At 61.1% G+C, this 57671-nt stretch carries 36 protein-coding genes and 1 pseudogene (1 of these 37 only partly in view); 26 read left to right on the top strand and 11 right to left on the bottom strand.

What is annotated here, in order from left to right:
• Window positions 1–160, top strand: partial view of a homoserine dehydrogenase gene (locus J7E24_RS00195; RefSeq protein ID WP_215133910.1) — the end only. The gene continues 1127 nt to the left of window position 1, outside the view; the window shows 160 of its 1287 coding nt (coding positions 1128–1287); its start codon lies beyond the left edge, outside the window; the stop codon is at window positions 158–160.
• A 345-nt stretch (window positions 161–505) separates the two neighbouring features.
• Here J7E24_RS00195 and J7E24_RS00190 read toward each other — a convergent pair whose 3' ends face one another.
• Entirely contained in the window at window positions 506–1642 is a 1137-nt protein-coding gene (locus J7E24_RS00190; RefSeq protein WP_215133908.1) for an alpha/beta hydrolase, read from the bottom strand.
• A gap of 168 nt (window positions 1643–1810) precedes the next feature.
• On the opposite strand from J7E24_RS00190, the gene J7E24_RS00185 reads away from it, so the two are divergent.
• Window positions 1811–2722, top strand: a complete 912-nt coding sequence (locus J7E24_RS00185; RefSeq protein WP_215133906.1) for an LD-carboxypeptidase — start codon at window positions 1811–1813, stop codon at window positions 2720–2722.
• A 122-nt stretch (window positions 2723–2844) separates the two neighbouring features.
• Here J7E24_RS00185 and J7E24_RS00180 read toward each other — a convergent pair whose 3' ends face one another.
• The 4 genes from J7E24_RS00180 to J7E24_RS00165 form a co-directional block, all read right to left on the bottom strand.
• Entirely contained in the window at window positions 2845–4131 is a 1287-nt protein-coding gene (locus tag J7E24_RS00180) for a MutS-related protein (RefSeq protein WP_215133904.1), read from the bottom strand.
• Window positions 4132–4362: 231 nt separating this feature from the next.
• Window positions 4363–5370, bottom strand: coding sequence for a M28 family peptidase (locus tag J7E24_RS00175; RefSeq protein WP_215133902.1), 1008 nt, complete (start codon window positions 5368–5370; stop codon window positions 4363–4365).
• Between the two features lie 106 nt (window positions 5371–5476).
• Window positions 5477–6994 carry a cysteine--tRNA ligase gene (gene cysS, locus J7E24_RS00170; RefSeq protein WP_215133900.1) on the bottom strand — a complete coding sequence of 506 codons (1518 nt, stop codon included), beginning with the start codon at window positions 6992–6994 and terminating at the stop codon, window positions 5477–5479.
• 317 nt (window positions 6995–7311) lie between these two features.
• Window positions 7312–8436 carry an endonuclease/exonuclease/phosphatase family protein gene (locus J7E24_RS00165; protein ID WP_215133898.1) on the bottom strand — a complete coding sequence of 375 codons (1125 nt, stop codon included), beginning with the start codon at window positions 8434–8436 and terminating at the stop codon, window positions 7312–7314.
• Between the two features lie 353 nt (window positions 8437–8789).
• On the opposite strand from J7E24_RS00165, the gene J7E24_RS00160 reads away from it, so the two are divergent.
• The 4 genes and pseudogenes from J7E24_RS00160 to infB all read left to right on the top strand — a co-directional run bounded on the left by J7E24_RS00160 (window position 8790) and on the right by infB (window position 17874).
• Window positions 8790–12275: a gliding motility-associated C-terminal domain-containing protein gene (locus J7E24_RS00160; RefSeq protein ID WP_215133896.1), complete on the top strand. Its 3486-nt coding sequence runs from the start codon at window positions 8790–8792 to the stop codon at window positions 12273–12275.
• A 306-nt stretch (window positions 12276–12581) separates the two neighbouring features.
• Complete coding sequence (gene rimP, locus J7E24_RS00155) at window positions 12582–13061, top strand: ribosome maturation factor RimP (RefSeq protein WP_215133894.1); 480 nt, start codon at window positions 12582–12584, stop codon at window positions 13059–13061.
• A gap of 102 nt (window positions 13062–13163) precedes the next feature.
• Window positions 13164–14399: pseudogene (nusA, locus tag J7E24_RS00150) on the top strand (transcription termination factor NusA); the annotation flags it as partial.
• A 391-nt stretch (window positions 14400–14790) separates the two neighbouring features.
• A complete protein-coding gene (infB, locus tag J7E24_RS00145) occupies window positions 14791–17874 on the top strand; it encodes a translation initiation factor IF-2 (RefSeq protein WP_215133890.1) in 3084 nt (1027 codons plus the stop codon).
• A gap of 224 nt (window positions 17875–18098) precedes the next feature.
• Here infB and J7E24_RS00140 read toward each other — a convergent pair whose 3' ends face one another.
• Entirely contained in the window at window positions 18099–18578 is a 480-nt protein-coding gene (locus J7E24_RS00140; protein WP_215133888.1) for a hypothetical protein, read from the bottom strand.
• A gap of 173 nt (window positions 18579–18751) precedes the next feature.
• Window positions 18752–19177: a large conductance mechanosensitive channel protein MscL gene (mscL, locus tag J7E24_RS00135; protein WP_215133886.1), complete on the bottom strand. Its 426-nt coding sequence runs from the start codon at window positions 19175–19177 to the stop codon at window positions 18752–18754.
• A 260-nt stretch (window positions 19178–19437) separates the two neighbouring features.
• Between mscL and J7E24_RS00130 the strand changes: the two genes are divergently transcribed.
• From J7E24_RS00130 to J7E24_RS00100, 7 genes are all read left to right on the top strand, one after another.
• A complete protein-coding gene (locus J7E24_RS00130) occupies window positions 19438–20229 on the top strand; it encodes an enoyl-CoA hydratase-related protein (protein WP_215133884.1) in 792 nt (263 codons plus the stop codon).
• Window positions 20230–20360: 131 nt separating this feature from the next.
• A complete protein-coding gene (locus J7E24_RS00125) occupies window positions 20361–21860 on the top strand; it encodes a polysaccharide biosynthesis C-terminal domain-containing protein (RefSeq protein ID WP_215133882.1) in 1500 nt (499 codons plus the stop codon).
• Window positions 21861–21958: 98 nt separating this feature from the next.
• The gene (gene dut, locus J7E24_RS00120) at window positions 21959–22393 is read left to right on the top strand and encodes a dUTP diphosphatase (protein ID WP_215133880.1); all 435 of its coding nucleotides are present in this window, start codon (window positions 21959–21961) and stop codon (window positions 22391–22393) included.
• 130 nt (window positions 22394–22523) lie between these two features.
• Window positions 22524–23537: a sugar phosphate nucleotidyltransferase gene (locus tag J7E24_RS00115; protein WP_215133878.1), complete on the top strand. Its 1014-nt coding sequence runs from the start codon at window positions 22524–22526 to the stop codon at window positions 23535–23537.
• Between the two features lie 225 nt (window positions 23538–23762).
• Entirely contained in the window at window positions 23763–25592 is a 1830-nt protein-coding gene (locus J7E24_RS00110; protein WP_215133876.1) for a tetratricopeptide repeat protein, read from the top strand.
• The gene (locus J7E24_RS00105) at window positions 25585–26355 is read left to right on the top strand and encodes a DUF4292 domain-containing protein (RefSeq protein WP_215133874.1); all 771 of its coding nucleotides are present in this window, start codon (window positions 25585–25587) and stop codon (window positions 26353–26355) included. Before J7E24_RS00110 ends, J7E24_RS00105 begins: the two co-directional genes overlap by 8 nt.
• A complete protein-coding gene (locus tag J7E24_RS00100) occupies window positions 26339–27709 on the top strand; it encodes a murein hydrolase activator EnvC family protein (RefSeq protein WP_251046936.1) in 1371 nt (456 codons plus the stop codon). Before J7E24_RS00105 ends, J7E24_RS00100 begins: the two co-directional genes overlap by 17 nt.
• Window positions 27710–28089: 380 nt before the next feature.
• On the opposite strand, the gene J7E24_RS00095 is transcribed toward J7E24_RS00100, so the two are convergent.
• On the bottom strand, window positions 28090–29046 hold the full coding sequence (locus tag J7E24_RS00095; protein ID WP_215133872.1) for a GAF domain-containing DNA-binding protein: 957 nt from the start codon (window positions 29044–29046) through the stop codon (window positions 28090–28092).
• A gap of 310 nt (window positions 29047–29356) precedes the next feature.
• On the opposite strand from J7E24_RS00095, the gene J7E24_RS00090 reads away from it, so the two are divergent.
• From J7E24_RS00090 to J7E24_RS00040, 11 genes are all read left to right on the top strand, one after another.
• Window positions 29357–29590 carry a twin-arginine translocase TatA/TatE family subunit gene (locus J7E24_RS00090; RefSeq protein WP_215133870.1) on the top strand — a complete coding sequence of 78 codons (234 nt, stop codon included), beginning with the start codon at window positions 29357–29359 and terminating at the stop codon, window positions 29588–29590.
• A gap of 11 nt (window positions 29591–29601) precedes the next feature.
• Window positions 29602–29979 carry a twin-arginine translocase TatA/TatE family subunit gene (locus J7E24_RS17725; RefSeq protein ID WP_215133868.1) on the top strand — a complete coding sequence of 126 codons (378 nt, stop codon included), beginning with the start codon at window positions 29602–29604 and terminating at the stop codon, window positions 29977–29979.
• Window positions 29980–30114: 135 nt separating this feature from the next.
• A complete protein-coding gene (gene gatA / locus J7E24_RS00080) occupies window positions 30115–31533 on the top strand; it encodes an Asp-tRNA(Asn)/Glu-tRNA(Gln) amidotransferase subunit GatA (RefSeq protein ID WP_215133866.1) in 1419 nt (472 codons plus the stop codon).
• 199 nt (window positions 31534–31732) lie between these two features.
• A complete protein-coding gene (locus tag J7E24_RS00075; protein WP_215133864.1) occupies window positions 31733–33706 on the top strand; it encodes a LysM peptidoglycan-binding domain-containing protein in 1974 nt (657 codons plus the stop codon).
• A 288-nt stretch (window positions 33707–33994) separates the two neighbouring features.
• On the top strand, window positions 33995–34591 hold the full coding sequence (locus tag J7E24_RS00070; protein WP_215133862.1) for a hypothetical protein: 597 nt from the start codon (window positions 33995–33997) through the stop codon (window positions 34589–34591).
• A 169-nt stretch (window positions 34592–34760) separates the two neighbouring features.
• Complete coding sequence (locus tag J7E24_RS00065; protein WP_215133860.1) at window positions 34761–37037, top strand: NADP-dependent malic enzyme; 2277 nt, start codon at window positions 34761–34763, stop codon at window positions 37035–37037.
• Window positions 37038–37307: 270 nt separating this feature from the next.
• The gene (gene ruvA / locus J7E24_RS00060) at window positions 37308–37913 is read left to right on the top strand and encodes a Holliday junction branch migration protein RuvA (protein ID WP_215133858.1); all 606 of its coding nucleotides are present in this window, start codon (window positions 37308–37310) and stop codon (window positions 37911–37913) included.
• Window positions 37914–38123: 210 nt separating this feature from the next.
• On the top strand, window positions 38124–45572 hold the full coding sequence (gene sprA / locus J7E24_RS00055; RefSeq protein ID WP_317195602.1) for a cell surface protein SprA: 7449 nt from the start codon (window positions 38124–38126) through the stop codon (window positions 45570–45572).
• A 139-nt stretch (window positions 45573–45711) separates the two neighbouring features.
• A complete protein-coding gene (gene gcvH / locus J7E24_RS00050; protein ID WP_215133856.1) occupies window positions 45712–46092 on the top strand; it encodes a glycine cleavage system protein GcvH in 381 nt (126 codons plus the stop codon).
• A gap of 21 nt (window positions 46093–46113) precedes the next feature.
• Entirely contained in the window at window positions 46114–46521 is a 408-nt protein-coding gene (locus tag J7E24_RS00045) for a VanZ family protein (protein ID WP_215133854.1), read from the top strand.
• Between the two features lie 101 nt (window positions 46522–46622).
• A complete protein-coding gene (locus J7E24_RS00040; protein WP_215133853.1) occupies window positions 46623–47939 on the top strand; it encodes a M28 family metallopeptidase in 1317 nt (438 codons plus the stop codon).
• A gap of 258 nt (window positions 47940–48197) precedes the next feature.
• Here the strand turns inward: J7E24_RS00040 and J7E24_RS00035 are convergent, their stop codons facing one another.
• Together J7E24_RS00035 and J7E24_RS00030 are read right to left on the bottom strand one after the other, a co-directional pair.
• Window positions 48198–48743: a hypothetical protein gene (locus J7E24_RS00035; protein WP_176906924.1), complete on the bottom strand. Its 546-nt coding sequence runs from the start codon at window positions 48741–48743 to the stop codon at window positions 48198–48200.
• Window positions 48744–49077: 334 nt separating this feature from the next.
• Entirely contained in the window at window positions 49078–49980 is a 903-nt protein-coding gene (locus J7E24_RS00030) for a YicC/YloC family endoribonuclease (RefSeq protein WP_215133852.1), read from the bottom strand.
• 150 nt (window positions 49981–50130) lie between these two features.
• Between J7E24_RS00030 and J7E24_RS00025 the strand changes: the two genes are divergently transcribed.
• Together J7E24_RS00025 and J7E24_RS00020 are read left to right on the top strand one after the other, a co-directional pair.
• Window positions 50131–52974, top strand: a complete 2844-nt coding sequence (locus tag J7E24_RS00025; RefSeq protein WP_215133851.1) for a TonB-dependent receptor — start codon at window positions 50131–50133, stop codon at window positions 52972–52974.
• Between the two features lie 227 nt (window positions 52975–53201).
• Window positions 53202–54875, top strand: a complete 1674-nt coding sequence (locus J7E24_RS00020; RefSeq protein WP_215133850.1) for a T9SS type A sorting domain-containing protein — start codon at window positions 53202–53204, stop codon at window positions 54873–54875.
• A 330-nt stretch (window positions 54876–55205) separates the two neighbouring features.
• On the opposite strand, the gene J7E24_RS00015 is transcribed toward J7E24_RS00020, so the two are convergent.
• Window positions 55206–57635 carry a GH36-type glycosyl hydrolase domain-containing protein gene (locus tag J7E24_RS00015; RefSeq protein ID WP_215133849.1) on the bottom strand — a complete coding sequence of 810 codons (2430 nt, stop codon included), beginning with the start codon at window positions 57633–57635 and terminating at the stop codon, window positions 55206–55208.
• Between the last annotated feature and the right edge of the window lie 36 nt (window positions 57636–57671).

Below are 57671 nucleotides of genomic sequence, written 5' to 3'. Positions count from 1 at the left end.
CGGCTACGTGGCCCTGGCTCACCTTATTACTCACCGCGACTTGCTGCGTGAGCACGGTGCTTTCATTGTGCGCACCGACCAGTTGCGGCCCGTGGGCGAGGCCGCCGAAGCAACTGAGGCGGCCGCAGCGGCGCTGGAAACGGCCGGCCGCAGCTGGTAGGCCGGCCGGGTTTTGCAGCCTATTTTTTCATTTCTGAAAAATATGCTGCAAAGATGAAGTAGCGGGTTTCGGTATTTATCCCCTCAGAGGGCAATGCTGCTGGCCGTCAAATAAGGTAACGATTTCTGCCTTTCAACCCCGGAGGGGCGACATATCGGTAGCCGCAACGTAGCCGAGCGCAACCAAGCCCCAGCGGGGCGACACTAACCGTTGCATTGGTCGTGTCGCCCCGCTGGGGCTTGATTGCGCATCAAACTATTGGTCTTCTACCGATATGCCGCCCCGCTGGGGCTCGCCCTATTCTGCTACTACTGCCTTTTCTAAGGTGCCTGATGGTTTGCCAAGCTATTCCGGCGCATCGACTGCCGCCTCTTCCGTCGAAGCTGCGGCCGGCGGCAGGCTTTCCGGCGGCGCGGCACCTACCGAATCGGCCGCGGCTACGGTTAGCGGCACCCGGCGCGGCAGCAGCGCGGCCGTGGCTACGGCCGTGCGGCGCGGATTGAGGGCGGCGGCGAGCAGCGGGCCGGGCGCGCCGGTTCCGAGCAGCGGCCGTAGGAAGTCGCGCATGGGCACGAAAACCGAATCAATGTACGTGGGCTCGAAGGAATACGGGACGTGGCCGGCGCCGCGCAACGGGCGCAGCACGTTGGGCACGCCCACGGCCTGGGCGCGGCGGCGCAGCACGGCGCTGCCCGCTACTACCTGGGCCGGCAGCGGCCCACCAATCAGGCCCCGGCCGTAGGGCACGATACCGTCGCGGGTGCCGTGGATGCTGAGCAGCGGCACGTCGCCGGTCTGCAGCCACTCGGCCCGGGCCAGCGCGCCGCACAGGTTGATGACGCCCCGCGGGCGGCTGCTGTACCCGGCGTGGCCGCCGCTGCCTTCGAGGCCACCAAGGGCCGCCAGATTCAGGTAGGCGGGCACTTCGGCGGCTTTGTCGAGGTAAGCGGTTTGCAGCGCCATAAAGGCCCCGGCCGACGAGCCGCCCACGAAAATGTAGCGCGCATCCACCTTAAACTTCCGGGCCGTGGCGGCATCGTGCCGGAAAAAGCGCACGGCGGCCCGCATGTCCTGAGTGGCGCGGATGGCGGCCCGACCGATGCCTACGCTGTCGAACGGGAAGAACAGCAGCCGGTAATCGATACTGGCGGCCGTGTAGCCGAGGCGGGCCAGGCGGGTGCATAGCTCGGTCATCACCACATCGTCGCGGGTGCCGGTAACGAAGGCGCCCTCATGGGCCAGCAGCACCAGCGGCCGGCGGCGCACGGTGTCGCCGCTGGGCTCGTAGAAATCGAGGTAGAGCGGCTGGGTCTGCCCCAGCAGGCCGGTTACGCGGGCAAATTCCACATTGCGCCGCACCTTCACCTGGCCAAACAACGGACGGTGGTAGCGGCCTTTGGTGGTATCAGGCGGGGCCGACTGGGCGTGTAGGGTTGGGGCCGTCAGGCCAATCAAGAGGAAGAACAGGAGAAGTAAGCGCACGGGTGGGTAACGTGGAAGGGAGGGAGTTTGGTTGTTGGTGAAAGAACGTCATTCAGAGCGGAGCGAAGAATCTCGCGTGCTGACGTTGCAACGAATAATCCAACGTCAGCACCCGAGATTCTTCGCTCCGCTCTGAATGACGTTCTTTCACCAGCTACTTTTGCCCCCATGCCTACCATCACCCCGCCCCCGCTCCGCCCCCACGACCTGGTGGCCATCGTCTGCCCCGCCCGGGCGGCCTCGCACGCCGAACTGGCCGCCGCCGTGGCCACGCTCGAAAGCTGGGGCCTGCGCGTGCGGCTGGGTGCCAGTACCAACGTAACGGAGCACCAGTTCGGCGGCGCTGATGAAGTGCGGCGCCAGGACCTCCAGCAGCAGCTTGACGACCCCAATATCCGGGCTGTTTTCTGCGCCCGCGGCGGCTATGGCACCACCCGCATCATCGACGGGCTCGACTTCACGCAGTTTGCCCAAGCGCCCAAATGGGTGGCCGGCTTCTCCGACATCACCACGCTCAACTGCCACCTGCTGGCCCGCGGCTTCCAGAGCATCCACGGTGTGATGCCGCTGCTGTTCCATCAGGAAGGCGGGGCCGAATCGTTGGAGAGCCTGCGGCGGGCGCTGTTTGGCGAGGCGCTGGAATATGTGGTGCCGGCCCACCCGCTCAACCGCTTCGGCACGGCTACCGGCGAGCTGGTGGGCGGCAACCTAAGTATCCTGCAAACCCTCACTGGCACTTCCTCCGACGTAGCTACGCGGGGCCGTATTCTGTTTCTGGAAGACATCGACGAGTACCTCTACGCCATCGACCGCATGCTGGTGCACCTCGACCGTACCGGCAAGCTGGCCGGGCTGGCCGGGCTGGTAGTGGGCCATTTCACCAATCCCCAGGACAACACCATCCCATTCGGCCGCACGCCCAACGAAATCATCAACCACTACGCCGCCAAGTACGATTTCCCGGTAGCGCACGGCTTTCCCGTCGGCCACGAGCCACGCAATCTGGCGTTAATAGTAGGCCAGCCGGTGCGGCTGACGGTGAACGAGGCCGGGGCGAGTTTGGTGGGAATCAATGACTGAAAAAGGCTTGTCATTCTGAGCGGAGCGAAGAATCTCGCCTGCAGTGGTAACCCTATCGTTAGGAATTACTGTGGCACGCGAGATTCTTCGCTCCGCTCAGAATGACAGGCCTTTTTCAGTTCCTATCCTTTCAGCAGCTCCGGCAGGCCTTCCTTGTCAAACAGAATCCGGCCGATTTTCAGCTGCGACCAGCCGGGCTGCAGGCGGTAGGAAAACACCGGCAGGCCCTCGTGCAGGCGGCACTCGATGCAGAAGGTGCGGCGGCCGGGCTGGGCGGGCAGCTGGCTTTCGAGTTGCAGCAGGTGAGTAGAAATCAGAAAGCACGACTCGGGGAAAGCCGCCAGTCCGGCCACGGTGGCGCGGGTGATGTCGAGGGCGTCGTCCACGTTGGTGCCCCGGAACAGCTCGTCGAACACGGCAAACACGCGACCCGGCCCTTGGGCAGCTTCCAGCACGGCCTTCAGGTTGCGGATTTCGGCCAGGAAGTGGCTGTAGCCGCCGCTGAGGCTGTCGGCCAGGTTGATGGCCACCACGATGGACGAGTAGAACGGCAGCCGGGCCGCGGCGGCCGGCACGCCCAGGCCCGCGTGGGCCAGGTACACGCACAGTCCCAGCGCCTTAAGCAGCGTCGATTTGCCCGACATATTTGGCCCGGTTAGTAGCAGCACGTTGTCGGCGGGGTCGAGGTCGAGCGAGTTTTTCACCGGGGCAGCCAGCAGCGGGTGGTAGAAATCGGTGAGGTGCAGGCCCGCCGGCTGAAACCCGGGAAACACAAAGCCCTGCTCCTGTAAGCCCTTAGAAACCGACCAGCAGGCTTCCAGCCAGAAAAACGCGGCCCAGAACGCGGCCAGCTCCTCCTCGCTCACCGCATGCAGCTGCCGGGCAAAGTCCACCATGCGGGCGGCCGAAAACTGGTCCTGGGCCACGGCTTCGGCGGCCGAGTTCAGGCTGAAGCGCTCCAGAAACCGGGTGATGGTGGCGAGGCGGGCCCGGGCGAAGGGCGGTAGCCCGGCCGGCTCCAGGCGGCGGAAATAGTGCTGCTCCAGCCGCTGCAGAAACTGAATGGCCTGCACGTAGCGGGCGCGGGTACGGTAGCGCGTTTCTTCCGATACCAGCAGCCGCACCGCCAGCCGCACCCGGTTGGCTTCCAGCGCCAGCTGCCCGCTCACTACCTCGTACAGAAACCGTTGCACCTCGGCCAGCTGAATGCGCGAGTAGCTGAACTCGCCGATGACGTCCCACTGCGCCAGCAGCGCCCGAAACACGGTTTGTTTCTGTAACACCAACTCCGTGCTGGCCGGTAGCTCGCGGAGCAGCCCACGCACGGCCGCTTCCGCTGCGTGACAATGCGTGAAGTTGAACAGCGGCAGAATGTCGGCCTCAAGCCGCAGGTCGTCGACGAGGAGCATTGTTCTCAAGCTGTCAGCTTTGTTCTGGGCCACAAATCGCGCACGTAATGAAAGGACTTTGAACCAGCCATAACGCAGCACGCTCCGGCATCTTACGTTGCCGGAGCGTGCTGATTGAAAAACAGGTTTCGAACCTTCGCCAGTAGCGCAAACGGCCTTATCCTCTGTGTAATATTATCACTTGAACGAAAGCCAACGGCTAACCGCTGGCAGCTATCAGTTCAACAGAACCTACTCGCCATAAATTACCGTCAGCACCGTCTGGCCCACCGCCTTCAGGGTCCGCCGGTCTATCACGCTCATATTGTCCTGGGTGGTGTGGTGGTAGGGCCGAAACTCGCCGCTGGGCAGGAAGTCGATGACATCAATGGTGCGCACGCCGGCCTGGTTGGTATACACGTGGTCGTCGCTGACCTGGGGCACATCGGCGTACAGGAAAAAGTCGGAAAAGCCTAGCTGAGAGCCTGTATTCCAGACTTTCTCTACTACATCGGGCGCCTTCTCGCGCGAGAGACCCTCGCGGCCGAACTTCGCGCCCTGGGCACCTACCATATCCAGTAGGATGCCGAAGTTGGGCTTGTAGTTGGCCGGCACCATGTTTTTAGCCCAATACTGCGAGCCCAGGCACCAGGTATCCTGGCCATTAAGCAGGTTCGTTTTATCAGACTGAGTTACGCCGTCATAGCCGTAATCTTCCGAATCAAACAAGATGAAATCGACGCCCACGCCGGGGGCCAGGCTGTCGGGCTGGGCGGCCAGCACGCGGGCCAGCTCCAGGGCCACGGCTACGCCGCTGGCGCCGTCGGAGGCACCGTCGAGGGGGGCATTCTTGTTCTCCGTATCCTTGTCAGCGAAGGGGCGGGTATCCCAGTGGGCAAATACGGCCACCCGACGCGGGGCGCTGGGGTTGAAACGGGCAATAATATTGCGCGATTTAAGGATGTTACCATCGAAAGCCTTGGCTTCGAAAGGCTGCTCCTGCACTGCCAGGCCATACTGCTTGAACTGCCCAACTATCCAGTCGCCGGTTTTTACGTGGGCGGGCGTGTTGGGCACCCGCGGCCCAAACGCTACCTGCCGGGCGGTGTAGGCATAGGCCGAATCGGCGTTGAAAGCGGGGGTTTTGGGCAGTGCGGCCTCGGCGGCCGTAGTGTCGGCGGTGTCTTTTTTGCCGGGGCAGCCAGTGAGCAGCAGTAGGCCCACCAGCGCGGCCGGGGCAAGTCGGAGGATATATTTCATGAATAAAAACGCTTCGGATGAGCGGCAAGCGACAAGCGGCAAGCCGTAAGCTATTGTTGAACGTCAGCTTGCCGCTTGTAGCTTACAGCTTGCGGCTCGAATTTTTCTATTCTTCGCTATAGGCCCAGTCGATGCCGGTTTTGGAGTCCTTCACTACAATACCCTGCTGCTTGAGCGCGGCCCGGATTTCATCGACTTTACCGTAGTCTTTGGCGGCTTTGGCTTCCTGGTAGAAGTGCAGCGTGAGGCCCAGCAGGTCTTCGGCGCGGGCGCGAGGCTCGTCGCGCAGGCCCAGCACGTCCTGCACCAGCGTGCGGTAGGTGGCGGTAGCTTCGGCCAGGACTTCGGGGCTCACCTGGGCCAGCGTATCGGGTTTGGCGGCGTAGCCGTTGAGCTTGCGCAGCAGGTTGAACAGGCTGGCAATGGTGCGGGCCGTGTTCAGGTCGTCGTTGAGGCCCGCGAAGCAGTCGGCGGCCAGCTTGCGCAGCTCGGCGTCGGTGGCGCTGGTGTCGGCGGCGGCTTCGGTACCCTCGGGCAGTTGCAGCTTATCGAGCAGGCGCAGGCCGTTCATCAGTTTGCGGTAGCCTTTGCCCGCGGCCAGCAGGCCCTCATCGGTAATATCAACGGGGCTGCGGTAGTGGGCCTGGAGCAGGAAAAAGCGCGCCGTCATGGGCGAGTAGCTCTGGGTCAGCACCTCATTTTCACCGCTAAACAGCTGGCTGATGGTGATGAAGTTGCCCAAGGCCTTGCTCATCTTCTGGCCGTTGATGGTAATCATGTTGTTGTGCATCCACACCCGAGCCTCGTTGGTGGGATGCTCGCAGGCCTGGCTCTGGGCAATTTCGCATTCGTGGTGCGGAAACATAAGGTCCAGCCCGCCGCCATGAATGTCGAACTCGGCGCCGAGGTACTTGCGGCTCATGGCCGAGCACTCCAGGTGCCAGCCGGGGAACCCTTCACCGGGTGCTTCCCCAAAAGGCGAGGGCCAGCGCATGAGGTGGCGCTCATCGGCCCGTTTCCAGAGCGCGAAATCGAGGGGGCTGCGCTTCTCGTCCTGGCCCGTGAGGTTGTCGCGCGAGCCGGCCAGCAGTTCCTCCACCACCCGGTTCGAGAGCTTGCCATACGCGCGGCCGGCGGCATTGTAAGCGGGCACATCAAAGTACACCGAGCCATTGGATTCGTAAGCGAAACCGTTGGCCATGATCTGCTGCACCATCTCAATCTGCTCGATGATGTGGCCGCTGGCGCGGGGCGTAATGTCGGGCGGCAGGCAGCCCAGGGCCAGCATGTGGGCCTGGTATAAGTTGGTGTAGCCCTCGGCTACCTCCATGGGTTCTACCTGCCGGGCGCGGGCAATGCGGCCAATTTTGTCCTCGCCCTCGTCGGCGTCATCTACCAGGTGGCCTACATCGGTGATGTTGCGCACGTAGCGCACCTTGTACTCCAGGTGGCGCAGGTAGCGCGTAAGCACATCGAAAACCACCGGGCCGCGGGCGTTGCCCACGTGGGCCTCACTGTACACCGTAGGCCCACACAGGTACACGCCCACAAAAGGGGCGTTTAGGGGCTCAAAAAGAGCTTTCTGGCGGGTGAGCGTGTTGTAGAGCGAGAGGGGCTGGGTCATTTTTTGGGCTATTAGCTACTAGCTTTTAGCTGGTAGCTTTCGGTTTGGTGGCCAGACAACTTCACTTATTACAGGAAGGAATCTTCGGGAGAGCATGTGCAGTGCAAAAGTAACGGCAGTTTCGCAGAGTGTAGAGGAAACGGGATAACGTGGGATTTACGCCCGAATTATGATGAACAAAGTCTAAACACCAACTCAAACGGCACAAAACCCTGCATCACCAGTCTATAAAGTTCAAACGGCAGTTTATAAGGCGTAAGAACGAGTATAAAATCATTCAGACAGGGTGCCTTCGTAGCGCGGCTGATGGACTGTCGCTACTGCTTTGATTTCAACTGGTAGGTGGCCGTTGTGGGGTAATGGTCGGAGTAGGGAATTTCGTAGTTCACCCAGAAGTCGCGCACCAGCCAGCGCGGGCCGGCAAACTGGTTGTCGATGCGCAGAAAGGGAATCCGGCCGTTGTAGGTGCTGCCCACGCCGTTGCCTACGCTGGTCCAGGCGTTCTGAAAGCCGTCGGCCAGCTGGTCGTAGCTGTAGCTGTAGGGCACATCGTTGAGGTCGGCGCAAAGCAGGATGGGGTACGGGCATTTGGCAAATCGCGCCACCAGCGTATCAATCTGGGCATGCCGCAGCACGGCCCCGCGCTTGAAGCGGCGCAGCAGCCCCAGCCCCTTCTTTTTCAGGCCCGATTTACTGGAATAGCTGTCCACGATGTCCCGTTCATCCATACTCATGCTCTGCAGATGGAAGCTGTAGATCCGGATGGTATCGTTGCTGGGTAGGCGCAGATCGGCCCACATGCCGTGGTTCTGGGTGAGCTTGCCGAACTGAATGGTGCCTTTGTTGACGATGGGGTGGCGCGAGAAGATGGCCATGCCGAACTCGGCCCCGGCGCTGTTGGTCAGGGTTTTCGACAGAAACGACTCGCGCCCCGCCTGCCGGCCAATTTTGTCCACGGTCCGGAACACGTTGCCGTCGGCCGATTTAGTGCCGGTCGGCTCGTTGTAGAACTCCTGCAGGCACAGCACGTCGGCCTTGCTTTCGGCCAGCCAGCGCACCATCTCTTTAGATGACTGCAGCCCATCGTTGCGCAGCTGCGGATACACGTTGAAGATGCGCACATTGGCCGACAGCACCTGCACTACCGGGCCGGCCGTGGCCGGCTCGGCGGCCGTGGTCAGGCGTAGCGGGTGCAGGGCCAGCCCACGCTGGAAGTGGGGCCACGTGAGCACCGCCAGCGCCAGCGGCAGCAGCGCCACCGGCCAGCGCCGCAGCAGCCAGTAGCCGGCCGCCAGCAGGTTCAGGCCCAGGGCCACGGGCAGCGTAAGGGCCCCAAAAATAGCCGGCCAGAACGTGTACGCGGGTATCTGCTCGCAGGCAATGCCCACCAGCACCCATCCCATCACCAGCAAAGTGCACTTAAAAGCAAACGAACGACGCACGAATTCCTTTTTCTATCAACCGGAAGCAGATGAGTAAAGGTAGCGCTTCCGGCCCGGGAGTTACGGCTGCCGTTGCAGATATTGCGGGCCATCAGCCACCCTTTTCTGCTTGCTTTGCGCGCAACCCATTACTCTATGGCCTGTTCTGCGGCTTTCCGCGGCCAAGCCGGGCCCAAACGCCGGTGCTTGCTACCAGCGCGGCAGCGGCAGTCAGGGCGGGCCAGTTGGTGCTCTACCCCAACCCGGCCCGCGTACAGGCCACGCTGGAGCTGCCCGCTTCTGCTCACTGCCCGGTAACTCGGGTTTTACGCGGCCGGTTGCGTATCTTTCCCGGGCATTCTATCCCTCTTTATATGAGTAGACTACTACCGCTTTGGCTGTGCTTGCTATTGCCTTTATCGTTGGCTGCCGCCTCGCGCCCCGCAGCCGCCCCAGGGCCCGAAAAAACGCTGGAATTCGTTGAGAACAAGGGCCAGTGGCCCAAGGCGGTGCGCTACCAGGCCGAGCTGCCCGGCGGGCGGCTCTACCTCACGCCCACCGGTTTCACTTATTCGTTTCTGAGCGCGGCCACCTTCGCCCAGCTAAATCATCGGCACGGAGATGATAATACGCCGCCCCGTTCGGCGGCGCCCGCTCCTACCGAGGCGCGCGGCCATGCCTACACAGTGTCGTTTGAGGGCGGCAATGCCCGGGCCGCCTTGCTGCCCGAACAGGCTACCAGTGGTAAGCGCAACTATTTTGTGGGCAGCAACCCGCGCGAGTGGGCCAGCGGCGTAACTGGCTACCGACAGGTGCGCTACCAGGCCGTGTACCCCGGCATCGATGTGCGGGTGTACGAAAACGCCGGCCAAAACCTTGAATACGACTTCGAACTGGCCCCCGGCGCGAAGCCCGACAACATCCGGCTGCGCTACGCCGGGCCCGACGCCGTGCGCCTCTCGGCCGAGGGCCAGCTGCTGATTGAAACCAGCGTGGGCACCGTAGTCGAGCAGGCTCCGCTGGCCTGGCAGACTACGGCCGCGGGCCGGCGGTTGCCAGTGAGCTGCCGCTTCGAGCTGCAGGGCAACACGGTGCGGTTTCGCCTGGGTGCCTACGATGCCAAGCTGCCGCTGATTATCGACCCGACGGTGTTGTTTTCGTCGTTTACCGGCTCGCTGGCTGATAACTGGGGCTTTACGGCCACCCACGATGCGCAGGGCAACATGTACTCGGGCGGCGTAGCATTCGGGCCGGGCTACCCCACTTCGCCGGGCGCGTTCCAGACCAGCTTTGCCGGCATGGCCGATGTGGCCATTATCAAATACAAGGTAACCTCCAGTGGTGCGGCGGCCCGTCTGTATGCCACCTACCTGGGCGGAAGCCGCACCGATGCGCCCCACAGCCTGGTAGTGAATGGCCGCGATGAGCTGGTGATGCTGGGCACCACCAGCTCGGATAACTTCCCCGTGGGTACCGCAGCAGCACAGCGCACCTTCCGGGGCGGGCAGCCGGTAAATCCGTTTGGTGGCTCACCACTCGACCCAATGGGCTACTCCGATGGCTCCGACCTGTTCGTGGCCACACTTAGCCCCGATGGCAGCAAGCTGGTAGCCGCCACCTACCTGGGCGGCTCGGCCAACGACGGCCTCAACCTGGGCCTGGCCAATAACTATGGCGACCAGTTTCGGGGCGACGTGCTGACTGACGGTGCCAACAACGTGTACATCGCCTCTACCACCAACAGCCCCAACTTTCCGATGGCCGGAGCCCTGCAGAGAAATTTGCGCGGCGCCACCGACGCAGTAGTCTGCCAACTGCCCCGCCTGCTCGACCGCCTGAACTGGAGCACCTACCTGGGCGGCACCGGCACCGACGCGGCCTTCTCGCTCCAGCTTTCGGCCGGGCGCACGCTCTATGTGGGCGGCGCCACTACCGGCACGGGTTTCCCCACGGTAGCCGGCAGCCTGCACCCGCAGTCGGCGGGCGGGCGCGAGGGGTTTGTGCTGGGCCTGGATGCCGATGCCGGCACCCTGCGCCACGGCACCTACCTGGGCACCTCGGCCGACGACCTGGCCTTTTTCGTGCAGCTCGATAACAGCGGCGACGTGTACGTGCTGGGCCAGACCAACTCGAATGCCTACCCCAAAACGGCCGGCCTCTACGGTACGCCCGGTGCCCGGCAGTTCATCCATAAGCTCGATGCCACGCTCAGCAACACCATGTTCAGCACCACGTTCGGCTCGGCCCAGTCGCAGCACGAGTTTTCGCCCACGGCCTTTTTGGTGGATGACTGCGAGCGGGTGTACGTGAGCGGCTGGGGCGGCGCCACCAACCAGGGCTACAGCACAGGCAGCACCCGCAACCTGCCCGTTACGCCCGACGCCGTGCAAAAAACCACCGACGGCAACGACTTCTACCTGGCCGAGTTTGCGGCCGGCCTCACTGGCCTCGAGTACGCTACGTTTTATGGTGAGCAAGGGGGCCGAGGCGAACACGTGGACGGCGGCACTTCCCGCTTCAGTAAAAAGGGTGTGGTGTACCAGGCCGTGTGCGGCGGCTGCGGCGGCACCCAGGGCTTCCCACGGCCGCCAGGGGCCAGCTTTTATAACACCCGCAACGGCAGCACCAACTGCAACAACGCCGCTTTTGCCATCAACTTCGACATCATCACGGCCGACCCCGGCGCCACCCGCTACGCCTGCGCCACCGACGGGCCGGTGCTGCTGGGCGGGCAGCCGGCGGGCGGCACCTGGAGCGGCCCCGGCGTGGTGCGCCGCCCCGATGGGCGCTACGAGTTCCGGCCCACGCCCGAGCTGGTGGGCCGCAATGTGCTTCAGTACTCAGTAAAGGCCACCGGCGTATGCGTGAGCACCCGCCCCATGGCCCTCATTGTAGCCAAACCCTCGCCCGTAACCATTTCCCCGGTGGCCAACCTGTGCGCCAACGCCAGCCCGATAACGCTGCAGGCCACGCCCACCGGCGGCACCTGGAGCGGTCCGCGGGGCCTGAGCGGAACCACCTTCGATCCGCGCCTGTCGGGGCCGGGCACGTTCACGCTCACTTACTCGATAAGCGACACGCTGGCCTGCGGCGTAGCCAGTACCACCGTTACCGTAAACGCCCCGCCCACGCCCCAGGCCGGCCCCGACCTGACGCTGTGCGCCTATGAAACCGCACCCGTGCAGCTAACCGGCGCAAGCCCTGCCGGCGGCACTTGGAGCGGCCCCGGTGTTACATCCACTGGCCTGTTCACGCCGCCCAATACCCGCCTGCTGGGTGGCATTTTCACGCTTACGTATACCGTGAACGAGAACGGCTGCGCTGTTACAGCTACCCGGCGGGTGCTGCTGGCGCCTTCGCCCACCACCAACGCGCCACTGCAGGTGCCGGTGTGCGAACAGTTTCCGGAGTTTACCGGCTTGGCCCCGCTCACCCTTTCCATGAAGCCGGTACTCACGGGCGGCACCTACGAATGGGACTTCGGCGACGGCAGCCCCCGCTCGACCGAAGAAAACCCCGAGCATGTATTCACGCAGCCTGGCCGGTACAACGTGCGCTTGGTGGCCCGCTACGCCAATTGCGTGGTCGAAACCAGCTTCGCGCCGGTTATCGTCAACCGCACCTTCGTGCCCAACATCATCACCCCCAACCGCGACCAGCAAAACCAGACCTTCATTCCGTATTTCAGCTGCCGTACCACCCAGCTCAGCCTGTACAACCGCTGGGGCAGCAAGGTGTACGAAACGGCCGATTACCGCAACGATTGGCAGGCTACGGGGCTATCCGATGGGCTGTACTACTACCAGTTGAAAGATGCCGACGGCCGCACCGCCAAAGGTTGGCTGACGGTAGTCCGATAGTCCAATAGTCTGGTTAGTGGTTAGTGGTTAGTGGTTAGTAGAGGAACGTCATTCTGAGCGCAGCCGGAGGCGTAGTCGAAGAATCTCTACCGAAATACTAACCCCCTCGGCCGCAACGAAGCGGTAGAGATTCTTCGGCTGCGCTCAGAATGACGTTCCTCTCACCTCACACTTCTCTGTACTCACTTCTCGCGGCTTGATTACGGCACTTTCTTTTTGTACCTTTGCCCCACAAGTTGACGCAAGACCAGAGGGGACGTATCGTCCCCTCTTTCTTTTTCCTGCCCTTACCAGAGCCCGCTGCCTATGTCCCTCGACCGTAACCTGCTACTGGAAATGCTGCGCGACAGCCTGCCTCTCGAAGGCACCCTGTTTGCGGTAGATTTGACCGTTTCGGATTCCGTTCGGCCCAAAGTAACCGTTACGCTTGATGGCGAGCAGGGCCTGGGCATTGATGAGTGCGCCCAGGTGAGCCGCCGGCTGGCCCGCCGCATCGAGGAGCATTACGGCGACGAGCTGAGCTACACGCTCGAAGTAACCTCGCCCGGTGCCGACCAGCCCCTGCGCGACCCGCGCCAGTACGTGCGCCACGTGGGCCGTACCCTGCATCTGAAACTACAGGACGGCACCGAAAAAACCGGCAAGCTCGAAGCCATTTCGCCTGAAGGAGGTAGTATTGAGCTGGCCGAAATCCTGAAAGAAAAGCACAAAGAGAAAATGCTGCCTGCCGTTACCGTACCCTTCCAGGATATTACGGAGGCTGTGGTGGTTATCTCGTTTAAATAAGCGGCAAGCTGTAAGCTACCAGCCGCAAGCCTTTTATTTATTCATTTTCAAGCCTGCCGAGCAGCTTGCCGCTTGGAGCTTGAAACCTGAAGCTCAAAAGACATGAACAGCAGCGTCCTGATTGAATCGTTTGCCGAATTCGCCCGCTCGAAAAACATCGACCGGCCCACCATGATGAGCATCCTGGAGGAAGTGTTCCGCACGATGATTCGCAAAAAGTACGACGACGACTCCAACTTCGACGTCATCCTCAACGTGGACCAGGGCGACTTGGAAATCTGGCGTAACCGCGAAATCGTGGACGATAACTCGGAGGATATCTGGGACTTCGACAAGATTCCGCTGGCTGAGGCCCAGAAGATTGAGCCTGACTTTGAGGTAGGTGAGGAAGTAGCCGAGGAAGTGAAGCTCGAAGACTTCGGTCGTCGCGCCGTGCTCATGGCCCGCCAGACGCTGATTCAGCGCGTGAAAGATCTGGAGCGCGACAACCTTTACCAGGCCTATAAGGACCAGGTAGGCGAAATTGTAGTAGGCGAAGTATACCAGGTGTGGGGCCGCGAGGCGCTCATACTCGACAAGGACGACAACGAATTGAGCCTGCCTAAAGGCGAGCAGATTCCGAAGGACCGCTACCGCAAGGGCGACAACATCCGCGCCGTGGTACACCGCGTAGACGTGCTCAACGGCACACCCAAAATCATCCTGTCGCGCGCCGCGCCGGCCTTCCTCGAGCGCCTGATGGAACAGGAGGTACCCGAGATTTTCGACGGCCTCATCACCATCAAAAACATCGTGCGCGAACCCGGCGAGCGGGCCAAAGTGGCCGTAGAAAGCTATGACGAGCGTATCGACCCGGTAGGTGCCTGTGTAGGCATGAAAGGTTCGCGGATTCATGCTGTAGTGCGCGAGCTCGAAAACGAGAACATCGACATCATCAACTACACCGACAACCTGGAGCTGTACATCGCCCGGGCTTTGTCGCCGGCCAAGCTCACGTCGATGAAAATCAACGAGCAGACCGGCCGCGTATCGGTGTTTCTGCGGCCCGACCAAGTAAGCCTGGCTATTGGTCGCGGTGGTGCCAACATCAAGCTGGCCTCGCGGCTGGTGGGCATGGAAATCGACGTGTTCCGCGACGCGGGCGACTTCGAAGAGGACATTGCCCTCGACGAGTTCAGCGACGAAGTGGAGGCTTGGATTATCGACGAGCTGAAGAAAATTGGCCTCGATACCGGCCGCGCCGTACTGGCTGTAAATAAAGAGGACATTGTACGCCGCACCGAGCTGGAAGAGGAAACTGTAGAGGAGTTGTTCCGTGTTATCCGCAACGAGTTTGAGGACGAGGCGGAAGCTACTCCCAAGCCCCGTTTTGCTGACGACGAGGAGGCAGGCAACGACGAAGCGGCAGCTACCGGCAACGGTACCGAGGACGTTAGCAACACCGACGCAGTAGCCAACATCGTCAGCAACGACGACGCGGGCGATGCAACAGGCAATGAGCCTTCGGCCACCGAAGTCCCCGCAGCGCAGCCGGAAACGGCCGCTGCCCCGGATTCGGAGCCGCTTAAGAAAGACGATTCACCAAATTCCGGCGCCGCGCAATGAGTGCGCGGCGGCCGGTACGGCAAGGACGCTGAAATCAGGCCGGGTGGCTTGATTTCAGCGTCGCCCGGCAAGATTTAATGTAGTACCTTTGCAACTGAATAAGAGCATCGTTCGCGAGCACAGAATGGCGGAAGCATCAACTAAACGGCTAAATCAGGCGGCCAAAGACCTGAACGTTGGCATCTCCACGATTGTGGACTACCTGACGGAAAAAGGGCATTCCATCGAAAACAAACCAACGACCAAGCTAACGGCCGAGCAGGTAAGCCAGCTCAACAAGGCCTTTGCTTCGTCGGTGCAGGACAAGAAGGAAGCCGAGAAAGTCAGCCAGGCCAAGCGCCAGAGCGAATTAGAAGCTGCTGCGGCTCAGTCGCGTGCGGCCGAGGCTGCCAAGCCGACGCCCGCTCCGGCTCCTGAGCCCAAGCCCGAGCCGGCTCCCGCCAAGCCCGCTCCTGCTGCCGCTGTGCCGGCTCCCGCCACTCCTCCCAAGGCCCCGGAAGCTCCGGTGGCAGCTAAGCCTGCGGCCCCGGCCGCGGAGCCAGCGTCCGTTTCTGAAACCGCCGATACCACCCGGGTGCCTGGCCTGAAGGTGTTGGGTAAAATAGAGCTCGACGCAAAGGGCCGCCCTGTGCGCCCCAAGGCTGAGAAGCCTGCGGCAGCTGCCGAACCCAAAGCGCCCGAAGCCGCAACTCCGGCGTCTAAAGCAGCCGAGCCAAAGGCAACTGAAGCCAAAGCCCCTATCGAGGCTAAAGCGCCGGAAGTAAAGGCCCCTGAAACCAAAGCCCCGGAGGCGGCTAAAGCACCTGCTGAAGCCAAGGCTCCTGAGGCTAAAGCCCCCGAAACTAAAGCGCCGGAAGCTGCCGAAAAGCCAGCCGAAGCTACCAAGCCAGCTTCCGAAGCCAAGCCCACTACCAGCACTTCGGCAGCTGCTCCGGCCGCGGCCACACCAACTACCGAGGCGCCTGCCGAAGACAACACCATCGTTGCCAAAGCCGACCAGCTTAAGGGCCTGACGGTACTGGGCAAAATTGAGCTGCCCACCGACTCGTCGCGCCGCGGCGGCCGGGGTGCCCGCCCGGTAGCTTCGTCGGATGTGCGTAAGAGTGGTCTGAACGCCGATAAGAAAAAGCGCCAGCGTATCCCGATGAATGGCCCCGGCCAGACTGGGGGAACTGGTAACTCTCGTCCAGTAAGCCCTAGCCAGGGTGCCCGCCCAACGGGTACCGGCCCGGCGGCCAATCGCGGAGCAGGTGGCCGTACAGGTGCCCCACGCCAGCCTGCCGCGCCACTCACGCCCGAGCAGAACGACAAGCAGATTCAGGAGCAGATCAAGGCTACGCTGGCTAAGCTCAGCGGCGGCCGTGGTCAGTCGCAGAACCGCGCCAAGTACCGCCGCGACAAGCGTAGCAATGCTGCCGACGACCGGGAGGCTACGCGCGCTCAGAACGAGCTGGATGCCAAGACGCTGAAAGTAACCGAATTCATCTCGGCCAACGACCTGGCGTCGCTCATGGACGTGTCGGTGAACGAGGTGATTAAGGTGTGCCTGAACATGGGCATGTTCGTTTCCATCAACCAGCGCCTCGACGCCGAAGCCATTACCGTAATTGCCGACGAGTTTGGCTACGATATTGAGTTCCTGTCGGCTGAAGAAGAGGAAACCGTGACTGAAATTGAGGACGATGAGGCTGATCTGCAGCCCCGCGCCCCCATCGTGACCATCATGGGCCACGTCGACCACGGCAAAACCTCGCTGCTTGACTACATTCGGAGTGCTACGGTAGCCAAAGGCGAAGCCGGTGGTATCACTCAGCACATCGGTGCCTACGACGTGATGACCAAATCGGACAAGCGCGTAACGTTCCTTGATACGCCCGGTCACGAAGCCTTTACCGCCATGCGTGCCCGCGGTGCCAAAGTCACCGACATTGCTATCATCGTGGTAGCGGCCGACGACTCGGTAATGCCCCAGACCCGGGAAGCCATCAACCACGCGCAGGCGGCTGGTGTGCCCATCGTTATTGCCCTCAACAAAATCGACAAGCCCGGTGCCAACGCCGATAAGGTGCGCGAGGAGCTGTCGGTGATGAACATTCTGGTAGAAGAATGGGGTGGTAAGTACCAAAGCCAGGAAGTATCGGCCAAAACCGGTGTCGGCATTGATGATTTGCTGGAGAAAGTGCTGCTCGAAGCCGAACTGCTCGAACTCAAAGCCAACCCCGACCGCAAGGCCGTGGGTACGGTTATCGAAGCCTCGCTTGACAAGGGCCGCGGCTACGTAACCACCATTCTGGTGCAGACGGGCACCATGGAAGTAGGCGACATCGTGCTGGCTGGTCCGCACTTTGGCCGCGTGAAGGCCATGACCGACCACCGCGGCAAGAAGATGAAGAAAGCTGGTCCGGCCACGCCGGTACAGGTTCTTGGTCTGACGGGCGCACCCCAGGCCGGCGACAAAATCCAGGTGATGGAAACCGAGCGCGAAGCCCGCGAACTGGCCACCCAGCGTCAGCAGTTGGCCCGCGAGCAGAGCATGCGCACCAAGAAGCACATCACCCTCGACGAGATTGGTCGCCGTCTGGCTATTGGCTCGTTTAAGGAGCTGAACGTGATTGTAAAGGGCGACGTGGATGGCTCGGTGGAAGCACTGGCCGACTCGCTGCTCAAGCTCAGCACCCCGGAAATTGCCATTAACATCCTCAACAAAGGCGTGGGTGCCATTTCCGAATCCGACGTGTTGCTGGCTTCGGCCTCCGACGCCATCATCATCGGCTTCCAGGTGCGGCCTTCCATCAGTGCCCGCAAGCTGGCCGAGCAGGAGCAGATTGACATCCGCCTCTACTCCATCATTTACAACGCCATCAACGAGGTGAAGGATGCCATGGAAGGTATGCTGGCCCCAACGGTGAAGGAAGTAGTGGTGGCCAACGCCGAGGTCCGCCAAGTGTTCAACATCACCAAGGTGGGCGCCATCGGTGGCTGCATGGTTACCGACGGTACATTTACCCGCAAAACCAAGGTCCGGCTCGTGCGCGACGGTATTGTGGTGTACTCGGGCGAAATCAAGGACCTCAAGCGCTACAAAGACGATGTGTCGGAAGTACGCCAGGGGTACGAGTGCGGTATCTCGCTCAAAAACTTCGACGACCTCAAGGAGGGCGACAACATCGAAGGCTTCGAAGAGCAGGAAATCAAGCGGACGCTGTAGTCAGCTACAAAGCCGTTAGAACGCTGCTTCTAAACAAGTTAATGGCCGCCATCCTATCAAGCAGGATGGCGGCCATTGGTTTTCGGGAGAAGTTCGGAAATGAGTATCAATAAACACTCTTATGCCTGCCCATAAAGCAGCCGGCCCCTATCCATCAAACGGATAGGGGCCGGCTGCTTTATGGGCAGGCACAGTTTCAATAGTTCTATGCCACGTATAGCTGCTTAAAAAAACAGGAAGCCTTTTTTGTTGCGGCTACGGTTGCTCCTTTGCTTATCCGTCATGGGTTTGCCCTTGGGGTTGACGTACCCACCTTGGCGAGTCTGGCCGCGCTTGGGCGGTTTGGCACCAACGCGCTTGTCTTTGAACTTACGCACCGTGAAGCCGCCACTTCCTCTATCGTACTGGCGGTAACCGCCATCGGCGCGGCTGAGGCTGGAGTTGCCTGCGCCCGAGCGGGCATCAAGCACTTCCAGCTGTTGGTCGCGCTTGCTTTCCGCGGCGTTCATGTTCATGCGTCGCTGCATATTAGCGACGTCATCGGCCGAGGCTTTGCCACGCTTACGGGCCTGTTTTTGGGTGGCCTGTCGGGCCTGAGTTTCCTCACGGGTCTGGCCATCGAGTACGGCCGTTTGGGCGTGGGCGGCGGGGGAAGCTGCCCAGGTAACAGCGGCAAGCGCCAGTAGGGAAAGCAATTTGTTCATTAAAACAGCGAAAAGATCGGCAGTATAGAATTCAGCAAACGAACTGGCACCCAGCGAAGTTAGTTCAAAGCGCACAAAAAGTTGCGAATGAACCACCTGCCCCGACGTAGCAAAGCCGGTGCTGGCAGCCCGAAGGCAGCCAGCACCGGCTTTGTAAGCGTGAGCCTTACGATTTAGGCCCGGTTACGGAGCGCGTCACGGATTTCAGTGAGCAGGATTTCCTCTTTTGTTGGAACAGGATCGGCTACGGCCACCACTTCCTGAGGCTTCTTGTAGCGGTTGGCAATTTTCACCAGCCAGAAAATGGCAAACGCCATCAGCAGGAACGTAATTACGGCATTCAGAAACAGGCCGTAGTTGATGGTAGCGGCCTGGGCAGCCTTGGCTGCTTCCAGCGTAGGGTAGGTTTTCCCATCGAGCGAGAGATACCACTCCTTGAAATCGAGGCCGCCAGTGAGCAGCGTCAGAATGGGCATCAGGATATCGTCGGTGAGCGAGGTGACGATTTTGCCAAAAGCGCCGCCAATGATAACACCAACGGCCAAGTCGAGCACATTGCCTTTGGAGATGAACTCTTTGAATTCGGAAACAAAACCCATACGCGAAAAAAGCTTAAGTGAGGGAAAGAGAGAGATGCAAGCCCAATATAGGGCTTTTAATATCTAAACAGGCATTTGTCAAATTGTAGTGTCAAAGGTGGTTATATACGCTCTGGCTTGGTGCGGTAATTCGCCCAACACCATCATTCAGGCGTTTAGCCGGCTATTATAGCGGGTGAGCTGAGCAGACTGGGGCGCGGCATTTCGTTCTATCTTTGGCCCCCGCACTAGTTCACCTTTTCCCACCCTACCCCACCAGTATGCCTGCTTCTTTCGCCACGCTGCTCTACGACCTCGATGCCGCCTCCGGTATCCTCACCATCACCGTCAACCGCCCCGACAAGCTTAACGCCCTGAATGCTGCCACTATTGAGGATATCGGTAGTGCCTTCGCGCAGGCCCAGGACGATGCGCAGGTACGCGGCATTGTGCTGACGGGCAGCGGCGAAAAGGCGTTTGTAGCCGGAGCCGATATTGCCGAGCTGGCCAAACTCGATGTTGTAGCGGCCCGCAAGGCATCGGAGCGGGGCCAGGAGATATTCGGCCGGATAGAAGAAAGCCACAAGCCTGTGGTAGCCGCCGTAAACGGCTTTGCGCTGGGCGGCGGCTGCGAACTGGCTATGGCCTGCCACATGCGGATAGCCGCCGAAAACGCCCGCTTCGGCCAGCCCGAGGTGAACCTGGGCCTGATTCCGGGCTATGGCGGCACCCAGCGCCTGGCCCAGTTGGTGGGCAAAGGCAAAGCTATTGAGCTGCTGCTGACGGCCGACATGGTGAAAGCCGACGAGGCCCTGCGCCTGGGCCTCGTCAACCATGTGGTACCCCAGGCCGAACTGCTCGATTTTAGCCGCCAGCTGCTTGCGCGCATCCTGGGCAAGGCCCCGCTGGCCGTGGGCCTGTGCCTCGACTCGGTAAATGCCTACTACGACCAGCAGCGCCACGGCTACCAGACCGAAGCCCAGGGTTTCGGCCGCTGTTTCGCCTCCGACGACTTCAAAGAAGGCACTACCGCTTTCCTGGAGAAGCGCCCGGCTGCCTTTACAGGAAATTAGAAATTCCGAATTATGAATTATGAATGTGAGGAAGCTACCCTAATTTCGCCTGCCGCTGCGATGACCCAAAATTACAGGCTTCTTTAGCTCACAATCCATAATCCGAAATTCAGAATTCAGAATTAAAAAAGATGGGTTTAGCGAAAAAGCTGGCTTCCCAAACGGCTATTTATGGCGTAAGCAGTATTGTGGGCCGGGTGGTCAACTTTCTGCTGGTACCCTTGTATACTGCGCGGTTTGCGGCCGCTGAGTACGGCATCGTGACGGGGCTGTTTGCCTACGTGTCGTTTTTGAACGTAGTGTTCACTTACGGCATGGAAACCATGTATTTCCGCTTTGCCAACCGCCCGGGCACCGACCGGCAGGAACTCTACGACCGGTCCTTGACCCTGCTGCTGCTCAGCAGCGTGGTGCTTACGCTGCTGCTGCTGCTGCTGGCCCGCCCGCTGATGGGCCTGCTGGGTTTGCCGCCCGGTCACGAGCACTACGCCTACTGGATTGCCGCTATTCTGGGCCTCGATGCGCTGGCGGCTCTGCCCTTTGCCCGGCTTCGCCTGGAAAACAAGGCGCGTAAGTTTGCCGCTATCCGGCTGGCCAATATCGGCCTGAACGTGGGGCTGAACCTGTTTTTTATCGTGGCCTGCCCCGATATTCTGGCTGGTAAATACCTGTCGGCGCTGCAGCCGCTGGTGCGGGCTGTTTACGACCCATCTATTGGCGTGGGCTACGTGTTTATCTCGAATGCGGCGGCCAGCGCCTTCACGCTGCTGCTGCTGAGCCGCGAGCTAACCGACTTCCGCTTCCGCCTGAACCTGGAGCCCTTGCGGCCCATGCTGCGCTACGCCTACCCCATTATGCTGATGGGCCTGGCGGGCATGGTTAACGAAACACTAGACCGGATTTTGTTGCCCAAGTGGCTGCCCGAAAACTTCTACCCCGGCCAGAGCAGCCTGACGGCAGTGGGTATTTACGGGGCCTGCTACAAGCTCAGTATTCTGATGAGCCTGGTCATTCAGGCCTTCAAGTACGCGGCCGAGCCGTTCTTCTTCGCCCAGAGCACCGACCAGAACTCGCCCCGCACGTTTGCGTTGGTACTCAAGTGGTTCACACTCTGCTGCGCCATGCTGTTTGTGGGCGTGAGCGTGAATCTGGATCTGGTGGCGAAGCTGTTTCTGCACGGGCGCGAGTACCTGCAGGGGCTGGCCGTGGTGCCGGTGTTGCTGCTGGCCAACCTGTTTCTGGGCGTTTACTGGAATCTGTCGGTGTGGTTCAAGCTCACCGACAAAACGTACTACGGCACCTACATCAGCTTTGGCGGGGCCGTACTTACCATTGCCCTCAACTTCCTGCTGATTCCGCTGCTGGGCTACATGGGCTCGGCGCTGGCCACGCTGGCCTGCTATTTTATGATGGCTGCCTTGTGCTGGTGGCTGGGCGAGCGGCACTTCCCGGTGCCCTACCCGGTGGGCCGCCTGCTGCTGTGGCTGCTGGTGGCCGTGGCCGTGGTAGCCATCAGCTGGTACGTGCCGGTAGAGGCAGGTTGGGGCCGCTATGGCTTCCACGCGCTGCTCACGCTGGGTTTCGTGGGTCTGGTGGCCGCTATAGAAGGCCGGCGGCTGCGAAGTATTTAGTTTGGAGCTGCAAGCTGCCGGCTATCAGCCACAAGCTTTATTGAACGTATCTGCGGCTTGTGGCTGATAGCTTACGGCTCAAAACCTACCTTTGCCCCATGCAGATTCCCGTTATCAACCGCTCGCGCCACCCGCTGCCCGAGTACCAGACGGCTCACGCGGCCGGCCTCGACGTGCGGGCCAACCTCGACGCGCCAGTTACGTTAGGGCCTTTGCAGCGCGCCCTCATTCCTACTGGCTTGTTTTTAGAAATTCCGGTGGGCTATGAGATGCAGGTGCGGCCCCGCAGTGGGTTGGCTTACAAGCATGGCATCGGCCTCGTAAACAGCCCCGGCACCATCGATGCCGATTACCGCGGCGAGCTGCAGGTGCTGCTCGTTAACCTCTCGGACCAGGAGTTTGTGGTACAGGATGGGGAGCGGATTGCCCAACTCGTGGTGGCCCGCCACGAAGTAGTCGCCTGGCAGCCGGCCGAGGCCCTATCAGAAACCGGTCGTGGTACGGGCGGCTACGGCAGCACGGGCTCCGCCTGAATTATGAATTTTTAATTATGAATTATAAATTGGTATTACTTGGGCTTTTCTCTCAACCACCGATTTGCATTTCGTAATTATCAATTCAAAATTCATAATTAAAAATTCATAATTAAAAATTCTTTTCAGCATGAAAATTATTGTCCCGATGGCTGGTATGGGTAAGCGCATGCGCCCCCACACGCTCACCGTTCCGAAGCCCCTGATTCCGATTGCCGGCAAACCCATTGTGCACCGTTTGGTGGAGGATATTGCCAAAGTCTGCGCCGAGCCGGTCGAGGAAGTGGCCTTTATCATCGGGCGCAGCTTCGGGAAGGAAGTCGAGCAGGACCTCATCAAAATTGCCGAATCGGTAGGCGGCAAGGGCACCATCTGCTACCAGGATGAAGCCCTGGGTACCGCCCATGCCATCCTGTGCGCCCAGTCGGCCCTCGACGGGCATGTAGTGGTGGCCTTTGCCGATACGCTGTTCAAGGCTGATTTCACCCTCGATACGTCAGTCGACGGCACGATTTGGGTGCAAAGTGTGGAAGACCCCAAGCCGTTCGGTGTGGTGAAGCTCGACGACGCGGGCCAGATTACCGACTTCGTGGAAAAGCCCCAGGAGTTCGTGTCGGACCTGGCTATTATCGGTATCTACTACTTCAAGGATGGCGAATATCTGAAGCGGGAACTGCAATACCTGCTCGACAACAACATCATGGACAAAGGCGAGTACCAGCTCACCAATGCCCTTGAAAACATGAAGAACAAGGGGACCCAGTTTGTGCCCGGCCGCGTAACTGAGTGGCTCGACTGCGGCAACAAGGACGCCACCGTGTACACCAACCAGCGTTACCTGGAGTTTTTGCAGGAGCGCGGCGAGAAGCTCACGGCTGCCTCAGCGCAGGTAACCAATTCGGTTATCATTGAGCCGGTTTACCTGGGTGAAAACGTGACGATTACCAATTCGGTCGTTGGCCCGCACGTATCGGTTGGTGCCGGCAGCCGCATTACGGGTTCGGTGGTGGCCAACAGCATTGTGCAGCAGTCGGCTACCATTGAGCACGCCAACGTAGCGGGCTCGATGCTTGGCTCGCACGCCACCCTCAGCGGCAAGGCGCTGGACCTGAGCGTGGGCGACTATAACACGATGCGACTGTAATATTTCGCGCCGTTTGCTGTTATCCAACAGTACGTCATTCGGATCGAGGCGAATAATGAGGCGTTAACCCGTTGAGCGGCAACCGTTTCAATGGATTTACACCCGCTCATTCGTTTCATTCCGGATGACGTACTGTTTTATGGCTGCCTCCCGCTTTATAGCTGGCCGCCGGCCTTTTCTTTATCTTCACGGCAGGCCCTTGTTCCGGGCTTATCTGCTTCCTCTATGGCTCTTTTCCGCGCGTTGCTGCTGCCCTTCCTGTTGAGCCTGCTGCTGGCCGGGCCCGGGTACGCCCAGCGTAAGCCCGCCCTGCCAGCTAAAGCCGGGCCCGAGAGCAAGCCGGAAGCCAAACCGGGCAAGCTCAGCCGCAAGGAGCGCCGCGAACTGGCTCGCCGCGCCATGCTCGATGAAGCCGCCCGGCAGCCGAGGGTGCTCACCCCTAAAGAGCGTGAGATGAGCGAGGCTTACTTTGTGGATGGCGTGCGCTACGTGCTGCTCGAAGACTACAACAAGGCCCTGGAGCGCCTGCTGAAAGCCTATGCACTGAACCCGGGCAATGCAGCCGTGAACTACAAGATTGCCGAGGCCAACCTGCTAAGTGGCAACCTGCAGGATGCCACCAACTTTGGCCGGGCTGCCGTGCGACTGGCCCCCGAAAACGCCTACTACTACCTGCTGCTGGCCCAGATCTATACCTCGCAGAAACAGTACGAGGAGGCCACCAACGTGTATACCGCGCTTATCGAGCGGGTGCCCGACTCCAACTACTACCTGTTCAACCTGGCCGACCTGTACGTGGCCCAGGGCCGGCTCGATGAAGCCCTGACAACATTTGGGCAGGCTGAGCAGAAATTTGGCCCCCAGGACGAAATATCGTTTAAGAAACAGCAGATTTACCTGCGCCAGAACAAGCTCGACCAAGCGTTGCTGGAAGGCGAGTCGCTCATTAAATCGAACCCCGACGAGCCGCGCTACGTGCTGGCCCAGGCCCAGCTGTACGCCACCAACCGCCGCTTCGAGGATGCCGTGCGGGTGGCCAACCAGGCCCTGCGAACCGACCCCGACAACCCCCGGGCCCGCATGATTCTGGCCGACGTATACCGGCTCCAGAACAACCGGCCCGAGTCGGAGCGGCAACTGAAACTAGCCTTCGAGAGCCCCAGCCTGGATATCGACGACAAGGTGCGCATTCTGATTGAGTACCTGAAGCAGCTACCCGACCCCGGCCTGAATGAAATGGCCCGCGACCTGGCGGCCGTTACCATGCGGGTTCATCCGCGCGAGGCCAAAGCCTTTTCCATTGCCGGCGACATCGAAATTGTAACCGGCAACCGGGCGGCCGCCCGCGCCAGCTACCTGCGGGCCCTGCGCCTCGATAACTCCCGCTACCAGATCTGGCAGCAGGTGGTGCTGATTGACGCCGAACTGAGCCAGACCGATTCGCTGCTGGCCCATACCACGCAGGCACTGGAGCTGTTTCCGAATCAGGCACCGCTCTGGTTTTACAACGGCGTCGGCCATCAGCTGGAAAAACAGCCAGCCAGGGCCGTTAAGTCGTTTGAGTACGGCCGGAAGCTGGCCACCGACAACCCCGAATTACTAGCCCAGTTCGACACCCAGCTTGGCGATGTGTACCACGAATTGAAGGATTACCCTAAGTCGGATGCCGCTTACGAATCAGCCCTGACCTTCGATGCCAACAACGCCCAGGCCCTCAACAACTACAGCTACTTTCTGTCGATAAGGCGCGAAAAGCTGGATAAGGCCAAGGAAATGGCGGGCAAGCTGGTGAAGCAGTTCCCCGAAAACCCTACCTACCTCGACACCTACGCCTGGGTACTGTACCAGCTGAAAGACTACGCTGGTGCCCGCCGGGCCCTTGAAACTGCCCTGCGCTACTCCTCCGACGCCACTATTGTCGAGCACTACGGCGACGTACTGTTTCAGCTCGGCGACAAGGAGAAGGCCGTAGCCGAGTGGCAGCGGGCCAACCAGAAGGGCGGGGCCTCGGCGCTCATCAACCGAAAAATAAAGGACAAGAAGCTGTATGAATAACCGCCCCGCGCTGCTGCTGAGCGTATTGCTGGCCCTGCCGCTACTACTCGGCAGCTGCACCAAAAAGCTGCTGCCGACTGCCACTCAACCTTCGGCCGCCAACCCGGTGCCGGAAACTGTGAAGGCCGTTAACCTCGATTTCCAGTACATGACGGCCAAGGGCAAAGCCCAGTTTGGCGACCAGAGCGCCAACGTGAACCTGCGGATGCGCAAAGACAGTGCTATCTGGCTGTCGGCGTCGTTGTTGGGCATTGAGGGCGCGCGGCTTTACATCACCCGCGACTCGGTGCAGGTGCTTGATAAACTGCGCCGCGAGTACTACGCGGGCGACTTTGCCTACCTGAGCCAGCGGCTGAATGTGCCCGTTACCTTCGATATGCTGCAGGCGCTGCTGCTGGGCAACTACCTGGCCCCCATCAGCCCCGACACCCAGCCGGCCGTAACCACCGAGGGTACGGTGCAGCGCGTGCGCTACGAGCAGGCGGGCCTGCTGATTATGCAGCTCGTCGATCTGGCCCAGGGCCGCCCGCGCCAGCTGCTGGTGCAGGACTCGGTACAGGCCAACCAGGTAACGGTCGACTACGCCGATTTCCGCCAGCTCGAAAGCAACCCGCAGCCCTTCGCCTTCGAAACGCAGGTGCAGGTGCAGCAGCGCCAGCAGCCCCCTACTCAGGTCACGCTCACTTACCGAGACGTCAATCTGGATAAGGGCCGCCTGCAATTCCCGTTTTCCGTACCCAAAGGCTATGCACGCAAGAAGTAAAACCGGCCGGCTGCTGCTGTTGCTGCTCTTGCTGCTACTGGTTGGCCCAACAGCCCCGGTAGCACTGGCCCAAAAAAAAGCTCCTGCCGCCAAAAAAAGCAAAGCCCAGCTGGAGCGCGAGCGGCGCGCCAACCTCAAGCGCATCAAGGAAACCAGCCGCATTCTGGCCCAGACCCAGCAGAAAAAGCAGGCGTCGGTGGGGCAGCTCAACGCCATTCAGGAAAAGCTGGTGGTGCAGCAGGGCGTCATCAAAAACATCAGCTCGGAGCTGCGCTACATTGAAGGCGACGTGCAGCAGACCGAAGGCCAGGTGCAACAGACGCGCCAGCGCCTAGAGCGCCTCAAGGCCGAGTACGCCCGCCTGATTTATGCAGGCTCGAAAACGGCCAACGGCTACAACCGCCTCATGTTTCTGTTTGCGGCCGAGTCGTTCAATCAGTTCCTGCTGCGCCTGCGCTACATCCGACAGTATACCGAGGTGCGCCAGGCCCAGGCCCAACAGATCACCCAAACCCAACAGCGCCTGGGCCGGCAGCTAACCGGCCTGCAGCAGCAGCGCCAGGAGAAAGGCTCGTTGCTGAGCACCCAGCTCTCGGAAAAAAAGACCCTGACTACGCTGAAAGTGCAGCAGAACCAAGTGATTACCAAGCTCACCCAGCAGGAGGAAGGCCTGCGCAAGGAGCTGGCCAACCGGCAGCGGGCCATCAGCCGGCTCGATAACCTGATTGCGCTGCGCGTACGCGAAGAAATTGCCCGCGCCGCCCGCGAAGCTGCGCGGCGGGCCGCAGCCAAGGCCCGTGCCGCCGAGGTGGCGGCCAACGCCGGCCGCAGCCCCGGTGCCACCTCGCGCACCCCCGCCACTACCGCCGCCGAAGAAGCTGCCGCCACCCGGGCCGAACGCACCGACCGCGTAACGCTGACGCCCGAAACGGCCAAACTGGCGGCCTCCTTCACCGACAACCGGGGCCGCCTGCCCTGGCCCGTAGGCAAAGGCTTCATCAGCCAGCGCTTCGGCCGCCACAACCACCCGGTGCTCAAAAACGTGGTGGTCGAGAACCGCGGCGTCGACATCCAGACCAACTCCGGCGAGTCGGTTCGGGCTGTGTTCAGTGGTAAAGTGCTTACTGTGGCCAGCGTGCCGGGCATGGGCAACATCGTGATGGTGCAGCACGGCGACTATTTTACGGTGTATGCCAAGCTGCGTAGCGTGAGCGTGAGCGAGGGCCAGACCGTTGAGGCCCGCCAGACCCTGGGCACGGTTTCGACCAACGCCGAGGGTACCTCCGAAGTACAGTTTCAGGTGTGGCGCAACAGTGCCAACCTCAACCCCGAGAACTGGCTTGGCCGCAAGTAAGCACTGGTAATGAGGCCTGATTATCGCCAACCACCCGCCATGCTTGAGCAGGAGTCTGTTTAGAAAGGCAAAAGAACGTTCTAGCTTCGGCTGCGCTTAGCATGACGTGCTAACTGATTCCAGCTACTTTCTACACAGCTTCGCAATAAAAAAACCCGGATCCAAGGGAACCGGGCTTTCCGAGCTATGAAAACAAACTTAGCTACCGGAATCCCCTGCTACCGGTGAGCGGCTATAACTAGCCGCCACTGGTAGGGTAAACTCCCGATAACCAGACGAAAGATACTGGAGGGCCAGGCCCACCCATTGTCAATTTCGCCCAATACCCTTTTTCTCTCGGCGAAAAGCGCAATTCGTGCGTTGCGCTCAAACCAACCGGCTCAGACGAGGTTAAGCCGGCTTAGCAGCCCGGCCTTAAATGAGTTGCCAATGGGCACGGGCAGCAGGCTGGGACCAGCCTCGGCACCACGGTCGGCCTCTACCAGCAGCGCGTCGCTTTCGATGGCAATAATCCGGTCGAGGCGCACGATGTACTTGCGGTGCACCCGGGCAAAGTCGCGAGCCGGCAGCCGGGACTCCAGCTCCTTCATGGTGCTGTAAATAGTATACCGCTCGGGGCCGGCGTAGATGTTCACGTAGTCACCCAGCGCCTCAACATAGCGGATATCGGCTGTCTTTAAGCGCAACAGCTTGCTATCCTGCTTGATAAAGACTTCGTTCTGACTTTTACTGAGGTACAGGCTCTCGGCCGTATCATTGGCCAGGCGCAGCAGGTCGTCGAGCTTGCGGCGCTCCTGCTCCAGTTCGAGGCGCGCCCGGCGCAGTTCCAGGTGGGCTACCACCTCGCGGCTCAGCACGGCCAGGGCATCGCGCTGGCCATCGGTTAGGCGGCGAGGCACGGTATCGATAACACAGAGTGTCCCCAGCGCATCGCCCTGGGGCGTGAGCAAAGGGTAGCCGGCATAGAAGCGGATATGGGGCTCGCCGGTTACCAGTTCGTTGTGCTCGAACGAGGGGTGGCAGGCAGCATCTTCTACTTCGTAGAGCGTATCGCCCTGAATGGCATAGTGGCAGAAAGCCAACTCGCGGGGCGTACTGGCAGGCCAGCGGCAGTCGGTGCGGGCTTTAAACCATTGCCGCTCACCATCGAGCAGCGAAACCAGGGAGATGGGCGTATTGCATATCACAGAGGCCAGCCGCGCCAAATCGTCGAAGGCCGCTTCCTGGGTGGTATCCAGGATTTCATAGGATTGCAGGGCCGTAAGGCGCCGAATTTCCTGCGCCCGCGAAAGACCGGCCTGCGTCTTGGGTGAGGAAGTGGCTTCTTCCAATAGCATAATATGGCAGTAAATTATAAAAGGAAAACGGGTTTCTGTCACCACTAAATAACACAGTACTCCCCGTTTGAATTGGGTGAAACCGCTAAAGCGCACTTTTTACCGGATCAATAGCCTCCTTTACTGGTCGGGTTCTTTGCCTGAGTTAAGTACCGGCTGAAAAAACGCGGCTGGCTGTACCAAGCGCATCGATATGGCCGGACTGACGGAACTGTTTTTCAAATTATGGGGTACCTTTACAATCTACCCGCGTATGGGTTGCGTATACTCTCCTTTGACCTTCTAATTCTGGCCCCCGGGTCTGCTTCATATGAACTTTGCCACTCTCTTGCTCGGAATCGGAGGCCTTGGCGGCACCGAAATGCTACTTATCGGCCTAGCCATAATTCTGCTCTTCGGGGCCAAGCGCATTCCGGAGTTGTTCCGCGGCATGGGCCAGGGAATCCGCGAGTTCAAGGATGCCTCGAAGGAAGAGAAGCCCGAGTTTCGCGACCGGCCCGTAAACCCGGCTAACCCCAACGACCCGGCTGCGCCCCGCTCATAACCCCTTTCGCTATGCAAATGCCCGTTCTTCTGTTTTTAGGTGACCTTGGTGGTGGTGAGTTGATGCTCATCATGGTCGTCATCCTGATTTTTTTCGGAGCCAATAAGATTCCTGAGCTGGCCCGCGGGCTGGGTAAAGGCATCCGCGAGTTCAAAGACGCCTCGCGCGAGATTCGCAGCGAGGTAGAGAACTACGGCCAGCCGGCCCAGCAGCCTTACCAGCAGCAGTTTCAGGAGCAGCAGCCACAGCAGACCTACCAGCCCGCTGCGCCGGTAGCCGAAGCAGCCCCTGTTATTGCACCGCCCATGGACGGTGGCATTGCGCCCGTGGTAACGCCACAGTCGCCGGCCGCCGAGCCCGAACGCTCCCGCCTCGACCAGACGAGCTAGTTTCAGCCGCTTTAAGCTCCATCATACCCGAACCGCCGGCAGCCAAAATCTGCCGGCGGTTCTGTTTTTAGCGGTGAGGGTGCTATTTTCGCGCTTCCGCCTCGTTTCGCAGGCCTCCTCTTTAATTTCTTCGTCTTGAGACGTTTCGATTCCCTTTCCGAAGTACGCCGCGAACTAGCCGCCGGCACTGTTTCGTGCCAGCAACTGGTTGAGCACTATCTCGACAGTATTGCCCGGCAGGAAAACCTCAATGCTTTTCTGGAAGTGTGGCCCGAGGAGGCCCGCGCCCAGGCTGTAGCCGTTGATGCCAAGCTGGCCGCCGGCACCGCCGGCAAGCTGGCCGGTATGGTTATCGGGCTGAAGGATGTACTGGCTTACGAAGGCCACGCGCTGCAAAGCAGCAGCCGCATTCTGGACGGTTTCAAGTCGTTGTTTACCGGTACGGCCGTGCAACGGCTGCTCGATGAGGACGCCATTTTAATTGGTCGCCAGAACTGCGACGAGTTTGCCATGGGTGCCTCCAACGAAACCTCCTATTTCGGTCCGGTTCGCAATGCCCTGGCCCCCGACCGGGTGCCCGGGGGCTCGTCGGGTGGCTCGGCCGTGGCCGTGCAGGCCGATATGTGCCTGGCCTCGATTGGCTCCGATACGGGCGGCTCGGTGCGCCAGCCAGCAGCTTTTTGCGGCATTGTGGGCTTTAAGCCCACGTACTCGCGTATTTCCCGCTACGGACTGGTGGCTTACGCTTCGTCGTTTGATCAGATTGGCACACTCACCCGCTCGGTAGAAGATGCCGCCCTGCTGCTCGAAGTAATGGCCGGCTCCGACCAGTTCGACAGCACCGTGAGCCAGCAGCCGGTGCCCGCCTACAGCCAGGAGCTGGCACCGGCGCCCCAGTACCGCATCGGCTATATCCAGGACTGCCTGGTGCGCCCGGGCCTCAACCCCGAAATAAAGGCGGCCACTGAGGCCACACTGGAACAGCTGCGTGGTCAGGGCCATGTGGTGGAGGCCGTGGAGTTTCCCTACCTCGACTTCATTGTACCGACTTACTACATTCTGACCACAGCCGAGGCCAGCTCCAACCTGAGCCGCTACGACGGGGTGAAGTTCGGCTACCGCGCCCCCGACGTGACGGATCTGGAGTCGCTTTACAAGAAAACCCGCTCGCAGGGTTTCGGGCCCGAGGTGCAGCGCCGGATTCTGCTGGGCACCTTTGTACTGAGTGCCAGCTACTACGACGCCTACTACACCAAGGCCCAGCGGGTACGCCGGCTCATCAAGGAGAAAACCGACGAGCTGCTACGCGACTACGACTTCCTGGTGTTGCCCACTACGCCTACCACGGCCTTTAAGATTGGTGATGTAAACAAGGATACGTTGGCCATGTATCTGGCCGACATTTTCACGGTGCAGGCCTCTTTGGCAGGTGTGCCGGCCATTTCAGTGCCCAACGGCCTCGATTCGCAGGGCCTCCCGATTGGCCTGCAGGTGCTGGCCGGAGCCTTCCGCGAGTCGCAGCTGCTGGCTTTTGCCAACTCGTTGAAATTTTAGCTCAACCCTGCTCGCTTCTGCTCACCTAACGGCAGGTAACACCTGTCAGCTAGTGGCTAACGGCTTGTTGTTGAAGCGCCGCTTTAAGTCGGAAGGCTGGGAGTTCTGATAAACTGTGCTATTTTTGACAAAACGCTGGGTTGTAGCTCAGCGTTTTGCGTTGGGGCCTACCGGCCATTGTCCTTTTGAGTGAGTTAGCATGATGAAGTTGCTGCGGTTTGCCGCTCCCGTTCTGCTGGCCTGTACGTTGGTTCCCGCCGCCCGGGCCCAGGTGCGGCCCGGCACTTCAACAGCCCCGAGTGTCCTGCCGTCCGATTCGGTGCTGACTGCGTTGCCGCTGCTGCCCGACTCGTTGGCCGCTGCGCCCCTGGCCCCCGATTCGGTGAAGCTGGCATGGCTGCGCACCCCGCCCGAGCTGCGCGACCTGGTGGGCGACCGGGTGAGCTGCTTTGAGACTGATGTACCCCACGTGTTCAACAACCACGTGATGAGCTTCGTGAAGCTGTTTACCGAGCGGCAGCGCGGCTACACGCAACGGGTGCTGGAGCGCGAAAACCTATATTTCCCGCTTTTCGAGAAGTACCTGGCCAAGTACAACCTGCCTCTCGACCTCAAGTACCTGGCCGTGGTAGAATCGGCCCTGATTCCGACGGCTAAGTCGCGGGTGGGTGCTACGGGCCTGTGGCAGTTTATGGGCCCCACTGCCAACGACCTGCGCCTGCACCGCGACGACTGGGTAGATGAGCGCATGGACCCCGAGAAAGCCACTGAAGCGGCCTGCAAGCACCTGCGCTACTTGTACCGCGTGTTCGGCGACTGGGAAATGGTGCTGGCGGCCTATAACTGGGGCGCGGGCAACATGCAGCGTGTAGTGAAGCGCACCGGCAAGAAAACCTACTGGGAAGTGCACCCCCATCTGCCGGCCGAAACCCGCAACTACGTGCCCACCTTCACGGCCATCATGTACACCATGAAGTACGCCAAAGAGCACCAGCTGCACGCGCCCACACTTAACTACCAATATGCCCAGGCCATGGATACGCTGCAGTTGGGCGGGCGGCCCTTCGACCTGAAGCGCCTGGCCCAGGCCATCGGTGCGCCCGATTCGCTGGCTTTGCTGCGCCTGAACCCGGAGCTGCGCAAGCCCTACCTGCCGGCCGGCTACCGCCCCTACATACTGAAGGTGCCTGCCAGCGCCCGCCCTGCCCTGGCCGTAGCCAGCCGTGAGGCGCTGTTTGATTACTGCCGCCCGCTGGCCGACCTGCCCCGCCCGCTGGCTCCGCGCCTGGTAGCGCTGAGCGGCGTTATGCCATTACCCGGCCGCAACCCGACGGCCGCTTCATCTGCGACGGTAGCGGCCGAGCCACGCTTCGAGCGACTGCGCCACACGGTGAAGCGCGGCGAAACGGTGAATTCGGTGGCGGCCCGCTACAAGGTAAGTCCGGCCCAGGTGCGCCGCTGGAACAAGCTGGGCAACAGCACCTCGCTGGCCGGCCGGCAGCAGCTGGTGCTGTTCAAGGAGTTGCCAACGGCAGCCAAGGCAGCCACCACTGCTTCGGCTGCTGCTGTGGTTAAGTCAGCGGCAGTGCCGGCACGGGTAGCCACTTCTAAAACCGCTTCGGTGGCTCCGGCCACCGAACCAGAATCGACCACCGAAACGGCAGCTCGCGTTCCGGCCAAACAGGCCGCCGAGGTGCGCCGGGCCGTGGCGGCAGTTTCAGCCGCTGCCGACGATGCGACTGTACCGGACCGCTACGTGGTAAAACCGGGTGATTTTCTGGAGAAGATTGCCACCGCCAACGGCCTAACCGTGGCGCAGCTCAAGGCCTGGAACCAGCTCGGCAGCTACGTGTTGCAGCCCGGCCAGGAGCTGACGCTGAAAGCCCCGCCGGAAGCCGCCGCAAACGAAGCGTTGGCCGACCTTACGGAGGTGACCCGCAACGTAGCCGCCGCCGCTCAGGCTCCGGTGCGACGGGCGGCCCGCCCGGCTACCTCGGCCGCGGCTGCTGCAGCATTGCCTCCTGCGCCGCCGTTGCACCTGGTGCAGCCCGGCGACACGCTCTACAACATCTCGCGCCGCTACCAGGGCCTGACGGTGCAGCGTCTGCGCGAACTCAACAACCTGAAGTCGGATGCCGTGCAGCCGGGCCAGAAGCTGGTGGTGGGCGGCTGATTGGTACAGCGGATAGTGCGCTCGGATGAGCATCGCAAAAACTCGTGGCCTGGTAGTCGTTTTTCGTCTGGGCAGTGATGAAGTGTCCGGGCGGTTGGGCTTTGCGCTGCGGCACCCTTAGCGGGAGCTTCACGGTTCTTCGGTTCGTGCACCAAGCTTGCGTTGGCCCCGCCGCAGCAGGCTCGAATTAGCTGCATTGCGCAGAACCTAAAATAATTTCACGAAGAGGAACCTTTTACACTATTACTGGCACGATGTTGCCAAGGGAGTGCCTATCCAACCATCCTTATGTCCCGATACCTACTATTTGCCAGCCTTTGCGCCGCATCGTTCTTCGGCGCGGCCTGCCACAAAGATTCCGACCCAGCGCCCGAGCCCACTCCGGATGCCACCTATACGCTTGACCGGATGGTATACTATCCCGCCAGCGCAGAATCTTCGGGAGTCAGTTATTCTCCGTTGGCCATTACCGGCACCGCGCTTAACCGAGGGGATGGGCTGGAGCTTCGCTTCCGTTCCGGCGACCCCGCGGGGGACCATATCGTTTTCCAGATTGAGTACCCTAAACTTGTGCCAGGCAGAGTAGGAAAGTACCCGCTCAAGTCAGTTTCTGAGGCCGCCAACCCCGCGCAGGCCACGTATACGCTCACCTACGGCACCGGCCAGAACGCATTTGCCGGCCGAACTTACCAGGCTAGCGCCTACAAAACCACCGGCGACCTCACCATTAGTACCTACGACACCGGCCGGGGCGTTATTAGCGGCTCGTACAGCATGAAGCTGAACGAATTGGCCGACCCCTACGCCGAATTGATGCCCACCCGCCCCGTCCGCACCTGCGAGGTAGTGGTCAGCGGCGAATTTGCTAATGTGCCCGTGCGCTAAGCACCGGAGGCCGGAAGTTGCTCGCTTCCCAGGCTGTTGCCCGCCCCGAACCCTGCCCGGTTCGGGGCTTTTCGGTTCCGGACGGGGCATGTACCTTTGAAGCCGGCTCATTTTGCCGCATCTTGCTTCCTTGTTCTTTTCTTTGGAAGCTCATCTTCTGCCCTGCCTCATGCTCAAAATAAACAAACAGGACGCCCTCGATTACCACTCCCGTACGCCGGCCGGCAAAATTGAAGTGGTGCCGACCAAGCCCGTGAGTACCCAGCTCGACCTGGCCCTGGCCTACTCGCCGGGCGTGGCCGAGCCGTGCAAGGAAATTGCCGCCGACAAGGACGCCGTGTACAAGTACACGGCCAAAGGCAATCTGGTGGGCGTTATCAGCAATGGCACGGCGGTGCTGGGTTTGGGCAACATCGGGCCCGAGGCCTCCAAGCCGGTAATGGAAGGCAAAGGCGTGCTGTTCAAGAAGTTCGCGGGCATCGACTGCTTCGACATCGAAATTGACGCCACCGACCCCGACGAGTTTATCCGCATCGTGAAGTCGCTGGAGCCGACGTTTGGCGGCATCAACCTGGAAGACATCAAGGCCCCCGAGTGCTTCCGGATTGAGACGGCGCTGCGCGAGCAGATGAACATTCCGCTCATGCACGACGACCAGCACGGCACGGCCATCATCACGTCGGCGGCGCTGCTGAACGCGCTGGAAGTAGTGGGCAAGCAGGTTGAACAGATTCAGCTGGTGGTGAGCGGGGCGGGCGCGGCGGCCATTTCGTGCCTGCGCCTGTACCTGGCGCTGGGCGTGCGCCGCGAGAACATTGTGGTGTTCGACAAGGACGGCCTGATTACGCCGGCCCGCACCGATCTGGCCGACATGCAGCTGTTCTTCGCCACCGACCGGCCCATCAGCACGATGGCCGAGGCGCTGGAAGGGGCCGACATGTTCCTGGGCCTCTCGGCGGGCAACGTGCTGGCGCCCGAGCTGCTACTGAAGATGGCCGCCGACCCGATTGTATTTGCCCTGGCCAACCCCGACCCCGAAATCGGCTACGACATAGCCATGGCCACCCGGCCCGACCTGATTATGGCCACCGGCCGCACCGACCACCCCAACCAGGTAAACAATGTGCTGGGCTTCCCCTACATTTTCCGGGGCGCGCTGGATGTACGGGCCACCGAAATCAACGAGGAAATGAAGCTGGCCGCCGTGCGCGCCCTTTCGGAGCTGGCCAAGGAAGCGGTGCCCGAGATGGTGAACCGGGCCTACGGCGACAATACGCTGAGCTTCGGGCGCACCTACCTCATTCCCAAGCCCCTCGACCCGCGCCTGATTACCACCGTTAGCCCCGCCGTTGCCAAAGCGGCCATGGACAGCGGCGTGGCCCGCGTGCACATTACTGACTGGGCTGGTTACGAGGACGATATCCGGGCGCGGCTGGGCGTGAATCAGAAGCTGATGAACCGCATTACATCGGCGGCGCGCAGCAACCCCAAGCGGGTAGTATTTGCCGAAGGCGACACGTACAAGACGCTGAAAGCCGCCCAGATTCTGCGCGAGGAAGGCATTGCCTTTCCCATTCTGCTGGGCAACCGCAACAAAATTGAGCGCATTGCGGCCGAAACCTCGCTCGATCTGGAGGGCTGCGAAATCATCGACATCATCCGCGAGGAAGCCAAGCGCGAAGAGTACGCCGAGCTGTTTTACCAGAAGCGGCAGCGCCGGGGCATCACGCTCTACGAGGGCCGCCGGCTGCTGCGCGAGCGGAACTACTTTGGCGCCATGATGCTGGAAGCCGGCCACGCCGACGCCTTCATCACGGGCCTGAGCAAGGACTACGGCAAGTCGATTGTGCCCGCGCTGCAGGTAATCGGGGTGGCCGAGGGCGCCAAGCGGGTGGCTTCGATGTACATCATCCAGCATAAAAAAGGCCCGTTCTTCTTCGCTGACACCACCGTAAACATCGACCCTTCGGCCGAGGAAATGGTGGACATCATCGGGCTGACGGCCCGGGCCGTGAAGTTCTTTGATGCCGAGCCGCGGGTGGCCGTTATCAGCTACTCCAACTTCGGCTCGAACCCCGGCGAGCTGCCCGACAAGGCCCGCCGCGCCACCGAGCTGGCCAAAGCCCGCTACCCCGAGCTGCTACTCGACGGTGAGATGCAGGCTAATACGGCCCTCAACCCCGAGCTGCTGCAGGAGCAGTACCCGTTTTCGCCGCTGGCCAACCACGGCGGGGCCAACACACTTATTTTCCCCAACGTTATCAGCGGCAACATTGCCTATAAGGTACTGCAGGAAATAGGGGGTGCCGAGGTGATTGGGCCGGTGCTGATGGGGATGCGCAAGCCGGTGCACATTCTGCAGCTGGGCGCCTCGGTGCGCGAAATCGTGAACATGACTGCCATTGCCGTAGTCGATGCCCAGCAGCCGGGCAATAAGGGGCTGTAGTTCTATAGGCTTTAAAAAGAACGTCATTCTGAGCGAAGGCGCAGCCGCAGTCGAAGAATCTCGCGTGCAATGGTAATTCCCTGACAACAGGGTTAGCATGGCGGTAGAGATTCTTCGACTCCGGCTGTGCCTTCGCTCAGAATGACGTTTCTGTTTCCCGTCCTTTCCACTTCCGCTTTCCACTCCCTTCTAAACTCCTTAACTTGGCACCAAAGCGGCTACGGCCGCGTTGCGCCGGTTCCACCTGTTTCTATTCCTCTCCCACCCCGCATGATTGCTTACGTTGACGGCAAGCTCGCCTACAAAGACCCCGCCCAGGCCATTCTCGACGTGCAGGGCATCGGCTACGAAATCCGGATTTCACTGGCTACTTATGCCAAGCTGCCGGCCGAGGACGAGAAAATCAAGCTCTACACGTACCAGCACATCAAGGAAGACGGGCAGACGCTCTATGGCTTCCTCGACCCCAACGAAAAGGCGCTGTTTATGCAGCTGATTTCGGTGTCGGGCATCGGGCCGGGTACGGGCATCGTGATGGTGTCGTCGATGTCGGTGGGCGAAATCCGGCAGGCTATTGTGAGCGAAGACGTGCGCGCCATCCAGAGCATCAAGGGTGTGGGGCCCAAAACGGCCCAGCGCGTGATTCTGGAGCTGAAGGATAAGCTGCGTAAAGACGAGCTGCTGGCCAAAGCCGGCATCGATACCGTGCCGCTGGCCAAGGCGCACAATACCAGCCGCTCGGAGGCGTTAGCCGCTTTAGTGATGCTGGGCTTCGCACGGGTTGCGGCCGAAAAGTCGCTCGACCAGATTCAGCGCAAGCACGGCAACGACCTGACGGTAGAGGAATTGATTAAATTCGCTCTGAAGTCTGGCTAAGCCTTAGTTGTTAGTTGTCAGTGATTAGCTGTTAGTAATGAGGGAACTTACGGGGCTGAAGCCATGGAACGCAGGTCTGCCCCGGTTTCTAACAACTACTATTCAAACAGCCTAACTGACACTAACAACTGACCACTGAAAACTAACAACTACCCCTTCGACGGATATTGACGCTTGACTACCGGTAAGAAGTTCTCCGCCAGCGCCTTCGTGGTCCTGGTCTCGTTGGTGGCCTGGTGGTCGGAAGCCGCACCGCTGGCAGAAGGCACAACGGGTGCCTTTGCGCTGGGCCAGTTGTGGGCCGATTGGCGGCCGGCCGGCTTGCGGCCGGCCGGTCAATGGGGTTTCGCCGCCGATACGCCCCGCATCGATACCACCCGCTACCAGCCCGGCACCCGCCCCCGGGTAGACCCCGCCGACCGCCGCGGCTCGCGCTTTTCGAATGAGCGCCGCCGCTCGCCGCTGGTGCTGCCCCTGCCCGACAACGTGCAGCTGCAGGTGCAGCCCGACGACAGCCTGAAGAACTTCGATATCCGAGAGGGCATCGGCCAGAGCCTTGATTTCCGCGACCCCAGCCGCATGACATTCGAGGAGTACTCGCGTTGGCAGCAGCAAAAGGCCGTGCGCGATTACTTCCGCGAGCGGGCCAGCGGTGGTGGTGTGGCCGGCGACCCCAACCAGCCCGACAACCGCCGCCTGATTCCCAAAATCTACCTCGGCCCCATGGCCGACCGCATTTTTGGGGGCAGCTACGTGGATATTCGGCCGCAGGGCGCCGTGACGCTGCGCATGGGCTACCGCGGCAACCGCAACGAGAACCCCACCCTCACGCTGCGCCAGCAGCGCAACGGCGACTTCCAGTTCGATCAGAACATGAACCTCAATCTGACCGGGCAGATTGGGCAGAAGCTACGCCTGACGTTCAACTACGACACCAAGGCGGCCTTCGACTTCGAAAACAACATGAAGCTCGACTACACGGGCTTCGACACCGATATTATTCGCAAGGTGGAGCTGGGCAACGTGAGTTTGCCGCTCAACAACTCGCTGATTACCGGGGGCCAGAACCTGTTTGGCGTGAAGGCCCAGCTGCAGTTCGGCCGCCTGGGCGTAACTACCATTGCCAGCACCCTGCGCGGCCAGGCCGATGAGGTGCGTATTCAGAACGGGGGCCAGAGCCGGCCGTTTGAAATCAAGGCCAGCCAGTACGAAAAGGACCGCCACTACTTCCTGAACCAAGTGTTTCGGGAGCGGTACGACAACTCGCTGCGCAACCTACCCACCATCCAGAGTGGCATCAACATCACCTACCTCGAAGTGTGGGTGACCAACGACAACCGCCAGAGCGACAACTTGCGCAACGTCGTAACGCTCATGGACGTGGCCGAACCCCGGCGCGTGTACCGCCAGCAGTTTCTGAATGGGGCCCGCCCCAGCGCCCTGGCCAGCAACGACGCCAATTCCGAGCTGAGTGACATCCGCGCCACGGGTGCCGATTTCCGGCAGGATTTGCAGGTCGATGACAACCTGCGCAGCCTGGGCTTGGAGAAGAACACCGACTTTGAGCACGTGCGGGCCCGCAAGCTCGATCCGCGCGAGTACACCTACAATGCCCAGCTGGGCTACCTCTCGCTGAACACCCAGCTGCTACCCGAGCAGGTGCTGGGCGTGTCGTACCAGTACCTCTACAACGGCCAGACCTACACCGTTGGCGAGATTCAGAACGACTACTCGCAGGTGGGCACCGACCAGGTGATTTTCCTGAAGATGCTGAAGGCTACCAACCCCGCCGTGGGCCTGGCCGACCCCAGCGAGAACCCCCTAAACGAGAACCTGCTCACGCGCAACCTGCCGACCTGGGATTTGATGATGAAAAACATCTATCCCCTGAACGCCCAGCAGCTCAGCCGCGACCGTTTCGAGCTGCAACTGGTATACAAGGACGACGCGACGGGCGTGGATTTGATTTCGTTGAAAGAGGGCCAGAATATTGCCAACCAGCCGCTGATTGAGGTATTCAACCTCGACAACGTAAACCCCAACAACGACCGGAACCCCGACGGCAACTTCGACTTCTTCCCCGGCATTACCGTCGATACCGAGCTGGGGCGCATTATTTTCCCGCAGGTGGAGCCGTTTGGCAGCTACCTGGCCGGCAAGTTCGACACCGCCACCTCAGCTACCGAGCAGCAGCTGGCCCGCAAGTACGCCTACCGCGAGCTGTACAACCAGGTACAGAGCGACGCCCAGCAGCGCCAGGAAAAAGACAAGTTCTATCTGCGCGGCCGCTACCAAGCCACCAGCACCGACGAGATTAACCTGCCCGGCATTGGCGTAGCCGAGGGCTCGGTGCGGGTACGCTCGGGCTCCACGCTGCTCACCGAGGGCACCGACTACCAGGTATTCTACGACCAGGCCAAGGTGAAAATCCTGAACCCGGCCTATCTGAATTCGGCCAACGAGCTACGGGTGGAGTTCGAGAAAAACGCCCTGGTGCAGGTGCAGCCCCGCAAGCTGATCGGAGCCCGGTTTGATTACCGGGTATCGTCGGATATGTACTTCGGGGCCACGGTGCTGCACCTGCGCGAAAACCAGGCCCCCGGCATCAACCGCGTAAACATCGGCGACGAGCCGGGCAACAACACCATCTACGGCTTTGATGTAAACATGCGCCGCGAGTCGCGGGCGCTTACCCGCTACCTCAACGCGCTGCCGTTCCTCTCGACCAAAGAAATTTCGACGGTTTCGTTCAGCGGCGAGTTTGCCCAGCTGCTGCCCAGCCAGAGCAAGCTCGGCGACGAGAAGAGCGGCGGCGAAAACGGCGTTTCGTACCTCGATGATTTTGAGAATGCGCGCACCCCCTACACGCTGGGCGGGCTGAACTCGGCGGTGGCCTGGCGGCTGGGCAGCACCCCGTTGCCGCTACGCCGCGCCCCCACCGGCCTGGCCACGGCTTACAACCGCGCCAAGCTGGCCTGGTACACCATCGACCAGACCTACTACACCAACGGCCAGAGCAAGCCCGGCAACATTGGCACGGGTGATTTGAAGAACCACTACATCCGCGGCGTCAAGCGCGACGAGGTGTTCCCGAACCGCAACCTGGGAGCCAACGGCAACTCGTTCGAGACAACGTTCGACCTGGCCTACTTCCCCGACCAGCGCGGCCAGTACAACTACACGCCCGACTTCGACCGGACCCGGCCCACGTTCTTCGCCAGCACGACAGATGCGGACAACGCCACCCGGCAGGCGGCTATTTCGCGCGAAATCACCTTCGATACTGACTTCGATAACGCCAACGTAGAGTACCTGGAGTTCTGGCTCATGGACCCCTTCCTGCCGGGCGAAAATGGCCGCGTGGTTGATAACGACGGGCACAATGACAACAACGACACCGGCGGCGACCTGTTCGTGAACCTGGGTTCGGTGTCGGAAGACGTGCTGGCCAACAACAACCAGTACGAGTTTGAGAACGGCCTGCCGGTGGAAAACCCCAGCCCCGACGCCACTGAAACCGTCTGGGGCCGGGTATCGCGTCAGCCTTTCCTCACCGACGCCTTCAACCCCGCGGCCGGGGCCCGGGCCCAGCAGGATGTGGGCCTCGATGGTATCACCGACGACCTTGAGCAGGCCCTGCCTGAGTTGCGGGGCGCCTACGCCGGCGTACCCGACCCGGCCGGCGACAACTTCCGCCACCACCTCGACCCCAGCTACGACCAGGCTAATGCCAAGGTGCTGGCCCGCTACAAGGACTTCAACGGCATGGAGGGCAACTCGCCCGAGGGCAGCCGCCTGAGCTCGACAGCCTACCCCGACAAGGAAGACCTGAACCGCGACAACGTGATTTCGGAGATTGAGCGTTACTACGAGTACCGCGTGCGCCTGCGCCCCGGCAGCCTCGAAGTGGGCCAGAACTACATCGTCGATAAAGTCACGAACAACAACGACGACACCAACGGCGAGCCCGTGAGCTGGTACCAGTTCCGCATCCCGATCCGGCAGTACGACCGGGCCGTGGGCACACCCGACGGCCAGGAGTTCGGCTTTAAGTCGATTCGGTTTCTGCGGCTGGCCCTCACGGGCTGGGAGCAGCCGGTGGTGCTGCGCATGGTGCAGCCGCAGTTTGTGGCCAACCAGTGGCGCCGCTACCTCACCAAAATTGCCGAGCCCGGTGGCATCCTCAACCCCGATACCGATGCCGACGAGTTCAGCATTTCGACGGTGAGCATTGAGGAAAACGGCCGCGTAGAGCAGGCCGGGGCCGGCTCGATTCCGTACCTGCTGCCGCCCAACATCCGGCGCGACCAGGAGTTCGGCTCGACCACTACCAGCCGCCTGCAGAACGAGCAGAGCCTGCGCCTGGTAGTGGGCGGCCTGCGCGACGGTTTCGCCAAGGCAGCCTACAAAAACCTGACGGTGAACATGCTGCGCTATAAGCGCCTGAAGCTGTTTCTGCACGCCGAAACCCAGGACCGCAACCTGCGCAGCGGCCAGGCCCGCGGCTTCGTGCGCCTGGGCACCGATTACACCCAGAACTACTACGAGTACGCGCTGCCGCTGGAGCTCACGCCCCAGCCCACCGGCGCGGGCGCCAGCTACACCGTCGATCAGGTGTGGCCGATTGCCAACCGCATCGACCTGACGCTGCAGGATTTGATTGACGCCAAGTCGGCCCGCAACAAGGCCGGCGTGAGCTACGGCACCCCCTACGTGGTACAGCTGGGTAACGGCAACACGATTACGGTAGTCGGCAACCCCGATCTGTCGTCGGTGCAGGGCGCGATGATTGGCATCCTGAACCCCAGCGACGACGGTGCCAGCCAGTCGCTGACGCTGTGGGCCAACGAGCTGCGGGTATCCGAGTTTGAAAACGAGAGCGGCTGGGCCGCTACCGCCCGCTTCAATACCAAGCTGGCCGATGTGGCCAACATCACGGCTACCGGCAGCTACGTAACTACCGGTTTCGGCGGCCTGCAGGACCGCCCCCAGCAGCGCTCCATCGACAACATTCTGCGTGGTGACGTGAATGCCACCGTGGCGGCCGAGAAGTTTTTCCCGGAGAAGCTGGGCCTGCGCGTGCCGGTGCTGCTGCAGGCCGGCATCGAGAGCCGCTCGCCCAAGTATGACCCGCTCGACCCCGACACCCGCCTGGAGCAGAGCCTGGAGAAATTCGAGGATGCCGAAGAGCGGGCTGCCTACCGCCGCGAGGTAATCGACCAGACCAGCCAGCGCAGTATTTCGCTGCTGAACGTGCGCAAGGAGCGCACCAACCCTGAAAAGAAAGTGCAGCCCTGGGACGTGGAGAATCTGGCCCTGAGCTACTCGCTGACCGAGCGTAAGCACACCGACATCCGCACCGACCGCGACTACACCCGCACCTACACCGGCGCACTGGCCTACGTGTATCAGGCCAACCCCAAAAACTACACGCCGCTGGCCAAAGTAAAAGCCTTCGACTCGCCTTATCTGGCCCTGTTCAAGGAAGTCAACTTCACGCCGCTGCCCTCGCGCTTCTCGTTCCGGGCCGACCTGGACCGGCGCTACAATGAGCGGTTTTTGCAGCGCACCCTCGAGCCCGGCCAGGTGCCGGTGCGGGGCAATATTCCGGGCGTGTTCCAGAAGGTATTCTACTTCAGCCGCATCTACGATTTGCGTTGGGACCTGACCAAGGCCCTGGCCTTCGACTACACGGCCACCAACCGCGCCGTAGTGGATGAGGGCCCCGGCACTACCCTCGGCGAATCGCAGATTGCCCGCGACAACCGCCAGCAGCTGCGCGACAACCTGCTGCGCGGCGGCCGCACCACCAACTTCAACCAGACCGTCGCCCTCACCTACCGCCTGCCGCTCGATAAGTTCCCGCTTACCGACTGGCTCTCGGCCGATGCGCGCTACGCGGCTACCTACGGCTGGGAGGCCGCCTCCACGGCGCTGCGCCAGCCTGCCAACCCGGGCAACCCCGCCGATACGACCACCCTGCCGCTGAACCTGGGCAACACCATCCAGAACACCGGCGAGCTGAGCGCCAACGGCAAGATTGACCTGGTGAAGCTCTACAACAAGGTGCGCTTCCTCAACATCATCAACAACGCGCCCCCGCCCGGCCAGGAGCCCAAGGAACCTAAAATTGCCAAGCCCGGCGTGGTGGGTGCCGCTGGCACGGGGCCCGAAACCGCCGAGGCCGACTCGGCCACAGGCCCCGAGTTCCGGGCCCTGAAAGCGGTGCTTCGCTCCCTGATGACGGCCCGCTCGCTCAACTTCACCTACGTGCGCTCCAACGGTACGCTGCTGCCCGGCTACCTGCCTAACACCCGCTTTTTCGGGTTCGACAACGGGTTCGATGCCCCCGGCCTGCCTTTCATCCTGGGTCAGCAGCAGGACCTCGACGGGCTATTCGGCAAGGCCTACGGCAACGGCTGGTACACCAACCAGAGCCAGTACCTCAATGCCCCGCTCAGCTCGCTGCTCACCGAGGCCCTCACGCTGCGCACCACCCTGGAGCCCATCCGCGACTTCAACATCCAGCTCGATGCCCGCCGCAACCTGGTGCGTAGCCGGCAGGTTTTCTACCGAAACGTAGTTAATGAAGAAACTTTTGAGCCCGAGCAGGGGACAATTCCAACCAAGAGCAATCCGTTGGGCAATGGCACGTTTAGCACTTCGTTCATTGCCATCCAGACAATGTTCGGCGACCTGAGCCGGGAGGGCACGGTTTCCAAAGCTTTCCAGCGCTTCGTGCAGAACCGCGAGGTGGTGCAGCAGCGGCTGGAAGCGGCTAAAGCACGGGCCGATGGCTTTTATGGCTATAACTCGCAGGATGTGCTGCTGCCGGCCTTTATTGATGCCTATAAAGGCCGCTCGTCGGATGGCTATAAGGCCGAGAAGTTCAAGCCCTTTGCCCAGCTGCCGCTGCCCAACTGGAACATCAGCTACAATGGCCTCTCCGAAATACCGCTGGTGCAGCGCTACTTCCGCTCGTTCCGCCTCAACCACGTGTACGGCTCCAGCTACAACATTGCCGGCTACAACACGTCGCTCGATTACAAAAACGAGCCTGATGACCTCTCGACGGAAATCAACCAGGCCAACCGATTCATTCCCTACTACATTCTGGGGCAGGTAACCATTGCCGACCGGCTGGCCCCGCTCATCGGGGTTGATTTCCAGACTACCGGCCGCCTCACCGGCCGCCTGGAGTACCGCGTCGACCGCACCATCGGCCTCAACTCAACCGTGGCCCAGGTAACGGAGCTACGCCGCAACGACATCGTAATCGGGGCCGGCTTCGCCACCAACAGCTTCCGGCTGCCCTTCAAAATCGGGGGCGAACAGCGGGTGCTCAAAAACGAGCTCAACGCCCGCCTCGACCTGAGCATCAGCGAGAACTACGCCATCCAGCGTACTATTCTGGATGTAATAGACCCCGTAGTTGCGGCCGAAACCGGCGTTCAACCCAGCATTGGGCGAGCCTCCAGCCAGGTAACGGCCGGCACCCGCCAGGTGCAGCTGCGCCCCACCGTCGATTACGTGCTCAACCAGCGCCTGAACCTGCAGTTCTTCTTTACCCAGAACATTACCACGCCCAAAACCGGCAACGCCTTCAAAAACACCTCCACCGAAGCCGGCATCCAGCTCCGCTATAGCCTCTCGCAGTAAGGCCGAATGAGGGAGGTGGGGAGTTTGCCGTGCTGTTAAACTCCCCACCTCCCCATTTCACCATCTCACCTATTACCTGTACTTTTGAAGCGGCGCGCGGCGCGCCTCGCTTTTCAGTTCATTCCCTAAGCACCATCCCATGAATCTGCCCGCCTCCCTGAAGTATTCCAAAGAGCACGAGTGGGTCCGCGTTGAGGGCGACGTGGCCTATATCGGCATCACCGAACACGCCCAGAAAGAACTCGGCGACATCGTGTACGTCGACATCGATACCCTCGACAAAGAGGTTGCCCAGAACGACGTGTTTGGCACCGTAGAAGCCGTTAAAACGGTTTCCGACCTGTTCAGCCCCCTCAGCGGCACCGTACTCGAAATAAACGACAAGCTCGACGGTAACCCCGAGCTGGTAAACTCCGACCCTTACGGCGACGGCTGGATCATCAAGCTCTCGATGAGCGACGCTTCTGAGCTGGACAGCCTGCTCACGTCGGAAACCTACGGTGAGCTGGTAGGCGCCTAAGCGCCGCGCCTGCCGTTGGCTTTGCCTTCCGAAACGCCGCCCACGCCGCGTCGGCGCCCTCTGGTGGGGCTGCCGCTGGCGTGGGCGGCGTTTATTTTGGTGAGCACCCTCACGCCCGCCGCCGACATGCCTGTAACGCCGCGCTGGGAGTTCCTTTCCTTCGACACGGCCGCCCACGCCGGCGTATTCTTAGTGTTCACGATGCTGGCCACCTTCTCGGCCCGGCGGCAACGGTGGTCGAGGTGGTGGCAGACGCAGGCGTTCCTCATGGTATTGGCAGTGGCAGTAGGTTTGGGCGCGCTGGTGGAAGTACTGCAGCACCTGCTGGCCATGGGCCGCCACGGCGAGTGGTCCGACCTGTTCAGCGACGCGCTGGGCGCGGCAGCCGGCACCGCCTGCATGTGGTTTACCCGCCGTTTCTGGCAATGATATTCGCTGAAGCTGATAACCTTCGTGCGAGGGTGTGCGCTCGGGGGAGCGGTGCTTGTTGCCACTTTAGTTTCATCTGAGCCCTGCCCATGCCGTCGCCAATGCACCTTCCGCTGTTTTCCGCCGCCCGGCCCCTGGCGGCGCTGGGCCTGCTACTCGGCAGCGCCCTGGCCTACACCCCACCGGCGGCGGCGCAGGATATGGTCCGCGTCCGGCAGACGATTGACCGGCTCACAGCTCCCGACCTGCACGGCCGGGGGTACGTAAGCGGCGGCGAGCAGCGGGCGGCGGCCTACCTGCAGGGCCGTTTTCGCGCGTTGGGCCTGCAGCCTCTTGCCCCCGACTACTACCAGTTTTTCACGCTGCCCGTTAATACCTTTCCCGGTCGCGCCGAACTCAGCGTTGGTGGCCAGCTGCTGCGTCCTGGCCTCGATTTTATTGCGGCCCCTCACTCGGGACCCGGCGAAGTGCGCGGCCCGGTGTATCAGCTCGATTCGCTGATTTTCGCGCAGCCAGCAGCCCGGCAGCAGCTACTGGCCACGCCGCTGGCTGGCTCGGTGCTGGTACTCACCCAGGCCCAGGCCGGGCGGCTGGCGGAACTGCCACCCGAGGTGCAGGCGCACCTGGCTACGGCCGCCGCCCAAATCACGTTGGTGCCTGGCAAGCTAACGGCCGGCATAGCCGGCGAGCAGGCGCTGCGGCCCCGGCTGGAAGTACGAGCCGCCGCCTGGCCGGCCGCTGCCCGCACCGTGCGCCTGCATCTCGATGCCCGCCTGCACCCGGCCTACCGCACCCAGAACGTAGTTGGCTACGTACCCGGCACCGCCCGCCCCGATTCGTTCGTGGTGGTGTCGGCGCACTACGACCACCTGGGCCGGCTGGGGCGCGACACGTACTTCCCAGGGGCCAACGACAACGCTAGTGGCGTGGCTATGCTACTGGAACTGGCCACCTATTATGCCCGCCCCGAAAACCGCCCGGCTTACTCGGTAGCTTTCCTGGCTTTCGGGGCCGAGGAGGCTGGCCTGGTCGGCTCGCACTACTTTGTCGAGCACCCACTGCTTCCGCTGGCTAATATCCGGGTGCTGGCCAACTTAGATCTGCTGGGTACTGGTGAGGAAGGGCTAACGGTAGTAAACGGACGAGTATTCGAAGACCAGTTTGCCCGCCTGCAGCGCCTGAACGCGGCAGGCAGCTACGTAACTTCCCTGGCTGCCCGCGGTCGGGCCGCCAACTCCGACCATTTCCCCTTCTCAGAGCGCGGCGTTCCGGCCCTGTTCTTCTACACCCGCGGCGGTATTACAGCCTACCACGATGTACAGGACCGGCCCGAAACCCTGCCCCTCACGGCTTTCCGCAGTGTTTTTGGTTTGTTGCGCGACTTTTTGAACACCTCGGGCGCAGCTCCCGGCAAGTGAGGCTATGGTAAGTTAACCGGCTAGCATTCTTTGTTCTGCTTGGAATAGAAACCAGCCAATATTCGTCTTGATGATAGGATTGCTATTGTCCCGAGATGCTTCGAATAGCGCAGTATGTCAGGCTGATTGATGCTGATGACTTTGCACCCAGCTGTGTTGTACTGCAACTGCCCTAAAAGCACTTCACCCGGAATCTACCTTGTGGTAAACTCCGGGTGAAGTGCTTTTGAACTGTGGTTGCCGACAAGCGGCAGTGCTTTAGCTGTTGCTCTTGAACGAGCCCATGATTTGCTTGGCTACGTTCTCCCACTCAGGCTTCTGGCGGTCGGCGCAGGTGAAAGTGCACATCAGCAGCTTGCCTTCCACATCGGTGAAGAAGATGAAGGTGTACGACTCGCGGCCCAACTCCGGCTTCATCAGCTCGAGGTAGCCCACTTTGCGGCCGCTCACTTCCTTTACGCCGTGGCTGAACCATTTAGCCTCCTTGTACTGCTTGGTGTAAATCTTGTAGAAGTTGTCGTGGTACATGTCCATCATGTCCTGATCCGCCGTGTTATCGGTGTAGGAAAAGGCCAGACTAACTTCCTTGTTGTTGGTGTAGATGACGCTCGGACGGCTCTGCGACTTGGCGTAGTTGAAGTCCATCTGCTCCTCGCTCATCACATCAAACCCTTTCGGGATGAGGATTTCGACCCGCTCGCTTAGAACGCGTTTTTTGATCAGCTCCACCTCGGCGAAAGGACGGGCTGCCATTAGCAGCACCATCAGGAAGAGTACGGGTAAGGTAAGTAGTGCTTTTTTCATAGAAGTAGGCTGAAAAAAGGTGGGTTGCTAAGTAAGGTGATCCAGCGGTAAGGCGTTTGCCGGGCTGCTTGGATAACACAATTTACGATGAAAAACTCAAAGTGCAAGTTATTTATAAAAAACAACCTGGCACCTATTACTGTAGAAGTTCCTTTATGTTCAAAAAACCCACTCACGAAGCAGTAATGAACGCTTATGGGCCCAATATGATTTTTACATTATTTAATCGAACACTAGGAAAAGTTCAAGTATATATCAATAACAAACTATACATATCAATACCCTTAAAGTGCTATCCGAAACCTACGATGACAACCTGAATTTGGTTTGAGCGCTAGAGAATATTGTTGATCTGCTCCTTGATTTTTTCCAGTTCTTCCTTCATGCTCACTACTAAATGCTGCATGTCTGAGTCGTTGGCTTTGGAGCCGATGGTATTAATCTCCCGACCAATTTCCTGCGAAATAAACGCTAATTTCTTGCCTGTGGGTTCGGGCAAACTGGCCGTTTCGATGAAGTAGCGCAAATGGTTGCCCAACCGCACTTTTTCCTCGGCAATGTCAAGCTTCTCAATATAGTGCAGAATTTCCTGCTCGAAGCGGATACTGTTGAAATGCTCGTTGGCCGAGATGTCGGCCAGGTGGCTTTGCAGGCGCTGGCGTACCTGCGCCACGCGGCTGGGGTCGTGGCGCTCCACCTCGGCCAGCAGCCGGCTGATGTGTTCGACGTAGCTCAGGATTTCGGTGGTGAGGGCCCGGCCTTCGGCGCGGCGAAATTCGTGCAGGCGCTCCAGCGCCTCGTGTAGCAGTGGTAGCAGCTCGTCCCAGCTGGTTTCGGTTTCCAGGGGTTCGGCGGTGGCCGTGGTATCGGCGGCGGGCAGGCGCAGAGCCCCGGGCAAGGCGTGGGCCACGGCCGTTACCTGGTCGAACGACAGGCCGGTACGCAGACTCAGGGCCTGCAATTCCTGGCAGGCGGCCGTCAGGGCCGCTTCGTTCACAATAGAACCACCCATGGCCGTAGCGCGGGGCCGGGTGAAATCGAGGTTGAGGTTGACCTTGCCGCGCACCAGGCTTTTAGCCAGCAGATTACGAATCTCCAACTCCTTGTCCTGCAGGAAGCGGGGCAGGCGCAGGGTAAGGTCGAAGCCTTTGGAGTTGAGCGACTTGATTTCGACGGTGGCGGCGTAATGGTCGGTTTCGCGGGTGGCGATTCCGTAGCCGGTCATGGACTGGAGCATGGGCAGAAACGGGGGTGATTGGGGCCGCGAAAGTAGTTCTTTCGGCGGGCAGATGGGGTGCGGACCGCGGCAGTAACACAAACATAACGGCCACGCAATATTAGCATAACAGGGCCAGGGTAGTTTTGTCAAACCCTTTTCGAGCCTTGTATGCAACGCACACTTACGCTGTTTTTCCTCCTGCTCCTGCTGTTGCTCACCAGCTCGTTGGCCCGGGCCCAGCAGGCCACACTGAGCGGAACGATTCGTGATAAAAAAACCGGCGAGGGCGCCATTGGGGCCACCGTTATCATCACCGGTACCACCCAGGCCGCCCCCGTAGAACTCGATGGCACGTACCGGCTTATGGCCGCGCCGGGCACCTATACTATAAGTGTGCAGTCAATCGGCTACAAGTCGCTCACTTTCCCGGGCATCGTGCTGCGCGAGGGCCAGACGACTACGCTCAATGGAGGCCTGGAGGAAAGCACCCAGACGCTGGGCGAAGTGGTGGTGACAGGCCAAAAGCAGACCGGCACCGAGGTGGCCCTGCTCCAGGACCTGAAGAAATCGGAAGTCGTGGTGAGCGGCATGAGCTCCGACCAGATTGTGAAGACGCTGGACCGCGACGCGGCCGAAGTGGTGAAGCGCATTCCGGGCGTTACCATCCAGAACAACTCGTTTATCGTGATTCGGGGGCTGGCCGAGCGCTACAACACGGTGCTGCTCAACGACGCCCTCACGCCCTCGTCGGAAGTAGATACCCGCTCCTTCTCGTTCGACATTCTGCCGTCGTCGGTGATTGACCGGGTGCTGATTTTTAAGTCGGGCGCACCGGAGCTGCCGGGTGAGTTTGGCGGTGGCGCGGTGAAAGTGTACACGAAGAACTCGGTGCTCGAAAACACGACCAGCCTGTCGGTATCGGCCTGGCACCGGTCGGGCACTACGTTCAAGAGCGGCTACCAGCAGAGCCCGCAGCGCAGCGGCACCCAGTGGGCGGGCTACGACGGCGGCGAGCGGAAAATGCCTACTACCATCGGCACCGAGCCCTACGACAGCCAGAATCCGCTGACCGACGCCCAACTGCTACAGGCCGCCCGCGCCCTCGACAATAACTGGAAGCCCCGGCTGAGCACCGCCCTGCCCGACCTGCGCGCCTCGCTGGGCCTGACGCGCAAGTATGCGCTTGGGCGCGCGCAGTTGAGCAACGTCACGTCGGTGTCGTACTCGAACACGCACCAGCAGTACCAAGTGCAGCGGCAGCGGCTGGAAACGGGCACCGGCAACTACATCTACAACTACTCCGACGAGCAGGCCCAGACCGCCAGCCGGCTGGGCGTGATTCATAACTGGCAGGTACGCCTGAGCGACAACCACCGGCTGGAGCTGCGCAACTTCCTCAACCAATATGGCACCGACGAGGTAACCCACCGCACGGGCCTCGACTATGCCCAGGGAGGCGACGGCCGGGCCCGCGACAACTACGCGCTGCACTACCAGAGCCGCACGATTTACTCGGGCCAGCTGGCCGGCACCCACGAGCTGGGCGCGGCCAAAAACTCGACCCTGACCTGGCAGTCGGGCTACAACTACGTGCTGCGCAACGAGCCCGATTACCGCCGCTACCGCACCGGCAGCGACGTGCCGCTGCCCGGCGACCCAGCACCCCCGTTTCAGGTCGAAATCAGCCAGATTGGCTCGCAGCAGGATGTATCGTCGTACTACTCGCGGCTGCGCGAAGACACCTACATGGGCAGCGGGCAGTGGGAGCAGCGCCTGAGCGGCCGCGACACCACCCGCGAAAGCCAGTACAAGCTGCGCGCCGGCTTCTACACCGAATACAAGGAGCGCAACTACGCCAGCCGCTTCTTCTCCTTCGTGCCCGCCCGGCCGGGCCGCTTCAACTACGACCTGCTGCAGCTGCCGATTGAAACGATTTTCTCGCCCGAAAACATCGACCCCAATACCGGTTTCACGCTGCGCGAAGGAACCGGCGACGAAGACAGCTACCGCGCCGACAACCTGCTGGCAGCCGGCTACCTGAGCGCCGTAGCCCCGGTATCGGACAAGGTCAGCGTGTCGGGTGGGGTGCGGATGGAGTACAACCGCAAATTTCTGCGCTCGGGCCTGGGCAGCGCCGCGCCCTACGAGGAGCAGCGCACGTTCTTTCTGCCCTCAATTAACAGCACCTACAACTTCAACCTGCGCAGCCTGCTGCGGCTGGCGGGCAGCGTTACGCTCAACCGCCCCGAGTTTCGGGAGGTGGCGGGCTACGCCTACTACGATTTCAACAACAACGCCCTGATAAAGGGCAACCGCGACCTGCGCACGGCCAAAATCTACAACGCCGACCTGCGCTACGAGTTCTACCCTACCAAGGCCGAGCTGCTCTCGGTGGGCGTGTTCTACAAGAAATTCAACGACGCCATTGAGCAGGTAACCGGCTCGACAACCGGCAGCGCGCTGGAGCTGGGCTTCGTGAATGCCCGTAGCGCCTACGATGTGGGGGTGGAGGTGGAAGCCCGTAAAGGCCTGGCCGACATCACCGACAACCGGTTTCTACAGCACTTCGCCTTTGTACTGAACGCCTCGCTGATTAAAAGCCGGGTGACACTGAGCGACGACGAGCAGCTGGCCGGCAACCTCAACGAGCGGGCCTTGCAAGGCCAGTCGCCGTACGTGGTGAACACCGGCATTTTCTACCAGGATGATGCGCGGGGCTGGCAGGTGTCAGCGCAGTACAACGTCATCGGGCCGCGGATTCTGTTCGCCAGCAGCAACACCCAGAACTTTACCATTTTCGAGCTTTCGCGCCACGTCATCGATTTGGCCGCCACCAAGCGTGTGGGCGAGCACCTGAGCGTGCGCGTAGGCATTCAGGACGCGCTTAACCAGCACACCCGCCAATACTACGACTCGAACCGCGACGGTAAAATTACGGGGGCCGATGGCGGCGCATTTGCCCGCTTCCGCCGCGGCCAGTACTCTACCGTGGGCCTGACCTACCAGTTTTAAGTAGGGGCGGGGCTTGTCCCCGCCCGCCGTTGAACGATTATCGTTGAAGCAGAACGATGTAGGGGCGGGGACAAGCCCCGCCCCTACATCGTTCTGCTGCCTCGCCAAACGCAACCTTTCGGTAACCCAATGATAACGGCCCGCTAACGCCTTCGCACTGCCGCTGCCGGACCTTTGCAGGGTACTTACTTCAACCCGTTTTCACTTCACCTCTTTCCGTTGATGCTATGAAAAAGATTGTACTCTCGCTGGCGCTGGCCGCCGCTGCCGTTGCCGGCGCCACTTCCGCTGCGCAGGCCCAGACGACCTGCCCCGTAGCCCCGGCCCCGGTCGAGGTGTCGGGCTCGATTACGACCAATACCACCTGGACGGCCGACCGGGTGTACCTGCTCAAGGGCTTCGTATTCGTGGAAAGTGGCGCCACGCTCACCATCGAGCCGGGTACCATTATCAAGGGTGATAAAGCCTCAAAGGGCACGCTTACCATCAAGCAGGGCGCTAAAATTGAGGCCCGCGGCACGGCTGCCCGGCCCATCGTGTTCACCTCGAACCAGGCCCCCGGCGAGCGGGACCGGGGCGACTGGGGCGGCCTGATTCTGGCCGGCCGGGCCCCGCAGAACATTCCGGCGGCGCCTGGCCAGCCGTTGCCCAAGCTGGAAGGCGGCCTGACGCCCGACACCTTTTTTGGCGGCACCGACCCCAACGATAACTCGGGCGTGCTGCAGTACGTGCGCATCGAGTTTCCGGGCATTGCCTTCACCACCGACAACGAAATAAATGGCCTGACCCTGGCCGGCGTAGGCGCGGGCACCACCATTGACCACATTCAGGTGTCGTACTCCGGCGACGACTCATTTGAGTGGTTCGGCGGCACGGTGAATGCCAAGTACCTGGTGGCTTTCCGCGGCACCGACGACGAGTGGGACACCGACAACGGCTTTACCGGTAAGGTACAGTTCGGGGTGGCGCTGCGCGACCCCAACATTGCCGACGTATCGGGTTCCAACGGCTTCGAGTCGGACAACGACGCCAACGGCTCGGCCAACGGCCCCCAGACGGCCCCGGTTTTCTCCAACATCAGCCACTTTATTGCCCCCGCTACCGGCACGCTCAACGGCAACTACAAGCGTGGCCTGCACATCCGGCGCAACTCGGCCCTGAGCGTGTATAACTCGGTAGTGGCCGGCTACCCGGTGGGGCTGCTGCTCGACGGTGCGGCCAGTGAGGGCAACGCCAGCAGCGGGCTGCAGCTGCGCAACAACGTGTTTGCCGGCTTCGCCGACAACCGGGTGGGCACTGTGGTAACGGGCAGCACCTTCGATGCCCGCAAGTTTCTGGCCGACAATGGCAACGACCTTGCCTCAACCGTAGCCGACCTGAATCTGGCCACCGAGAACTTCAACCTGACCAGCCCCTTCTTCCAGCCCAAAGCCTCCTCGAAGCTGGCCACCGGGGCTGCCTTCACGGGTAAGGCCGCCGACGCCTTCTTCGACAAGGTAAGCTACCGCGGAGCCTTCGCGCCCGAAGGTGCCAACGGCGCCAACACCGGCAACTGGGCCGCCGGCTGGACCAACTTCAACCCCCAGATAACCTGCTACAACGCCCCCGGCCTCACGCTGGCCACGCAAGCGGCTTCCGAGCAGGTGCAGCAGCTGGCCGTGGTGCCCAACCCCAGCACCGGCCCGGCCGAACTCCGCTTCAGCCTGCGCCGCAACGCCACGGCCACTGTGCAGCTGTTCGACCTGACGGGCCGCCAGGTGGCCACCGTGCTGGCCAACGGCCAGCTGCGTGCCGGCGCCCAGACTCTGCGCCTGCCCGATACCCTACAGGCCGGCGTGTACCTGGCCACCATAACCACCAACGAAACCCGCCAGTCGGTGCGCTTTGTGGTAGTGCGTTAGTACTTGAAGCAGGATATTCAGATGCTTAATGTACTGCGACGGAGCCCGCACGGTCAGCGTGTACGCGTACTGCCGTTTTCTGCTAGTGACAGGGGGCTTTGTAAACTTATCCGCAACGATGCGGGACATTAGATTGAAGCGCTTCTACCTACCGCAAAATCCGGTTTTAAGCTGACCAAACTGGCGGCTTTACCAGTTGGGGGAGTGGGAAGCGCGGAGGTCGAGCAGGTTAACCGGAGGCAAGGGCAGCTCAAACGAAACGCGACTACGCCCCCAAACTAGCAACAACAGGCTAGTTTGGGGGCGTAGTCGCGTTTCGTTCGAGCTATTCTACAGCGTCACCTCAATCATCAACTCGGTTTCGGCGTAGTCGGCGGGATTGAGGAAGTTCCCCGCCACCAGCTGGCCGTTCACGCGCATTCGGGTTACGCCCTGATTGCGGCCTTGGGGGTTTTGCACGCTCAGCTTGAGGCGCTTGCCGCGGAACACGCGCTCGGCCGTGAACGAGGGCCAGGCGGCCGGGATGCGCGGGTCGATGGTGATGCCGTCGAGCGAGGTGCGGAAGCCCAGGATGTAGTCGAGGCCGATGCGCAGCATCCAGACAGCCGTGCCCGTGAGCCAGGAGTGACTGGCTTGGCCTTCGGTTTCGTGGTCGGGGCTGGTCACGTATTCGGCAAATACGTAGGGCTCCACTTCGTAGCGGTCGATGCGGGCGGCCGAGTTGGGCGGCAGCATCCGGCGGTACACTTCCACGCCGCGCTCGATGTCGCCGTTGAGCAGCGAGGCCAGCGCGAACCACGAGGAGGCGTGGTTGAAAATGGCGCCGTTTTCCTTCTTGCCCGGCACGCAGCGGCTGATAAGGCCCATTGTCTCATCTACTTCCGTAAATGAGGGCCAGCAAATCTGAATGCCGTTGGGCCGGCCCAGCAGCTCGTAGGTCGAGTTGAGGGCCGCGTTGCCGCGCTCCTCGGGAGCCAGGCCCGAAATCACCGACCAGGTCTGGGAATTGATGAAAATCTTGCCCTCCTTGTGCGCATTGGTGCCCACCGGCTCGCCGCTGTCCTTGAAGGCGCGGATGTACCACTCGCCGTCCCAGGCCACGTCGTTGGTTACCGCGCCCAGGCGCTCGTAGGCGGCCTGCCAGCGCTGCCGGGTGGCAGTGTCGCCGCGGCGCTCGAGCAGCGGGAAGCACTTGCGCAGCCCGTAGGCCAGGAAAAACGCGCCCCACACGGTTTCACCCTTGCCGAGCGGGCCAATCTGGTCGAGCGTGTCGTTCCAGTCGCCGTTCATCATCTTGGGCAGCCCGCGCTCGGTGGTGGCCGAAAGGCAGAAGTCCAACGAGCGCACGATGTGGTCGTAGACTGTGGCCGGCTCGCCGCCGTCGTAGAAGCTCACCAACTCGTCGAGGATGCTGAAGTCGGCCGTTTCGTTGAGGTACTCCACCACCCCAAAGCTCAGCCACAGGGGCGTGTCGGAGTGGTTGGTTTTCTCGCCGTTGTTCGTGAATTTAAAGAAGTTGTGCAGCGTCGAGCCGTCCTGGAGCTGGAACTGCAGGGCGTTGAGCAGCCGGGCGCGCACCCGCTCGGGGTGGGTTATCACCATGCCCAGAATGTCTTGGAACTGGTCGCGGATGCCGTTGCCGAACAGCAGCCCGCCGTGGTAGTAGCCCGAGTTGCGGGCCATGTCGAAGGTAACGGCCGCCTGGTAGGGGTTCCACACGTTGAGCATGGTATTAAGCGCTGCATCAGGCGTATCGGCCCGGATGTGGCCCAGGTAATCGTCCCAGTAGGCGCGCACGGCGGCCAGCTTCTCGTCGAGCAAGGCCGTATCGCGCAGGTCTTGCCACTGGAAAGCGGCGTGCTGGCGTACGTCCTCATCCTTTTTCACCACGGCCATCACGGCCGCAAAATCTACCGACTCACCGGCCTTCAACGTCAGCTTGCTTTGCAGAGCCGCTACCGGGTCGCCGGCCGTGATTTCGGAGTTGTGCATCTGGCCGGTTTCCACGCACTCGGGGTTGGCCTCGGAGCGCCAGCGGCCGATAAACTTGTCGAGGCTGCCATCGAAACCCGTCACGGGCAAACTCAGCGTGAAGTACAGGTTGTAGTCCCAGCCGATGTTGGGCTGGGCCACCGACACCTTTTTGTTGAGCACCCAGTAGCGGCGGGTGCACTCCAGGGCCTGCAAATCGTTCTGGAAATGGATGTCGGTAAAGTGCTTGTCGTTGGGCTGGTTGATGATGTCGTTCAAAGCGTTGCCCATCATCAGCTCGGTAAAGGCGTACACCTCCAGCTGCCGGTCCTGGCCGCTCAGGTCGGTGAGCTGCACGCGCCATACCTCGGCATTCACGTCGGTGGGCACGAAGTAGGTCAGCTCGCCCCGCACGCCGTAGATTTCGGTGATAATCGTGGTGTAGCCCTGGCCCTGGCGGCACTCGTACTGGTCGTACTGCAGCTCGATGGTGGGCGCCCAGCTCAGCGACCAGTACTGGCCCGTTGCGGCGTCTTTCACCATGATGTAGCGGCCGGGCCGGTCCCAGGGCAGGCAGTTGTAGCGCATGCGCGTGAGGCGGTTGTCGCGCGGCGACTCCAGGAAGCTAAAGCCCCCGCCGGTGTGCGAAATCAGGCCGGCGTAGTGCTCGTTCCACATGTAGTTGAACCAGGGCCGCGGCGTGCGCGGGTCGGTAATCACGTACTCGCGGGCATCGGCCGAAAAGTGGCCGTAGGGGTTGGCGAGTTGGGCAGAAATGGTGTTGTTCATGCGGTTAGCCTGACGTTGCGCCTCACCCCCTAGCCC

The organism is Hymenobacter sp. ISL-91 (genome assembly GCF_018613725.1).
Lineage (GTDB): Bacteria > Bacteroidota > Bacteroidia > Cytophagales > Hymenobacteraceae > Hymenobacter.
This window is presented reverse-complemented; position numbering and strand designations above follow the sequence as displayed.

Bases quoted from the DNA above. Each gene is read 5' to 3' on its own strand.
- J7E24_RS00185 (WP_215133906.1), top strand. From the start codon at position 1,811: ATGCCTACCATCACCCCGCCCCCGCTCCGCCCCCACGACCTGGTGGCC.
- J7E24_RS00180 (WP_215133904.1), bottom strand. From the start codon at position 4,131: ATGCTCCTCGTCGACGACCTGCGGCTTGAGGCCGACATTCTGCCGCTG.
- J7E24_RS00175 (WP_215133902.1), bottom strand. From the start codon at position 5,370: ATGAAATATATCCTCCGACTTGCCCCGGCCGCGCTGGTGGGCCTACTG.
- cysS (WP_215133900.1), bottom strand. From the start codon at position 6,994: ATGACCCAGCCCCTCTCGCTCTACAACACGCTCACCCGCCAGAAAGCT.
- J7E24_RS00160 (WP_215133896.1), top strand. From the start codon at position 8,790: ATGAGTAGACTACTACCGCTTTGGCTGTGCTTGCTATTGCCTTTATCG.
- rimP (WP_215133894.1), top strand. From the start codon at position 12,582: ATGTCCCTCGACCGTAACCTGCTACTGGAAATGCTGCGCGACAGCCTG.
- infB (WP_215133890.1), top strand. From the start codon at position 14,791: ATGGCGGAAGCATCAACTAAACGGCTAAATCAGGCGGCCAAAGACCTG.
- J7E24_RS00140 (WP_215133888.1), bottom strand. From the start codon at position 18,578: ATGAACAAATTGCTTTCCCTACTGGCGCTTGCCGCTGTTACCTGGGCA.
- mscL (WP_215133886.1), bottom strand. From the start codon at position 19,177: ATGGGTTTTGTTTCCGAATTCAAAGAGTTCATCTCCAAAGGCAATGTG.
- J7E24_RS00130 (WP_215133884.1), top strand. From the start codon at position 19,438: ATGCCTGCTTCTTTCGCCACGCTGCTCTACGACCTCGATGCCGCCTCC.
- J7E24_RS00125 (WP_215133882.1), top strand. From the start codon at position 20,361: ATGGGTTTAGCGAAAAAGCTGGCTTCCCAAACGGCTATTTATGGCGTA.
- dut (WP_215133880.1), top strand. From the start codon at position 21,959: ATGCAGATTCCCGTTATCAACCGCTCGCGCCACCCGCTGCCCGAGTAC.
- J7E24_RS00115 (WP_215133878.1), top strand. From the start codon at position 22,524: ATGAAAATTATTGTCCCGATGGCTGGTATGGGTAAGCGCATGCGCCCC.
- J7E24_RS00110 (WP_215133876.1), top strand. From the start codon at position 23,763: ATGGCTCTTTTCCGCGCGTTGCTGCTGCCCTTCCTGTTGAGCCTGCTG.
- J7E24_RS00105 (WP_215133874.1), top strand. From the start codon at position 25,585: ATGAATAACCGCCCCGCGCTGCTGCTGAGCGTATTGCTGGCCCTGCCG.
- J7E24_RS00100 (WP_251046936.1), top strand. From the start codon at position 26,339: ATGCACGCAAGAAGTAAAACCGGCCGGCTGCTGCTGTTGCTGCTCTTG.
- J7E24_RS00095 (WP_215133872.1), bottom strand. From the start codon at position 29,046: ATGCTATTGGAAGAAGCCACTTCCTCACCCAAGACGCAGGCCGGTCTT.
- J7E24_RS00090 (WP_215133870.1), top strand. From the start codon at position 29,357: ATGAACTTTGCCACTCTCTTGCTCGGAATCGGAGGCCTTGGCGGCACC.
- J7E24_RS17725 (WP_215133868.1), top strand. From the start codon at position 29,602: ATGCAAATGCCCGTTCTTCTGTTTTTAGGTGACCTTGGTGGTGGTGAG.
- J7E24_RS00075 (WP_215133864.1), top strand. From the start codon at position 31,733: ATGATGAAGTTGCTGCGGTTTGCCGCTCCCGTTCTGCTGGCCTGTACG.
- J7E24_RS00070 (WP_215133862.1), top strand. From the start codon at position 33,995: ATGTCCCGATACCTACTATTTGCCAGCCTTTGCGCCGCATCGTTCTTC.
- J7E24_RS00065 (WP_215133860.1), top strand. From the start codon at position 34,761: ATGCTCAAAATAAACAAACAGGACGCCCTCGATTACCACTCCCGTACG.
- ruvA (WP_215133858.1), top strand. From the start codon at position 37,308: ATGATTGCTTACGTTGACGGCAAGCTCGCCTACAAAGACCCCGCCCAG.
- gcvH (WP_215133856.1), top strand. From the start codon at position 45,712: ATGAATCTGCCCGCCTCCCTGAAGTATTCCAAAGAGCACGAGTGGGTC.
- J7E24_RS00040 (WP_215133853.1), top strand. From the start codon at position 46,623: ATGCACCTTCCGCTGTTTTCCGCCGCCCGGCCCCTGGCGGCGCTGGGC.
- J7E24_RS00035 (WP_176906924.1), bottom strand. From the start codon at position 48,743: ATGAAAAAAGCACTACTTACCTTACCCGTACTCTTCCTGATGGTGCTG.
- J7E24_RS00030 (WP_215133852.1), bottom strand. From the start codon at position 49,980: ATGCTCCAGTCCATGACCGGCTACGGAATCGCCACCCGCGAAACCGAC.
- J7E24_RS00025 (WP_215133851.1), top strand. From the start codon at position 50,131: ATGCAACGCACACTTACGCTGTTTTTCCTCCTGCTCCTGCTGTTGCTC.
- J7E24_RS00020 (WP_215133850.1), top strand. From the start codon at position 53,202: ATGAAAAAGATTGTACTCTCGCTGGCGCTGGCCGCCGCTGCCGTTGCC.
- J7E24_RS00015 (WP_215133849.1), bottom strand. From the start codon at position 57,635: ATGAACAACACCATTTCTGCCCAACTCGCCAACCCCTACGGCCACTTT.